Annotated in this window: 51 protein-coding genes (1 of these 51 only partly in view); 28 read left to right on the top strand and 23 right to left on the bottom strand. The window is 61.2% G+C overall.

Features of this window, described 5'->3' with window-relative positions; genetic code table 11:
- Positions 1 to 297: 297 nt before the first annotated feature.
- The 4 genes from lhpI (at position 298) to BS630_RS14920 (ending at position 5,705) form a co-directional block, all read left to right on the top strand.
- Positions 298 to 1,245, top strand: a complete 948-nt coding sequence (gene lhpI / locus BS630_RS14935; RefSeq protein ID WP_077978062.1) for a bifunctional Delta(1)-pyrroline-2-carboxylate/Delta(1)-piperideine-2-carboxylate reductase — start codon at positions 298 to 300, stop codon at positions 1,243 to 1,245.
- Positions 1,242 to 3,707: an ATP-dependent helicase HrpB gene (gene hrpB / locus BS630_RS14930; RefSeq protein WP_077978061.1), complete on the top strand. Its 2,466-nt coding sequence runs from the start codon at positions 1,242 to 1,244 to the stop codon at positions 3,705 to 3,707. The genes lhpI and hrpB overlap by 4 nt, the downstream gene beginning before the upstream one ends.
- A 24-nt stretch (positions 3,708 to 3,731) precedes the next feature.
- Entirely contained in the window at positions 3,732 to 5,060 is a 1,329-nt protein-coding gene (locus BS630_RS14925; protein ID WP_170268996.1) for an ActS/PrrB/RegB family redox-sensitive histidine kinase, read from the top strand.
- 66 nt (positions 5,061 to 5,126) lie between these two features.
- Positions 5,127 to 5,705: an ActR/PrrA/RegA family redox response regulator transcription factor gene (locus BS630_RS14920; RefSeq protein ID WP_077978093.1), complete on the top strand. Its 579-nt coding sequence runs from the start codon at positions 5,127 to 5,129 to the stop codon at positions 5,703 to 5,705.
- 18 nt (positions 5,706 to 5,723) lie between these two features.
- Here the strand turns inward: BS630_RS14920 and BS630_RS14915 are convergent, their stop codons facing one another.
- Positions 5,724 to 6,218 (bottom strand): MmcB family DNA repair protein, encoded by a 495-nt coding sequence (locus BS630_RS14915; protein WP_012759589.1) that lies wholly within the window; start codon positions 6,216 to 6,218, stop codon positions 5,724 to 5,726.
- 179 nt (positions 6,219 to 6,397) lie between these two features.
- Between BS630_RS14915 and BS630_RS14910 the strand changes: the two genes are divergently transcribed.
- Positions 6,398 to 7,081, top strand: coding sequence for a L,D-transpeptidase (locus BS630_RS14910; RefSeq protein ID WP_077978060.1), 684 nt, complete (start codon positions 6,398 to 6,400; stop codon positions 7,079 to 7,081).
- A gap of 69 nt (positions 7,082 to 7,150) precedes the next feature.
- On the opposite strand, the gene BS630_RS14905 is transcribed toward BS630_RS14910, so the two are convergent.
- The 6 genes from BS630_RS14905 to hslV form a co-directional block, all read right to left on the bottom strand.
- Complete coding sequence (locus BS630_RS14905) at positions 7,151 to 9,322, bottom strand: malate synthase G (protein WP_077978059.1); 2,172 nt, start codon at positions 9,320 to 9,322, stop codon at positions 7,151 to 7,153.
- Positions 9,323 to 9,408: 86 nt separating this feature from the next.
- The gene (locus BS630_RS14900) at positions 9,409 to 10,821 is read right to left on the bottom strand and encodes a cytochrome P450 (RefSeq protein WP_077978092.1); all 1,413 of its coding nucleotides are present in this window, start codon (positions 10,819 to 10,821) and stop codon (positions 9,409 to 9,411) included.
- A 48-nt stretch (positions 10,822 to 10,869) separates the two neighbouring features.
- On the bottom strand, positions 10,870 to 11,817 hold the full coding sequence (locus BS630_RS14895; protein ID WP_077978058.1) for a DUF1402 family protein: 948 nt from the start codon (positions 11,815 to 11,817) through the stop codon (positions 10,870 to 10,872).
- A gap of 189 nt (positions 11,818 to 12,006) precedes the next feature.
- Positions 12,007 to 13,314, bottom strand: a complete 1,308-nt coding sequence (gene hslU, locus BS630_RS14890) for an ATP-dependent protease ATPase subunit HslU (protein ID WP_011649875.1) — start codon at positions 13,312 to 13,314, stop codon at positions 12,007 to 12,009.
- Entirely contained in the window at positions 13,311 to 13,823 is a 513-nt protein-coding gene (locus BS630_RS14885; RefSeq protein ID WP_077978057.1) for a GNAT family N-acetyltransferase, read from the bottom strand. The genes hslU and BS630_RS14885 overlap by 4 nt, the downstream gene beginning before the upstream one ends.
- Positions 13,810 to 14,337, bottom strand: a complete 528-nt coding sequence (hslV, locus tag BS630_RS14880; RefSeq protein WP_017962666.1) for an ATP-dependent protease subunit HslV — start codon at positions 14,335 to 14,337, stop codon at positions 13,810 to 13,812. Before hslV ends, BS630_RS14885 begins: the two co-directional genes overlap by 14 nt.
- 156 nt (positions 14,338 to 14,493) lie before the next feature.
- Between hslV and hisB the strand changes: the two genes are divergently transcribed.
- The 9 genes from hisB to coaA all read left to right on the top strand — a co-directional run bounded on the left by hisB (position 14,494) and on the right by coaA (position 20,128).
- Positions 14,494 to 15,102 (top strand): imidazoleglycerol-phosphate dehydratase HisB, encoded by a 609-nt coding sequence (gene hisB / locus BS630_RS14875; protein ID WP_003544176.1) that lies wholly within the window; start codon positions 14,494 to 14,496, stop codon positions 15,100 to 15,102.
- A 22-nt stretch (positions 15,103 to 15,124) separates the two neighbouring features.
- Entirely contained in the window at positions 15,125 to 15,610 is a 486-nt protein-coding gene (locus BS630_RS14870) for a DUF2628 domain-containing protein (protein WP_077978056.1), read from the top strand.
- A gap of 2 nt (positions 15,611 to 15,612) precedes the next feature.
- Positions 15,613 to 16,263 (top strand): imidazole glycerol phosphate synthase subunit HisH, encoded by a 651-nt coding sequence (gene hisH, locus BS630_RS14865; RefSeq protein WP_025396536.1) that lies wholly within the window; start codon positions 15,613 to 15,615, stop codon positions 16,261 to 16,263.
- A 253-nt stretch (positions 16,264 to 16,516) separates the two neighbouring features.
- The gene (locus tag BS630_RS14860) at positions 16,517 to 16,699 is read left to right on the top strand and encodes a hypothetical protein (protein ID WP_003544173.1); all 183 of its coding nucleotides are present in this window, start codon (positions 16,517 to 16,519) and stop codon (positions 16,697 to 16,699) included.
- Positions 16,696 to 17,253: a hypothetical protein gene (locus tag BS630_RS14855; protein WP_077978055.1), complete on the top strand. Its 558-nt coding sequence runs from the start codon at positions 16,696 to 16,698 to the stop codon at positions 17,251 to 17,253. The genes BS630_RS14860 and BS630_RS14855 overlap by 4 nt, the downstream gene beginning before the upstream one ends.
- Before the next feature lie 6 nt (positions 17,254 to 17,259).
- On the top strand, positions 17,260 to 18,006 hold the full coding sequence (gene hisA, locus BS630_RS14850; protein ID WP_077978054.1) for a 1-(5-phosphoribosyl)-5-[(5-phosphoribosylamino)methylideneamino]imidazole-4-carboxamide isomerase: 747 nt from the start codon (positions 17,260 to 17,262) through the stop codon (positions 18,004 to 18,006).
- A complete protein-coding gene (gene hisF / locus BS630_RS14845) occupies positions 18,007 to 18,795 on the top strand; it encodes an imidazole glycerol phosphate synthase subunit HisF (protein WP_077978053.1) in 789 nt (262 codons plus the stop codon).
- Between the two features lie 17 nt (positions 18,796 to 18,812).
- Complete coding sequence (locus tag BS630_RS14840; protein WP_017995608.1) at positions 18,813 to 19,136, top strand: phosphoribosyl-ATP diphosphatase; 324 nt, start codon at positions 18,813 to 18,815, stop codon at positions 19,134 to 19,136.
- Positions 19,133 to 20,128 carry a type I pantothenate kinase gene (coaA, locus tag BS630_RS14835; RefSeq protein WP_017962658.1) on the top strand — a complete coding sequence of 332 codons (996 nt, stop codon included), beginning with the start codon at positions 19,133 to 19,135 and terminating at the stop codon, positions 20,126 to 20,128. Before BS630_RS14840 ends, coaA begins: the two co-directional genes overlap by 4 nt.
- Before the next feature lie 14 nt (positions 20,129 to 20,142).
- On the opposite strand, the gene BS630_RS14830 is transcribed toward coaA, so the two are convergent.
- The 3 genes from BS630_RS14830 to BS630_RS14820 all read right to left on the bottom strand — a co-directional run bounded on the left by BS630_RS14830 (position 20,143) and on the right by BS630_RS14820 (position 22,918).
- Positions 20,143 to 20,754, bottom strand: a complete 612-nt coding sequence (locus BS630_RS14830; RefSeq protein ID WP_077978052.1) for an alpha-ketoglutarate-dependent dioxygenase AlkB family protein — start codon at positions 20,752 to 20,754, stop codon at positions 20,143 to 20,145.
- Position 20,755: 1 nt separating this feature from the next.
- Positions 20,756 to 21,199 (bottom strand): alternative ribosome rescue aminoacyl-tRNA hydrolase ArfB, encoded by a 444-nt coding sequence (gene arfB, locus BS630_RS14825; RefSeq protein WP_077978051.1) that lies wholly within the window; start codon positions 21,197 to 21,199, stop codon positions 20,756 to 20,758.
- 108 nt (positions 21,200 to 21,307) lie between these two features.
- Positions 21,308 to 22,918: a phosphoenolpyruvate carboxykinase gene (locus tag BS630_RS14820; protein ID WP_077978050.1), complete on the bottom strand. Its 1,611-nt coding sequence runs from the start codon at positions 22,916 to 22,918 to the stop codon at positions 21,308 to 21,310.
- A 337-nt stretch (positions 22,919 to 23,255) separates the two neighbouring features.
- Between BS630_RS14820 and BS630_RS14815 the strand changes: the two genes are divergently transcribed.
- The 12 genes from BS630_RS14815 to trxA all read left to right on the top strand — a co-directional run bounded on the left by BS630_RS14815 (position 23,256) and on the right by trxA (position 40,992).
- Positions 23,256 to 23,990 carry a response regulator transcription factor gene (locus BS630_RS14815; protein ID WP_206102978.1) on the top strand — a complete coding sequence of 245 codons (735 nt, stop codon included), beginning with the start codon at positions 23,256 to 23,258 and terminating at the stop codon, positions 23,988 to 23,990.
- A 185-nt stretch (positions 23,991 to 24,175) separates the two neighbouring features.
- Positions 24,176 to 25,966, top strand: coding sequence for a sensor histidine kinase (locus BS630_RS14810; RefSeq protein WP_077978048.1), 1,791 nt, complete (start codon positions 24,176 to 24,178; stop codon positions 25,964 to 25,966).
- On the top strand, positions 25,963 to 26,415 hold the full coding sequence (locus BS630_RS14805) for an HPr kinase/phosphorylase (RefSeq protein WP_077978047.1): 453 nt from the start codon (positions 25,963 to 25,965) through the stop codon (positions 26,413 to 26,415). Before BS630_RS14810 ends, BS630_RS14805 begins: the two co-directional genes overlap by 4 nt.
- A gap of 148 nt (positions 26,416 to 26,563) precedes the next feature.
- On the top strand, positions 26,564 to 26,965 hold the full coding sequence (locus BS630_RS14800; protein ID WP_003544139.1) for a PTS sugar transporter subunit IIA: 402 nt from the start codon (positions 26,564 to 26,566) through the stop codon (positions 26,963 to 26,965).
- 9 nt (positions 26,966 to 26,974) lie between these two features.
- Positions 26,975 to 27,250: an HPr family phosphocarrier protein gene (locus BS630_RS14795; protein ID WP_003544133.1), complete on the top strand. Its 276-nt coding sequence runs from the start codon at positions 26,975 to 26,977 to the stop codon at positions 27,248 to 27,250.
- Between the two features lie 158 nt (positions 27,251 to 27,408).
- Positions 27,409 to 28,809 (top strand): adenosylhomocysteinase, encoded by a 1,401-nt coding sequence (gene ahcY / locus BS630_RS14790; protein WP_077978046.1) that lies wholly within the window; start codon positions 27,409 to 27,411, stop codon positions 28,807 to 28,809.
- Positions 28,810 to 29,012: 203 nt separating this feature from the next.
- Complete coding sequence (locus BS630_RS14785) at positions 29,013 to 31,598, top strand: sensor histidine kinase (protein ID WP_077978045.1); 2,586 nt, start codon at positions 29,013 to 29,015, stop codon at positions 31,596 to 31,598.
- Positions 31,595 to 33,112, top strand: coding sequence for a tRNA (adenosine(37)-N6)-threonylcarbamoyltransferase complex ATPase subunit type 1 TsaE (tsaE, locus tag BS630_RS14780; RefSeq protein WP_077978044.1), 1,518 nt, complete (start codon positions 31,595 to 31,597; stop codon positions 33,110 to 33,112). The genes BS630_RS14785 and tsaE overlap by 4 nt, the downstream gene beginning before the upstream one ends.
- A gap of 13 nt (positions 33,113 to 33,125) precedes the next feature.
- Positions 33,126 to 33,857 (top strand): nucleotidyltransferase family protein, encoded by a 732-nt coding sequence (locus tag BS630_RS14775; RefSeq protein WP_077978043.1) that lies wholly within the window; start codon positions 33,126 to 33,128, stop codon positions 33,855 to 33,857.
- 3 nt (positions 33,858 to 33,860) lie between these two features.
- Complete coding sequence (gene addB, locus BS630_RS14770) at positions 33,861 to 37,052, top strand: double-strand break repair protein AddB (protein WP_077978042.1); 3,192 nt, start codon at positions 33,861 to 33,863, stop codon at positions 37,050 to 37,052.
- A complete protein-coding gene (gene addA / locus BS630_RS14765; RefSeq protein ID WP_077978041.1) occupies positions 37,045 to 40,596 on the top strand; it encodes a double-strand break repair helicase AddA in 3,552 nt (1,183 codons plus the stop codon). The genes addB and addA overlap by 8 nt, the downstream gene beginning before the upstream one ends.
- A 75-nt stretch (positions 40,597 to 40,671) precedes the next feature.
- On the top strand, positions 40,672 to 40,992 hold the full coding sequence (trxA, locus tag BS630_RS14760; RefSeq protein WP_003544118.1) for a thioredoxin: 321 nt from the start codon (positions 40,672 to 40,674) through the stop codon (positions 40,990 to 40,992).
- A 72-nt stretch (positions 40,993 to 41,064) separates the two neighbouring features.
- On the opposite strand, the gene BS630_RS14755 is transcribed toward trxA, so the two are convergent.
- From BS630_RS14755 to BS630_RS14710, 10 genes are all read right to left on the bottom strand, one after another.
- The gene (locus BS630_RS14755; protein ID WP_170268982.1) at positions 41,065 to 42,417 is read right to left on the bottom strand and encodes a bifunctional folylpolyglutamate synthase/dihydrofolate synthase; all 1,353 of its coding nucleotides are present in this window, start codon (positions 42,415 to 42,417) and stop codon (positions 41,065 to 41,067) included.
- A 27-nt stretch (positions 42,418 to 42,444) separates the two neighbouring features.
- The gene (gene accD / locus BS630_RS14750) at positions 42,445 to 43,350 is read right to left on the bottom strand and encodes an acetyl-CoA carboxylase, carboxyltransferase subunit beta (protein WP_065281695.1); all 906 of its coding nucleotides are present in this window, start codon (positions 43,348 to 43,350) and stop codon (positions 42,445 to 42,447) included.
- Between the two features lie 39 nt (positions 43,351 to 43,389).
- The gene (gene trpA / locus BS630_RS14745; protein WP_029874599.1) at positions 43,390 to 44,229 is read right to left on the bottom strand and encodes a tryptophan synthase subunit alpha; all 840 of its coding nucleotides are present in this window, start codon (positions 44,227 to 44,229) and stop codon (positions 43,390 to 43,392) included.
- 3 nt (positions 44,230 to 44,232) lie between these two features.
- On the bottom strand, positions 44,233 to 45,453 hold the full coding sequence (gene trpB / locus BS630_RS14740) for a tryptophan synthase subunit beta (protein WP_077978039.1): 1,221 nt from the start codon (positions 45,451 to 45,453) through the stop codon (positions 44,233 to 44,235).
- A 2-nt stretch (positions 45,454 to 45,455) separates the two neighbouring features.
- The gene (locus tag BS630_RS14735) at positions 45,456 to 46,124 is read right to left on the bottom strand and encodes a phosphoribosylanthranilate isomerase (RefSeq protein ID WP_077978091.1); all 669 of its coding nucleotides are present in this window, start codon (positions 46,122 to 46,124) and stop codon (positions 45,456 to 45,458) included.
- Between the two features lie 178 nt (positions 46,125 to 46,302).
- Complete coding sequence (locus tag BS630_RS14730) at positions 46,303 to 47,061, bottom strand: M48 family metallopeptidase (protein WP_077978038.1); 759 nt, start codon at positions 47,059 to 47,061, stop codon at positions 46,303 to 46,305.
- A 107-nt stretch (positions 47,062 to 47,168) separates the two neighbouring features.
- Positions 47,169 to 47,603, bottom strand: a complete 435-nt coding sequence (locus BS630_RS14725; protein WP_017965993.1) for a DUF2852 domain-containing protein — start codon at positions 47,601 to 47,603, stop codon at positions 47,169 to 47,171.
- 145 nt (positions 47,604 to 47,748) lie between these two features.
- The gene (locus tag BS630_RS14720; protein WP_077978037.1) at positions 47,749 to 49,026 is read right to left on the bottom strand and encodes a polyhydroxyalkanoate depolymerase; all 1,278 of its coding nucleotides are present in this window, start codon (positions 49,024 to 49,026) and stop codon (positions 47,749 to 47,751) included.
- 205 nt (positions 49,027 to 49,231) lie between these two features.
- Positions 49,232 to 50,074, bottom strand: coding sequence for a fumarylacetoacetate hydrolase family protein (locus tag BS630_RS14715; protein WP_077978036.1), 843 nt, complete (start codon positions 50,072 to 50,074; stop codon positions 49,232 to 49,234).
- Positions 50,075 to 50,217: 143 nt separating this feature from the next.
- Positions 50,218 to 51,177, bottom strand: coding sequence for a glutathione S-transferase family protein (locus tag BS630_RS14710; protein WP_077978035.1), 960 nt, complete (start codon positions 51,175 to 51,177; stop codon positions 50,218 to 50,220).
- Between the two features lie 170 nt (positions 51,178 to 51,347).
- On the opposite strand from BS630_RS14710, the gene BS630_RS14705 reads away from it, so the two are divergent.
- Together BS630_RS14705 and BS630_RS14700 are read left to right on the top strand one after the other, a co-directional pair.
- Positions 51,348 to 51,632 (top strand): DUF2218 domain-containing protein, encoded by a 285-nt coding sequence (locus BS630_RS14705; RefSeq protein ID WP_077978090.1) that lies wholly within the window; start codon positions 51,348 to 51,350, stop codon positions 51,630 to 51,632.
- 44 nt (positions 51,633 to 51,676) lie between these two features.
- A complete protein-coding gene (locus BS630_RS14700) occupies positions 51,677 to 52,276 on the top strand; it encodes a nitroreductase family protein (protein ID WP_077978034.1) in 600 nt (199 codons plus the stop codon).
- Positions 52,277 to 52,362: 86 nt separating this feature from the next.
- On the opposite strand, the gene gyrB is transcribed toward BS630_RS14700, so the two are convergent.
- From gyrB to BS630_RS14685, 3 genes are all read right to left on the bottom strand, one after another.
- The gene (gyrB, locus tag BS630_RS14695) at positions 52,363 to 54,798 is read right to left on the bottom strand and encodes a DNA topoisomerase (ATP-hydrolyzing) subunit B (protein ID WP_077978089.1); all 2,436 of its coding nucleotides are present in this window, start codon (positions 54,796 to 54,798) and stop codon (positions 52,363 to 52,365) included.
- Positions 54,799 to 54,933: 135 nt separating this feature from the next.
- Entirely contained in the window at positions 54,934 to 55,311 is a 378-nt protein-coding gene (locus tag BS630_RS14690) for a helix-turn-helix domain-containing protein (protein ID WP_077978033.1), read from the bottom strand.
- Positions 55,308 to 55,331, bottom strand: the final stretch of a protein-coding gene (locus BS630_RS14685) for a Smr/MutS family protein (protein ID WP_077978032.1). Its footprint extends 543 nt past the window's final position; only the last 24 of its 567 coding nucleotides appear in the window; its start codon lies off the right edge, out of view; its stop codon occupies positions 55,308 to 55,310. Before BS630_RS14685 ends, BS630_RS14690 begins: the two co-directional genes overlap by 4 nt.

The following is a 55,331-nucleotide window of genomic DNA, read 5'->3' as shown; positions in this document are numbered from 1 at the left end:
GTGAGTGGGCTTATAGAACTAACCCTCATAAACAGTCAACACACCCAACCAAAGTTTTTTGACATTTTTGTAACAGGTTGAAAATGAAGGGCTTTTATCGCCTGCCTCCAAAAACGAGCAAATCCACCACCCAATCGGACGGTTTTTGAGATTCGTTTTTGCCGAATCCTGAAGGATAGGCTTCGGCGAGGGAGATGAGCCTTATATGGGGCGCCTGACGCGGAATTCCAGGGTGCTTGCCTATGCCGCGCCTCACTCGCTAGTTTGGCGATGAAGAACGATGCGGCGGAGTGAAGAATGCTTGTCCTTGATGAAGAACAAACGCGCGCGGCCCTGCCCTGGCCGGAACTGATCGATGCGATCGCCCGCATGTTCCAGAGCGAATGCGTGATGCCGGTGCGCCATCACCATGAGATGGAGGTACCGGGTGAGGAGAGCGCCACACTGCTCCTGATGCCGGCCTGGGTTCCTGGACGCTATGCCGGGGTGAAGACTGTCTCGGTCTTTCCAGGCAATGTGCGGCGGAGCCTGCCGGCGATCTTCGGAACCTATCTTCTTTCCTCCGGCGCTACCGGGGAAATGCTTGCCGCAATCGACGGCGGCGAGTTGACAGCGCGGCGGACGGCGGCAGCATCGGCGCTGGCGGCCCGACATCTCGCCCGTGCCGACGCGGAAGAGCTGCTCGTCTGCGGAACCGGGCGGCTGTCGCTCAACCTGATGCTTGCCCATGGCACGACCCGGCCGATCAAGAGGTACCGGGTCTGGGGCCGTAACGGGCAAGCGGCGGAAAAGATCGCAGCCGAAGCCCGGGCGCTCGGCCTGAATGCCGAGGCGGTCGCGGATGCTGAAGCCGCAGCGCGGACAGCCGATATCATTTCCTGCGCCACGCTTTCCAGCGCACCGCTGATATCAGGCGAATGGCTGAAGCCCGGCGCGCATCTCGATCTCGTCGGCGCTTTCAAGCCGAGCATGCGCGAAAGCGACGACGAGGCCATCCGCCGTGCCTCCGTTTATGTCGACACCCGCGCCGGCGCCATCGCCGAGGCAGGCGACATCGTCCAGCCGCTGAAAAGCGGCGTGCTGAAGGAAGGCGACATCAGGGCTGAGCTTGCGGAACTCGTCAGCGGCGCCCATGGCGGACGAAGCCATGACGCAGAAATCACGCTGTTCAAGTCGGTGGGTGCGGCGTTGGAGGATCTCGCCGGCGCCATCCTTGCCTATGAGACAGTGACGGGCCAAAAGTGACAATCAGTGCATCCTTGCCGGAGCTTCCGGTTTCACATGTCCTGCCGGCCGTCGCTACCGCGCTGGAAAAGCAAAAACGCGCCGTTCTTTCCGCCCCGCCCGGCGCCGGCAAGACGACGCTGGTACCACTCTATCTGCTCGACAAGGCCTGGCGCGGCGACGGCAAGATCATCCTGCTGGAGCCGCGGCGGCTGGCGGCGCGAGCAGCGGCAAGCCGGATGGCATCGCTCATCGGCGAACAAGTCGGCGAGACTGTCGGCTATCGCATGCGCCTCGACAACAGGATATCGGCAGCGACACGGATCGAGGTCGTGACCGAAGGGGTTTTCGCCCGGATGATCCTCGACGATCCGGAACTGAACGGCGTCTCGGTCGTGATCTTCGACGAGTTCCACGAGCGTTCGCTGGACGCGGACTTCGGACTCGCTCTGGCACTCGATGTCCAGTCGGCGCTGCGCGAGGATCTGCACATCCTGGTCATGTCGGCGACCCTCGATGTCGAACGCGTGGCCGGCTTGCTCGACCATCCACCTGTTATCGAAAGCCTGGGGCGCAGCTTTCCGATCGATATCCGTTACCAGGATCGGCCGGGCGGCGAGCGTATCGAGGATGCGGTGACGCGGGCGATACTCGATGCCCATGCCAACGAGGGCGGCTCGATCCTCGCCTTCCTGCCCGGCCAGGCGGAAATCACCCGGACCTTCGAACGACTGCAGGCGCGATTCGGAGCCGAAACTCTGATTGCGCCCCTTTACGGCAATCTCAGCCAGAAGGAGCAGGATGCGGCGATCCGGCCGGCATCCCAGGGGACGCGCAAGATCGTGCTTGCGACATCGATCGCCGAAACATCGATCACCATCGACGGTGTCAGGATCGTGATCGACAGCGGGCTGCAGCGCCTGCCGGTGTTCGAGGCGTCGACCGGGATCACGCGGCTGGAAACGGTCCGCGTGTCGCGGGCATCCGCCGATCAGCGGGCCGGCCGTGCCGGACGAACGGAACCGGGCATCGCCGTCAGGCTGTGGCACCAGGGACAGACGGCGGCACTGCCGGCCTTCACCCCGCCGCAGATCCTTTCCAGCGATCTCTCGGGGCTGGTGCTCGACCTCGCACATTGGGGCGTTCAAGATCCGGCATCCCTTGCCTTCGTCGATCAGCCGCCGGAAACGACGCTGAGGGAAGCGCGGGTGCTGCTTGGCCAGCTCGGCGCCCTCGACAAGGACGGAGCGTTGACAGCGCGCGGCAAGATGATGCGCGATCTGGCTTTGCCGCCGCGGCTTGCCGCCATGGTCGTCTCGGCGGGAGAAGCGGGGCAGGCCCGGGATGCGGCGATGATCGCCGTGCTTCTCACCGAACAGGGGCTTGGCGGAACGAGTGTCGATATTGAGGAACGGCTGCGACGCTTCAAGGCCGAGCGGGGCGAGAGAGCAGAGGCCTCGCGGCGACTGGCGGGACGGTTGGCGAGCGGGCTCGACAGGGGTGCCTCAGCGGCGCCGGCGCTTGCAGGCCAATTGCTGCTGCATGCGTTCCCGGATCGAATCGCACTTCAGCGCGGCGGGCGCGGCCGATTCGTGATGGCGAACGGGCGCGGAGCAGAGTTGCCGGAAACCGAGAGGCTGGCCGGCAGCCAGATGCTGGTGATCGCCGACCTGACCGGACGGGCGGCACAGGCGCGGGTTCTGGCGGCAGCCGAGGTGACACGCGGCGACATCGAAGCCGAGTTGCCCGGTGAGATCAAAACCGGCGACCAGATATTCTTCGACCGCCAGAGCCGGCAAATCCGGGCGCGGCGGGCAACCCGGCTCGGCGCGATCGTCTTCGAAGAGACGCCCTTGCCGCGCCCTTCCGGGGCAGCAGTCACCCAGGCGCTCGTGGAGGGGGTACGCGAGCTGGGGCTCGATCAGCTTGTGTTCTCGAAGGACGCCGTGCAACTGCGCGAGCGGATCGGATTCCTCCACAGGACGATCGGCGAGCCCTGGCCCGATGTCAGCGATGATGCCCTGCTTTCCCGGCTCGACGACTGGTTCGCACCCTTCCAGACGGAGGCCCGCGGCCTTTCGGAGATTTCCGCAGCCGGGCTTTCGAACGGTCTGATGTCGCTGGTGCCGCACGAATTGCAACGCGACCTTAGCCGGCTTGCGCCAACCCACTTCGAAGCGCCGACCGGCCAAAGGCATCCGATCCAATATGAGGGCGAGGAGCCGGTGCTGACGATCCGCGTGCAGGAGCTGTTTGGACTGAAGCAGCATCCGGCCATTGCCGGCGGCCGCCTGCCGCTGCTGCTCGAGCTCACCTCGCCGGCGCACCGGCCGATCCAGACGACACGCGACCTGCCGGGCTTCTGGGCCGGCTCTTGGAAGGATGTGCGTGCCGATATGCGCGGGCGCTATCCCCGGCATCCCTGGCCGGAACGGCCGGAGGATGCGTTGCCGACGACACGGGCAAAACCGCGTGGTACATGAGGGCCATTCAAGGGAGCCGTCGGCATGATCGATAAGCCTGACATGATCGACAAGACGGAAGGCTATACGCTGGAGGACCGGCATAGTAGCCGCAGGCTGCGTCTGCAGACACTGGTGCGGCTGCGCTGGCTTGCCGTCGGCGGACAGGCGCTGACAGTTTTCATCGTTGCCTTCTGGCTGAAATTTCCCTTGCCGCTGGTTGCCAGTTCTTCGCTGATCGCCGCCCTGGCCTGGGTGAATTTCTACCTGACGATCCGCTATCCGCCGACGCATCGGCTGGAACCGCCGGCCGCCTTTGCGCTGCTCGGCTTCGATCTTTTGCAGCTCTGCGCGCTGCTCTTCATCACCGGCGGCCTTGCCAACCCCTTCGCAGCGCTCGTCTGCGTGCCGGTCATCATCTCCTTTGCCTCGCAGCCGATTCGCTACAGCACCGCGCTGATCGGTGTTGCGATGGTCTGCATCACGGTGCTTGCCTTTTCGCCCTTCCCGTTGCCCTGGTTCGACGGGGCCGAGATCAACGTGCACAACGTCATGCAGTTCGGTGTCTGGTGCTCGATCGCCTCGACCATGGCATTCGCCGCTTTCTATGCCTATCGGGTCTCGATGGAAGCGAGCCAGCTTGCCGATGCGCTGGCTGCGACCGAACTGGTGCTGCAGCGGGAAAAGCATCTGTCGCAGCTCGACGGGCTGGCAGCCGCCGCCGCCCATGAACTCGGCACGCCGCTTGCGACGATCAGCGTCGTCGCCAAGGAAATGGAGCGGGAACTCAAGGATGACGATCGTTTCCGCGAGGATGTGATGCTGCTGCGCAGCCAGAGCGAACGCTGCCGCGACATCCTGCGGCGGCTGACGACGCTTTCCTCCGAAGGCGAGGCGCATATGCGCCGGCTGCCGCTTTCCTCGATGATCGAGGAGATCGTCGCGCCGCACCGGGAATTCGGCATCAGATTGGAGCTTATCGAAAAGAGCCCGCGCAAGGGCGAGCCGGTCACCGATCGCAATGCCGGCATCATGTACGGGCTCGGCAATCTGATCGAAAATGCCGTCGATTATGCCCGAGAGAAAGTGATCGTTACCGTCGAGCACGATCACGACAAAGTGCTGATCGTCATCGAGGACGACGGCAACGGTTATGCGCCCGATATTCTGACACGGATCGGCGAGCCCTATGTGACGAAGCGACAGAAGGAAGATACGGCAGGCGGCCTCGGGCTTGGACTTTTCATCGCCAAAACGCTGCTGGAGCGCTCCGGCGCATCGCTGGTTTTCGAGAACCGCGACCCGGAAAGTGCGGGGGCACGCATCCGGATCGAATGGCCGCGCATGCTGATCGACGCAAATTCGACAAAATGACTTTGTCGGCATAAAGGATATAAGCGGTTGACGCAGATCGGGCGTTCAACCGCCGGGACCGAGACGATGACAGAACAGAATCATGACAATTTCACCGCGTCGGACGAAGACCATATCGGTCCCGATGCCAGCCTGCTGATCGTCGACGACGACGGGCCGTTCCTGCGCCGCCTGGCGCGGGCGATGGAGACGCGCGGCTTCCAGGTGGAGACGGCGGAATCGGTGGCGGAGGGCGTCGCGAAATCGAGAGGCAGGCCGCCGAAATATGCGGTGGTCGACCTTCGGCTCGGCGACGGCAACGGGCTCGACGTCATCGAGGCGATCCGCCAGCGGCGCGACGACACCAGGATCATCGTGCTGACCGGCTACGGCAATATCGCAACGGCGGTCACGGCCGTAAAACTCGGCGCCGTCGATTATCTGGCAAAGCCTGCGGATGCCGACGACATCTTTTCGGCGCTGACACAGCGGCCGGGCGAGAAGGCCGAGCTTCCCGAAAACCCGATGTCGGCCGACCGGGTGCGCTGGGAGCATATCCAGCGGGTCTATGAAATGTGCGAGCGCAATGTTTCCGAAACGGCGCGTCGGCTCAACATGCACCGGCGGACGCTGCAGCGTATCCTTGCCAAACGCGCGCCGAAATAGACGCCCACGTCGCGCCCATTAAACATCATCCACGGTGAACGGTTTTCCGTTCGCCCATTCGGCCATCATCAGCCTTTGCGCGGCGGCACGCGAGAAGTTGAGCGTGACGGATTTGCGCGTGGCCGGCGCCATGCGGTGTTCCGGCGCCTCGCGAATCATATGGGCGCCGTAACCATCCGACAGGAACAGTCCGCATTCCTCGGGAAAGATCTCCAACGGCACATCCTGGTGAGTCGCGAAGAACAATCGGTCGCAATGCAGCCTGTATTCCGGCCATTTGCGATCCACCCTGAAATCTTCGATCGAGGTCTTGATTTCGATGATCCAGACCTCGCCCTTTTCCGAAAGCGTGATCAGATCGGCGCGGCGGCCACTGGCCAGCGGCAGTTCAGGCAGCACGGCATGGCGCATTTCATGCAGCAATATCTGCGTTCCGCGCCGCACCATCATGGCCCTGTCCGATTGCCGGCCATCGATTAACGGATTGTTATTGTAAACACTCAAAATCGTCATGGATAACCACCGCGGGGGCTGGCGTGTTGTTGCAAAAAAGCCATGCGCTTCTAATTTGCGCGGCAGACGGATTTGTCGCGCTGCAGTAGTCTTGCAAAGCGCAAGTTAATCGAAAATAAACCATAATCAACGATGGTCGAAAGACCGTTCTCCTTGCCCCAAAACTTCAAGAGTCATCCATGCGCATCCGCAATGCATTCCCTGTCTTTGGCCTGCTGGCGACATTCGCTCTGGCCGGTTGCTCCACGACCTCAGACAGCGCATCCGCCGACGACAAGGGCGCAGGCCCGACGGTTCAGACGGCACAGATCTTCAATGACGCCTACGGCCTGACGAAGGATGCCGGATACTCCCTACCGGCGATCCCGATCGACAGGGTCAAGCCGCAATTCCGCCGCCAGGTCGTCAGCTACCAGACCACAGAGCGTCCTGGAACGATCATCGTCAACACGCGCGAGCGCTTCCTCTACTACATCCTGGCCAACGGCAAGGCGATGCGCTACGGCATCGGCGTCGGCAAGCAGGGCTTCGCATGGGCCGGCACCGCCTACGTCGCCTGGAAGCAGGAATGGCCGAACTGGCACCCGCCAAAGGAAATGGCCGTCCGCCGGCCTGATCTCGCCAAATACGTCGAGGACGGCATGGGTCCGGGTCTCAGCAATCCGCTCGGCGCGCGCGCCATGTATCTCTTCAACGAGGACGGCAAGGACACCCTCTTCCGCCTGCACGGCACGCCGGAATGGGCCTCCATCGGCACCGCCGCTTCCTCGGGCTGCATTCGCCTGATGAACCAGGACGTCATCGATCTCTACAGCCGCGTCCGCCCGGGCAAGGGCACGTCCAAAGTCGTCGTCATTCAGTAAGCTAATTATTGAATTCGGTATAAAAAAGGCCGCCGAACTATCGTTCCGGCGGCCTTTTCGTATTCTCCGTCAGGCAGTCTGCTTCGCCTTGAGCTCGAGGCGGCGGCGGTGAAGCACCGGCTCGGTGTAGCCGTTCGGCTGTTCTCTGCCCTTCAGGACGAGATCGAGGGCGGCCTGGAAGGCGATCGAATCATCGAAATGGCCGGCCATCGGCCGGTAGGCGGGATCCGACGCATTCTGCCGATCGACGACGGCGGCCATGCGCCTTATCGTCTCGACGATCTGAGCTTCGGTGACGACCTTGTGATGCAGCCAATTTGCCAAGTGCTGGGCCGAAATGCGCAGCGTCGCGCGATCTTCCATCAGGCCGACATTGTTGATGTCGGGCACTTTCGAGCAGCCGACGCCCTGATCGACCCAGCGCACGACATAGCCGAGGATGCCCTGGGCATTGTTATCGAGTTCGCGCTGGATTTCTTCCGGCGTCCAGTTCGGCCGCACCGCGACCGGCACGGAGAGAATATCGGAGAGTTTGGCGCGGGCGCGATCCTTCAACCCCTGCTGGACACGGGCGACATTGACCCGGTGATAATGGGTGGCATGCAGGGTCGCGGCCGTCGGCGATGGCACCCAGGCGGTGTTGGCGCCGGCCTTCGGGTGGGCGATCTTCTGTTCGAGCATCGCCGCCATCAGATCCGGCATCGCCCACATGCCCTTGCCGATCTGGGCATGGCCGGACAAGCCGCATTCAAGGCCGATGTCGACGTTCCAGTTCTCATAGGCTGATATCCATGCCGCCTGGCGCATGTCACCCTTGCGAATCATCGGGCCGGCTTCCATCGAAGTGTGGATCTCGTCGCCGGTGCGATCGAGGAAGCCGGTATTGATGAAGACGACGCGCTCGCGGGCGGCACGGATGCATTCCTTGAGGTTGACGGTCGTGCGGCGCTCCTCATCCATGATGCCCATCTTGATGGTGTTGCGCGGTAGGCCAAGCGCATCTTCAACCCGCGAGAAGATCTCGACGGCGAAGGCCACCTCTTCCGGCCCATGCATCTTCGGCTTGACCACATACATCGAGCCGGTCCGGGAATTCTTCCGCCGGCCGGAGGGACCAATATCATAAAGCGCGATCAGGCCGGTGATCGCAGCATCCATGATGCCTTCAGGCACCTCGTTGCCGTCGCGGTCGAGGATCGCCGGGTTGGTCATGAGGTGGCCGACATTGCGCACCAGCATCAACGAGCGGCGATGCAGCTCGAAGGCGGTACCATCCGGGCCAGCATATTGCAGATCCGGGTTGAGCGTGCGGATGAAGCTCGTTCCGCCCTTTGCCACCTCTTCCTGCAGATCGCCCTTCATCAGACCGAGCCAGTTGCGATAGACGACGACCTTGTCCTCGGCATCGACGGCGGCAATCGAATCCTCGCAGTCCATGATCGTCGTAATTGCCGATTCCAGCCAGACATCGGAAATATCAGCCGGATCGGCTTTTCCGATCGTCGTCGCCGCATCGATGACGATTTCGATGTGAATACCGTTGTTCTTCAGGAGAATATGCGTGGGAGCGGCGGCATCTCCGCGATAGCCGGCAAAATGCTTGCCGTCCGTCAGCATGGCCTGCTCGCCATCGATCGATCTGACGACCAGCGCTCCATCCTTGACGGCGAAGCTTCCGACGTCCCTCCAGCGGCAGTCCTGCAGCGGCGCTGATGTATCGAGGAAATCGCGGACCCAGGCGATGACCTTCTCGCCGCGCTTCGGATTGTAACCCTTACCCTTCTCTGCGCCATCGCTCTCCGGAATGGCGTCCGTGCCGTAGAGCGCATCATAGAGCGAGCCCCAGCGGGCATTGGCGGCGTTCAGGGCGTAACGGGCGTTCATGACGGGAACGACGAGTTGCGGGCCGGCGGTCGAGGCGATCTCCGGATCGACATTTTCGGTCGAAACCTGGAAGTCGGATCCTTCAGGCAGGAGATAGCCGATTTCGCGGAGGAAGGCCTGGTATTCGTCCATATCGGCCGGCGCGCCGTGCCGGCGATACCAGTCGTCGATCTTTACCTGCAGCTCGTCGCGTTTTGCCAGCAGCGCACGATTTTTCGGGGCGAGATCGTGGACGATCGTCGAAAAATCGGCGAAGAACTTGTCCGCATCGACCGCCAGACCCGGCAGCACCTCCTCGACGAGGAAATCATGAAGGACGGTTTCGATGGCAAGACCGTTCTTATCAACGCGGTTCATGCGACATTCTCCCTGGCAACGACTTTTGAATGCTGCCACTTTGCCCGGCTTTCATTCACAGTCAATTCCGCAATAATTCGAAAGATTTATGCTTTGGTGGAAATTATGCGCGGCGTCACGCGCATCGGCAGCCCGTTCTGCGGCTGCGTCGTCAGCTTCTGCACCGGCCATGGATTGGTCTGATCGGTGGAATCGAAGCGATAACGATGCATCAGGACAGCAAGGGCGATCACCGCCTCCTGAAGCGCAAATGTTGCGCCGATGCAGACACGCGGGCCGGCGCCGAAAGGCAGGAACTGGAAGCGGCCGATAGAGCCGCGATTTTCCGGCAGGAAGCGTTCGGGCATATAGGCGCGCGGCCTGTCCCAGTGAAGTTCGTGGCGATGCAGCGTCCAGGGCATGATCAGCACCGTGACGCCGGCCTCGATTACGACCCGCTCGCCCTTGGGGCTTGTCCAGGAATCATCCGCTATGGCGGCGCGATTGATCGATGGCGCCGGCGGATAAAGGCGCAAAGCCTCCTCGAAGGCGGCGCGCGTCTGCGGCATCATATCCAGCCATTCCACAGGTTTGGTCCCAGTGGCGAGCACCGCGTCGATTTCTTCTTCCATCGCCTCGCGGATATGCGGGCTGTTCGATATGCAATACAGCGTCCAGGCCAATGCCCGGGCTGTGGTTTCATGCCCCGCGCCGATAAAGGTCAGAATATTGTCTTCGATTTCTTCCTTGGTCAGCCCCTCAGGGCCAGCCTGCTCCAGGAGCAGGGTCAGGAAATCTTGCGGCGCGCTGCTGCGGTCTGCCTTCATCTTTGCGAGCCGCATATCCATCGTGTTGCGTACGATGGCACGGAATTTCTCCAGCACTTTCTGACCGCCGATGCGGGTCACACGTGGAACCCAGGACGGAGCGCGCATCAGATCCATCGGATCGACCCGGCCCATGCGATGCAGGAGTTCATTGACATCGTCGGCGAAATGGCCGCTCGAGGTGACGATTTCGCCGGAGAACAGGGTATCAGCGAGAATGGCAAAGGTCAGCTCCGTCATATCGGTGCTGATATCGAAAATTGCGCCTGTCTCGCCTGCGCTCTCATATTTGCGGGCATAATCTTCGGACTGGCGCAGCATCTGCCCGGCAAAGCCTTGGGCATGGCGAGGCGTGAAAATAGGCGCCACCGCCTTGCGCGATCTTTTCCAGACAGGACCTTCGGCGGTCAGAAGGCCGTCGCGGAGGATCGGACGCAGGACGAGCTGGCGCACATCCGACATGCGGTAACTATTGGCATTGTCGACCAGCACGTGCTTGATCAGGCCGGGATCGTTGACGATCAGCGTCCTCTGGCCGAAGAAATTGGTGCGGATCCAGGGCAGCGTGTAGGATGGCTCGCCCCAGAGTTCGAGCGGATTGCGCAGGATGATGCGAATGATTTCCAGCCGGCTCGGCGGCACGGCTCGCGGCAGCGGTGCTGGCGGGACGAAGGGGTCCGGACGCATGTCCATCATCAAAGCCTTTCGGGGAAGATTTAAGCCTTCCCGGCAGGCCTGAAGCTAGAGCAGGCCCTTGAGTTCGTCCAGCTTGTCGTTGATCAGCCAGCCGTAATAATTCTCTTCCGGCCAGACGGTCGCACCAGCGCCGCGGTTTTTCGCAGCAAGTGCTGCGGCGCGCTGGCGCGAATTGCCGACATTATAGAGCGTCGCCGTCAGGCCGGGATTGCCCGAGATATCCATGCCGGCGATCTCCTTGTAATCGTCGATCGACCTGCGGATCGAGGCCGCGACGAAGGCGAGCGAGATGTCGGGATCCATGATGGCCCTGTAGACGGCGCCGGCATTCTTCTCATTCAGCCTCGGATAGCCCGACACGCGGGTCACGAGATCGGAGAGCATCAGCGCCGTCAGCGGATTGACCTGGCCGAGACCGAAGGTCTGGCCGGCATAGAAGGGCTGGAAGAAGACCGCGCTGAAACGGTTGTTAGGAAAGCTCGTACCTTCAACCGTATTGCCGCGGAAATCGGTTTCCCAGACATCTTCGCGGCAGGACCAGAGCGTGTAGGAATCGCTCTTGCCCTTGCATTCGGAAAATTGCGGCCGTGCCACGAATTCGTCGACGCTTTCGCCATCATAAGCGAAGCGGAAGCTTTCTCCGGCATAGGAGGCAGCCTTAACATAATAGGCCTGCAGCCGGTCGTAGGCATCGACATTATAGGTGTGTTCGCCGACGATCGCGCCGACGACATGGATGGGATTGATGCCATAAGCGCTGGAAATCTTGCGGATCTTGCTCATCAGCTCGCGATCGGTCGCCAGAAGCTCATGAACCTTTTCGTATTTCAGATCGAAGCTGCTCTTGGTGCCCTTGGTGCGCCGGATGGAAGCGCCCGGAATATCGGGCTGCTCGGCATGACGGTTGCCCGCCGGCACCGCCTGCATAGCGAAGGCAGGCGCCGAATTCACCAGGGCAACGGCAATCATAAGGCTTGTCAAAAGGCGTCGCACGATCCGTTATCCCGTCCGTTCCATCATCCTGTTTGCGATGCGGCTGCCTGGACCAGAATCTTGGCCGAATAAAGCCGGAGCGGAAAACAAAACGGGCCTTCACTAGAAAGTAAAAGGCCCGTTGTCGAGAGTCGCGTTCGTCACAATCCGGCATTCATGCCGGGAAAGACATGAAGCGGTGCGCCGATATCACAGAATGAAGCGCGAGAGATCGGTATTCTGTGCGAGATCGCCGACATGTTCGCGCACATAAGCTGCATCGATCGTCACGGCCGTCCCGCCTCGATCCGGCGCGTTGTAGGAAATATCGTCCAGCACCCGCTCCATCACCGTCTGCAGACGGCGTGCGCCGATGTTCTCGACGGAGGAGTTCAGATGCACGGCGACATCGGCAAGCGCGTCGATCGCGTCGTCGGTGAATTCGAGGCTCAGGCTCTCGGTTTCCATCAGCGCGCGGTACTGGCGGATGAGACTTGCTTCCGTCTCGGTCAGGATCCGGCGGAAATCATCCTTGTTCAGCGGACGCAATTCGACACGGATCGGCAGGCGGCCCTGCAATTCCGGCAGAAGATCCGAAGGCTTGGAGACATGGAAGGCGCCGGAGGCGATGAACAGGATATGGTCGGTCTTGACCGGCCCGTATTTGGTCGAGACCGTCGTGCCTTCGACGAGCGGCAAGAGGTCGCGCTGCACGCCTTCGCGCGAAACGCCGGCGCCCATGCCGCCGTCGCGGGCGGCAATCTTGTCGATTTCGTCAAGGAAGACGATACCGTCATTCTCGGTGGAGCGAACGGCTTCACGCTGGATCACTTCGTTGTCGATCAGCTTGTCGGATTCGTCGCGGATTAGGTCACTATACGAGGCCTTGACTGTGGTGCGGACCTTCTTGGTGCGGCCGCCCATCGCCTTGCCGAACATTTCCGACAGGTTCAGCACGCCGATATTGGCGCCCGGCATGCCGGGAATTTCGAAGCCTCCCATGCCGGAGCCGGCATCGGCCACCTCGATATCGATTTCCTTGTCGTCGAGTTCGCCGTCCCGGAGCTTCTTGCGGAAGTTTTCGCGCGTGGCAGGCGATGCCGTCGTGCCGACCAGCGCATCGAGAACACGCTCCTCGGCGCTCACATGCGCCTTGGCCTGCACCTCGGCCCGCTTCTTCTCGCGCACCAGGCCGATGCCGACCTCGACGAGGTCGCGGATGATCTGCTCGACATCGCGGCCGACATATCCGACTTCGGTAAACTTTGTGGCTTCCACCTTGATGAAGGGCGCACCGGCGAGCTTTGCCAGACGGCGGGAGATTTCCGTCTTGCCGACACCGGTCGGGCCGATCATCAGGATGTTCTTCGGCATGACTTCGTCGCGCAGGCTCGGGTCGAGCTGCTGGCGGCGCCAGCGATTGCGCAACGCAATCGCAACGGCGCGCTTGGCGTCATGCTGGCCGATGATATAGCGATCGAGCTCGGAAACGATCTCGCGGGGGGAAAAAGTGGTCATTGCGTGTCATTCTCCTGGCGGTCCAGGGCCATCAACAGCGCCCGGCCGTAATTAGTCGTTGTTTCGCCAAGTCCTTGAAAGCCCGCCTTGGTATAGGCTCTGATTGCGAATGCGTTGTCAGGATGCGGATCGACCAGGATCCGCTGCGCGCCCTTTGCAAAGAGCATATCGCAAAACCCTATCATAAAGGCCGGTCCATGACCCTTGCCCGCGAGTTCCTCGATGCCGATGAACTGGTCGATGCCGTAGGTGCCCTTCGGCTGACCGGCGAGCGCTTCATCGTCCACGTCGTCGAGATCGGCCGCCTGGATAAAGGCGAAGTCCTTTCCATTCAGCGTGACGATGAAGCACGAGACGGAGGCCGCATCGATATGCTTTTCCATCGAAGCCAGCGCCTTGGCCGGATCGCTCCACCAGCGCCTGACATGCCGGCTTTCCAGCCATTTGGCGAGGAGCGCCAGGTCAACCGCGGCAAGCGGCCGGAAGGCATAGGGTTCAGCCTTCGGCATCCAGCGATTCCACCACGACGTTGTGGTTCGTGTAGACGCAGATGTCGGCGGCGATATCGAGGGCGCGGCGGGCGATCTCTTCGGCCGATTTGTCGGTATCCATGAGTGCGAGGGCGGCCGCGAGGGCAAAATTGCCGCCGGAACCGATCGCCGTTGTGCCATGCTCCGGTTCCAGAACGTCGCCGTTGCCGGTGATCGCCAGCGTGATCGACTTGTCGGCGACCAGCATCATGGCTTCGAGATTGCGCAGGTACTTGTCGGTGCGCCAGTCCTTGGCGAGTTCGACGGCGGCGCGCATCAGCTGACCGGGATACTGCTCCAGCTTCTTTTCAAGCCTTTCGAGCAGAGTAAAGGCATCGGCGGTGGCGCCGGCGAAACCGGCGACGACTTCGCCCTTACCGATGCGGCGCACCTTGCGGGCATTGCCCTTCATGACGGTCTGGCCGAGGCTCACCTGGCCATCGCCTGCCATCACCACCTTGCCGCCTTTTCGAACTGTAATGATTGTTGTCATAAAACACCTGTCTGCCGGGCCGCATGCCGGCCCTGTTGAGCCCTATGTAAGTGGACTGGCGCCGATTGCAAATGGGCCGGCTTTTCTCTTGCCCGGCTTCTGGATATTTCCCGATGCGCCTGATAAGGAACGGCCTTATTCCCGATGGAGGGCCATATGGCCGAGACCGCAGCGAGCCGCACCGGCAGCGTTTCCCGCAAGACCAACGAAACCTCGATTTCCGTTTCCGTCAATCTCGACGGCACCGGCAAATCGACGATCTCGACGGGCGTCGGCTTCTTCGACCACATGCTCGACCAGCTTTCGCGACACTCCCTCATCGACATGGAGATCGATGCCAAGGGCGACCTGCATATCGACGACCATCATACGGTCGAAGATACCGGCATCGCCATCGGCCAGGCGATCTCCAAGGCGCTCGGCGACCGGCGCGGGATCACCCGCTACGCCTCGATCGATCTCGCCATGGACGAGACGATGACCAAGGCTGCGGTCGATCTTTCCGGCCGGCCGTTCCTCGTCTGGAATGTTGCCTTCAGCGCGCCGAAGATCGGCACTTTCGACACCGAGCTCGTGCGCGAATTCTTCCATGCGCTCGCCCAGAATGCCGGCATCACCTTGCATATTCTCAACCATTATGGTGCCAACAATCACCATATTGCCGAGACATGCTTCAAGGCCGTTGCCCGTGCATTGCGCACGGCAACAGAGATCGATCCGAGACAGGCGGGCCGTGTTCCCTCGACCAAGGGCACGCTTGTCTGAGCCCTTCAAGGGAGCAGCGGCAGTGACATCCAGCTATATCTTCCTGACACCGCCCGGTAACACGAGCGCCACGGCCGATGAGACGCGAACCATCCGTGACGGCTTCACGCTGCTCGGCTTCCTGTTTCCATGGGTTTGGCTGCTGGCGCATCGGCTTTGGCTGCATGCGGCCGCGGCCTTTCTGCTGCAGGGGATTGGTGGTGCGCTGATGGACGAACCGGGCCTCGGGCCGGCGGGAGCGGCAATCCTGTTGGGCGTGAATATGCTGGTCGGTCTCGAGGGCCAGAATTTCCGGGTCCGCAACCTTGCTGCCAAGGGCTGGAACGAAGACGCATTCATTGCGGCCGATACGATCGGCATTGCTGAGCAGGTCTATTTTTCGGACAGGGCGGCCATCGCAGCTAGTGACGACGCCGCGGCACCGGACTGGCAGAACAAGGCCCGTCCGAACAGCCCGCACGGCGATGCAACGTCGCTTGGTCTCTTTGGTTTTGATGGAGGACGCTGACGATGCGCGTCGCGATTATCGACTATGGCTCCGGCAACCTGCGCTCGGCGACCAAGGCTTTCGAGCGCGCCGCCCACGAAGCTGGCATCGATGCCCATATCGATCTCACCGACAGGGCGGAGGATGTTGCCGCGGCCGATCGTATCGTGCTTCCCGGTGTCGGCGCCTATGCCGATTGCCGGCGCGGCCTCGATGCCGTGCCTGATATGGCCGAGGTTCTGATCGAGGCTGTCGAGAAGAAGGCGCGGCCGTTCCTCGGCATCTGCGTCGGTATGCAGCTCATGTCCTCGCGCGGCCTCGAGAAGACCGTGACGCACGGTTTTAACTGGATTCCCGGTAACGTCGTCGAGATGACGCCGGATGATCCGGCACTCAAGATCCCGCAGATCGGCTGGAACACGCTCGACCTGAAGCGCCAACATCCGCTCTTCGAAGGAATTCCGACGGGGTCGCAGGGACTGCACGCCTATTTCGTGCATTCCTACCATCTTGCCGCCGAAAACGCCGAGGATGTTATTGCGACGGCCGACTATGGCGGTCCGATGACTGCTTTCGTCGGGCGCGACAACATGGTCGGGGCGCAGTTTCACCCGGAAAAGAGCCAGAAGCTCGGCCTGGCCCTGATCGCCAATTTTCTGCGCTGGAACCCGTAGAGCCCCGAACCCGTCAAGCATTGTTCACACAATCCCGAAGCAAAACGGCTACACGGTTTTGCTGGAATTTCTCCAAGGGCTGGCTTTTAATACAGCCGCCTTATTTCCCTAGAGCATGATGCCGAAAAGTGTGAGCGGTTTTCGGACGACATCATGCTCTGACTGTATAATGTAGAACAGGATGCAGATTTTAGGCCGACCCGGCCTAAAATCATCCTGTTCTAGTATGGAAACGGCGGAACAGGAGTGCGCGATGCCGGCTTCACGGAAATCAGGCAAGGTGTTCTACACGTTGCGGCCCTCCAGGGAAGGCTTGCCCCCCTTTTCTGATATCAAGCTTCCCGGCGGCACGGTCATCCGCCGTGTCGACGAAGCCATCCACAGGAAGGCGCTTTCCAATGCAGCCAAGGCGCTGAAAGAAAGGCTGGACCGATGATCCATGACTCTTTCCCCGCAAACGACGGTTCGAGCCGGCGGCAGAACGGGGTCAGCGCCGGCGATATCGCCGAGGCGGTGCTGGAATTCTATATCGAAGGTGAGGACGATCTGATCGGCCTGCTCGCCTACGCACTCTACGAGCGGCAAAAGCGCGATTTCGTTCTCAGCCATCGCAAGCGGAACGCCGGCCGTTCGCCCGATGAGGCCGAGCTTGCCGCCGTCAACAGCAATTATCTCTCGACCGACCTACGCAACACGCTACGCGACCGCGCCTCGCAGATCCTTTCGAGTTATGCCGAAACCTATGTCGAGGCGATGGAGCCGCAGATCCGGCTGACCGCCGTCAACAGCGATGCGTTGCGTCAGGTACGAAACATCGAGAAATCGATCAAGAGGCGCCTGGGCTTTTGGCGTCAGGTCCGGGCCGGCTTTGCCGTCACCCTGCTCCTTCTTCTGCTTTTCGGCGCGGCTGCCATTGCCGCTGTCTTTTTCCAATCGGATATCGTAGATGCGTGGAAAGCGCTGATGGTACCGACCACTCTACGGACGTAAGACGACATGATCCTTTTTCCCGCGATCGACCTGAAAGGCGGCCAATGCGTCCGCCTGAAACTCGGCGACATGCAGCAGGCAACAGTCTACAACACCGATCCGGCCGCCCAGGCGAGATCCTTCGAAGATCAGGGTTTCGAATGGCTGCACGTGGTCGATCTCGACGGCGCCTTTGCGGGACATTCGGCAAATGGCGATGCCGTCGAAGCGATCTTGAAGGCAACGGATAATCCCGTGCAGCTCGGCGGCGGTATTCGCACCCTCGATCATATCGAGGCCTGGCTTTCGCGCGGGCTGCGGCGCGTCATTCTCGGCACCATCGCGGTCAGAAATCCGGCGCTGGTCATCGAGGCCTGCCGGAAATTTCCCGGTCATGTCGCCGTCGGCATCGATGCCAAGGGCGGCAAGGTGGCCGTCGAGGGTTGGGCGGAAGCCTCCGAACTCGGTGTCATCGAGCTCGCCAGGAAATTCGAGGGTGCCGGCGTCGCCGCGATCATCTACACCGATATCGACCGCGACGGCATTCTGGCCGGCATCAACTGGAGTTCGACGCTGGAACTTGCCGACGCCGTTTCCATTCCCGTCATCGCCTCGGGCGGCCTTGCCTCTCTCGACGATGTCAGGCGCATGCTGGAGCCCGATGCGCGGAAGCTGGAAGGGGCGATTTCAGGCCGTGCGCTTTATGACGGTCGTATCGATCCCAAGGAAGCGCTGGCGCTGATCAAGGCGGCCCGGGCCAAGGAGACCGCATAAATGACCCTCAAGGCCCGCGTCATTCCCTGCCTCGACGTCAAGGACGGCCGTGTCGTCAAGGGCGTCAACTTCCTCAATCTCGTCGATGCCGGCGATCCCGTCGAAGCTGCGAAGGCTTATGATGCGGCCGGCGCCGACGAACTCTGCTTCCTCGACATCACCGCCTCCTCGGACAATCGCGAGACGATCTTCGATGTCGTGTCGCGCACGGCCGACCAATGCTTCATGCCGCTGACGGTCGGCGGCGGGGTGCGCACCATCGCCGATATCCGCAAGCTGTTGCTGTGCGGTGCCGACAAGGTCTCGATCAATTCGGCAGCCGTCAGCAATCCCGACTTCGTCACCGAGGCAGCCGACAAGTTCGGCGACCAGTGCATCGTCGTTTCGATCGATGCCAAACTCCGGCGCACGCAGGCGGTCGGCGGCGACAATCTCAGCGCCTGGGAAATCTATACGCATGGTGGCCGCAACGCGACCGGCATCGATGCCGTCGAATTCGCGGAGAAGATGGTGGCGCGCGGCGCCGGCGAGCTCTTGGTCACCTCGATGGACCGCGACGGCACCAAGGTCGGCTACGATCTGGAGCTGACGCGGGCGATCGCCGATGCGGTGCGTGTGCCGGTCATCGCGTCCGGCGGCGTCGGCGATCTCGACGATCTCGTCGCCGGGGTGAAGGAAGGCCATGCCAATGCAGTGCTGGCCGCCTCGATCTTCCACTTCGGCACCTATTCCGTCAGCGAGGCGAAGCACTATATGTCGAAGTGCGGCATCGACATGCGTCTCGACTGAACCTTGAAGGCGGACCTATGAGCGGATTTTCCCTTTCCGATCTCGAAAGCATCGTCGAAGAGCGATCGAAAGCGTCGCCGGAGCAATCCTGGACAGCCAAACTCGTGGCCGCCGGCCAGCCGAAAGCGGCAAAGAAGCTCGGTGAAGAGGCGATCGAAGCCGTGATGGCGGCGGTAACCGGCGACCGCGACAATCTGACCTATGAGGCTGCCGATGTGCTCTATCACCTATTGGTCGTATTGAAGATTGCTGAAATACCGTTAGAGAATGTCATGGCCGAACTCGAGCGCAGAACCGCGCAGTCCGGCCTCAAGGAAAAGGCCAGCCGGCAGAGTTCATGAGTATCGCGACTGAGATTATCGGGGTGCCGGAAACGTTGGATCATTTCCAGTCGGAATCCTATTCGCCCTACCACTTCTTCTCTTCCGAGCAATGGGCGAAATTCCGCGCCGACACGCCGTTGACGCTGGCGAGCGACGAGGTCAAACGGCTTCGTTCGATGGGCGATCCGATCGATCTCGACGAGGTCCGGCGCATCTATCTGTCGCTGTCGCGGCTGCTCTCGGCACATGTCGAATCCTCGCAGATGCTGTTTGAACAGCGCAACCGCTTCCTCAGCCTGTCCGATGTGACGAAGACGCCCTTCGTCATCGGCATCGCCGGCTCGGTCGCTGTGGGAAAATCGACCACCGCCCGTATCCTCAAGGAGCTCCTGGGGCGCTGGCCTTCCAGTCCGAAGGTCGATCTCGTCACCACCGACGGCTTCCTGCATCCGAACGCCGTGCTGCAGCGGGAAAAGCTGATGCAGCGCAAGGGTTTTCCGGAAAGCTACGACACGGGTGCAATCCTGCGCTTTCTCTCGGCGATCAAGGCCGGACGGCCGGATGTGAAGGCGCCCAGCTATTCGCACCTCGTCTACGACGTGCTGCCGGACGAATACAAGATCGTCGACCGGCCCGACATCCTGATCTTCGAGGGCATCAACGTGCTGCAATCGCGCGACCTGCCGGCCGGCGGCAAGATCGTGCCGATGGTCTCCGACTTCTTCGACTTCTCGATCTATATCGATGCCGCCGAAGACGAGATCCACAACTGGTATGTCACGCGCTTCATGCGGCTGCGCGAGACCGCCTTCCGCGATCCGAATTCCTATTTCCATCGCTATGCCTCGATCAGCGACGCGGAAGCGCTCGAAATCGCCGAGGATCTTTGGGCAAACATCAACCTGAAGAACCTGCGGCAGAACATTCTGCCGACGCGTCCACGCGCCGATCTCATCCTGAAAAAGGGCAAGGATCACCTGATCGAACAGGTTGCGCTGCGAAAACTATAGCGGCGCCTATATTTTTAGGGATTGACGCGGCGAAGCGTCAGATTGATGCGGCCGCCATTCTTCAGCAGCGTCGACGTCGCCGGATGGATACGGTCGACGCCGTGGAAACACAGCCTCCCCTCGCCGCCCAGCACGACCAGATCACCGCTCGAAAGCTTGAAAGATAGCGTGCGATCATTGCGGCTGAGACCGCCGACGCGAAAGAGGCAGCTGTTGCCGAGCGAGATCGAGACGACCGGGGCTTTGAGATCCTGTTCGTCCTTGTCCTGATGCAAGCCCATGCGCGCTTCGTCGGAGTAGAAATTGACGAGGCAGGCTTCCGGCGGCTTGTCGTAACCCGAAACGTCATTCCAGATATCGAGCAATTGCTGCGGCATATCAGGCCAGGGTCTGCCGGTTGCCGGGTGCGTCGGCTGGTAGCGATAGCCGCGCTCTTTGTCCGTCACCCAGCCGAGCGGCCCGCAATTGGTCATGCGCACGGACATCGGCTTGCCGGTGCCAGGCATGGCGGGCACATAAAGCGGCGCTTCGGCGACGACGGAGCGGATTATCTCGACCAATGCCTCCTGACGCGCTCGGTCGAGGTAACCGGGGAGATGGCGGATGCCGCTGAAGAGCTCCGGCATGTCACTCACCGCCGCCGCCGCCGGGGCGGCCGCGCATTTTCTTGACTTCCGAGCGACCGGATTTTTCCTTCAGGCGGCGTTCGACCGAGCCCTTGGTCGGCCTGGTCTTCTTGCGCGGCGGCGGCGGCGGCTTGGCGGCCTCGAGGATCAGCTCCTTCAATCGGTCGCGCGCATCCTCGCGGTTTCTGTCCTGGCTGCGAAACCGGCTCGCCTCGATCATCAGCACGCCCTCCTTCGACAAACGCCGGCCGGCGAGCTTGATCGCATTGGTTTTGACACGATCATTGAGGGACGGCGAATTCGCGATGTTGAAGAACAGCTGGACAGCGGTCGAGACCTTGTTGACATTCTGCCCGCCGGGACCGCCCGCCAGAACGAACTGTTCCGTCAGCTCCCATCCCGCGATGGTGATCCTGTCATCGATATAGAGCGCGTCGCTGGCCATGCGGCGTTCTATCTCACATCGGCGGCGAATTGAAAATATCGGCTGTGACATGGAAAACCCGGCGATCTTGCGATGCCGGGTTTCACGTGAGTCAGAGGTTTGATCTGCTTATTCGGCAGCGACCTTTACGCCGGGGGCCGCATCACGGACGCCGCCGTCGACATGATTTTCGAACTTGGCGAAGTTCGCAATGAACATCGAGACCAGCTTTTCGGCCTGCGCGTCATAGGCTGCCTTGTCGGTCCAGGTCGAGCGCGGATCGAGAATGCTGCCATCGACACCGTCGACGGAGACCGGCACGGCGAAGCCGAAGTTCGTGTCAGCACGGAATTCGACCTGTCCAAGTTCGCCGCTCAGGGCGGCAGCGAGAAGCGCACGCGTCGCCTTGATCGGCATGCGCTTGCCGGTGCCGTAAGCGCCGCCGGTCCAGCCGGTATTGACAAGCCAGCATTGGACGCCATGCCGACCGATCAACTCCTTGAGCAGATTGCCATATTCGGCCGGATGCCGCGGCATGAAAGGAGCTCCGAAGCAGGTGGAGAAGGTTGCTTCCGGCTCGACGACACCCTTTTCGGTGCCGGCCACCTTGGCGGTGTAGCCGGAGAGGAAGTGATACATCGCCTGATCAGGCGTCAACCGGGCGATCGGCGGCATGACGCCGAAGGCATCGGCGGTCAGCATGATGATCGTCTTCGGATGCCCGGCACGGCCCGTTTCCGAAGCATTCGGGATGAAGTACATCGGATAGGCGCAACGGGTGTTCTCGGTCAGCGACCCATCGTCGAAATCCGGCTCGCGGCTTTCGTTCAGCACGACGTTTTCCAGCACTGTGCCGAAGCGCTGCGTCGTCGCATAGATTTCCGGCTCGGCTTCGGCCGAGAGGCGAATGGTTTTGGCGTAGCAGCCGCCTTCGAAGTTGAAAATGCCGTTTTCGCTCCAGCCGTGTTCGTCATCGCCGATCAGCGTCCGGGCCGGATCGGCCGACAGCGTCGTCTTGCCCGTGCCGGAAAGGCCGAAGAAGACCGCCGCGTCTCCATCCGGGCCGACATTGGCCGAGCAGTGCATCGGCATCACGCCCTTGACCGGCAGCAGGTAGTTGAGCACGGTGAAGACCGATTTCTTCATTTCGCCGGCATAGGAGGTGCCACCGATGAGGACGAGGCCGTTGGTGAGATCGCAGGCGATCACCGTTTCCGAACGGCAGCCGTGGCGGGCCGGATCGGCCTTGAAGCTCGGCAGATCGATGATCGTCAGCTTCGGCAGGAAGCTGGACAGCGCTGCGGTGTCAGGGCGGATCAGCAGATTGCGGATGAACAGCGAATGCCAGGCGAATTCGGTCACGACGCGGGTCGGTAGGGCATGACCTTCCTCGGCGCCGCCGACGAGATCCTGGACGAAAAGCTCCTTGCCCGCGGCATGCGCCAGCATATCGTCGCGCAGCACGGCGAAGTGCTCCGGCGAGATCGGCTTGTTGTTGTCCCACCAGATTTCGCCATCGGTATTGATATCGCGAACGACAAACTTGTCGCGCGGCGAACGGCCCGTGTGCTGGCCGGTAATAGCCCGCAATGCGCCTTGAGCGGTCAGTTCGGCTTCGCCCCGGCGGATCGCTTCTTCATAGAGCGTAGCGGCGGAAAAGTTGTAGCGAACGCTGGCTGCGCCGCCCAATCCAACCGTTGCCAGCCCTATTGCCGGGTTATGAACTCCGAACATTTCCATGGCTAGTTCCCTTCACTCAGGCTCGTTGCCGTTAAAACTAATCGCGAAAATACGGGCAGAAATTTTAAAACACAAGATGGAAAACTGGAGAAAATGCTGTGATATCAAATAATTAATCGATTTAAATTTATCGCCTCAATTTTAAATCGTTTGAATAGGTCGGGTTTAAAGATTCGAACGCGCTACTTAAGATTGCAGGCGAATTTTGCGACAATCCTCCCCTTTATCTTTGCCACAATTTGTTCCACCTTTATCCTCCATAAGCGCATCCGGTCACTGAGACCGCCTGGGGAGAGCAGATCCGGGAGATTGCGCACTGATGACGGAGACCAACACCATGCCGACAATCGCGCTCGTTGATGACGACCGCAACATCCTCACCTCGGTGTCGATCGCGCTGGAGGCCGAAGGATATAAGGTCGAGACGTATACGGACGGTGCTTCGGCGCTCGACGGCCTGCTGGCGCGACCGCCGCAGCTGGCGATCTTCGACATCAAGATGCCGCGCATGGACGGCATGGAACTGCTGCGCCGCCTGCGGCAGAAGTCGGATATTCCCGTCATCTTCCTCACCTCCAAGGATGAGGAGATCGATGAACTCTTCGGCCTGAAGATGGGCGCCGATGATTTCATCACCAAACCTTTTTCGCAGCGTCTGCTGGTGGAGCGCGTGCGCGCCGTCCTGCGCCGCGCGTCAAGCCGCGAAGCCGCCGCCGCCGGCACCGGCCCCAGCGGCGCGCCGAAGACCGGCGCGGTGCAGCAGGCCCGCTCGCTGGAGCGCGGGCAACTGGTCATGGACCAGGAACGCCATACCTGCACCTGGAAAGGCGAGGCCGTGACGCTGACGGTGACCGAATTCCTGATCCTGCATTCGCTGGCGCAGCGCCCCGGCGTCGTCAAAAGCCGCGACGCGCTGATGGACGCAGCCTATGACGAACAGGTCTATGTCGACGACCGGACCATCGACAGCCACATCAAGCGGCTGCGCAAGAAATTCAAGATGGTCGACACCGACTTTGATATGATTGAAACACTCTACGGAGTGGGATACCGCTTCCGCGAAGCAGGCTGAGCCCCGAGCGGCGCAGCGCGCTCCTGCATAATCTCCTAAGTCGGCATCGATTTAAGGATCAAATTATGCAGCAGTTCAAAATGTCACAGCGTCCTTTGCGCGTCTGAAAAGACGCGCGGCGCTGTTAGAAATGTTGAGGGCTGCGGGCCGGTCCATCCGGCCCCGCCCTTCGAAAGGGCCTGTTATTGGCACAGTTGGTGCAGGAAAGGGATCTCGACGATGCGGAGGGCGTGAGCACCCGTCGCGTCCGAGGCCGCCGTTGGTCGCATCCCTTCACGCTGATCCGCCGCATCTTCGGCAATGCCGTCTTTTCGAGCTTGACGCGGCGCATCCTGTTCTTCAATCTCGTCGCGCTGGTGGTGCTCGTCGGCGGCATCCTCTACCTTAACCAGTTCCGCGAGGGATTGATCGACGCTCGCGCCGAAAGCCTGTTGACGCAGGGCGAAATCATCGCCGGCGCCGTTTCGGCCTCCGCGTCGGTCGATACGAACTCGATTACCATCGATCCGCAGAAGCTGCTCGAGCTGCAGGCCGGCCAGAGCATCACCCCGGTGCCGAACGACGAGGACCTTGAATTCCCGATCGATCCCGAAAAGGTCGCGCCGGTCCTGCGCCGGCTGATCTCTCCGACGCGCACGCGCGCCCGCATCTTCGATGCCGATGCCAACCTGCTGCTCGATTCGCGCCATCTCTATTCGCGCGGCCAGGTGCTGCGCTTCGACCTGCCGCCGGTTGAGGAAGAGAAACAGACCTGGAGCGAATGGTTCGCCACCCTGTTCAACAAGGCGTTACAGCCCGGCAATCTGCCGCTCTATAAGGAAGCGCCGGGGGGCGACGGCTCAATCTATCCCGAAGTGATGAATGCGCTCACCGGCGTTCGCGGCGCAGTCGTGCGCACCACTGAAAAAGGGGAGCTCATCGTTTCCGTCGCCGTGCCGATCCAGCGCTTCCGCGCCGTGCTCGGCGTGCTGTTGTTGTCGACACAGGCGGGCGACATCGACAATATCGTCCATGCCGAGCGGCTTGCCATCATGCGCGTCTTCGGCGTCGCGACGCTCGTCAACGTGCTGCTTTCGCTGGTGCTGTCGTCGACCATCGCCAATCCGCTGCGCCGTCTTTCGGCAGCGGCCATCCGCGTCCGCCGCGGCGCCAAGACGCGTGAGGAAATTCCCGACTTCTCTGCCCGCCAGGATGAAATCGGCAACCTTTCCATCGCCTTGCGCGAGATGACGACGGCGCTCTACGACCGCATCGATGCGATCGAAAGTTTCGCGGCCGATGTCAGCCATGAGCTCAAGAACCCGCTGACCTCGCTGCGCAGCGCTGTCGAAACGCTTCCGCTTGCCAAATCCGACGATTCCAAGAAGCGGCTGATGGACGTCATCCAGCACGATGTCCGCCGCCTCGACCGGCTGATCAGCGATATCTCCGACGCCTCCCGTCTCGACGCCGAACTCGCACGCGTGGATGCCGGCTCCGTTGATATGGAGGTGCTGCTGCGCGACCTCATCGAGGTTTCGCGCCAGGTCAGGAGCACCAAGAAGCAGGTGGAGATCGAATATGCGATCGAACGCAAGCCGAACGTCAAGACCCGCTTCGTCATCAACGGCCACGATCTACGCATCGGCCAGATCATCGCCAACCTGATCGAGAATGCCCGCTCTTTCGTGCCGGAAAAGGGCGGCAAGATTACTGTGCGGCTGGTGCGGACACGCTCGCGCTGCGTCACCACGATCGAAGACAACGGCCCGGGCATCCAGGCGGAAAATATCGACCGTATCTTCGAGCGCTTCTATACGGACCGGCCGGAGGCGGAAGGCTTCGGCCAGAATTCGGGCCTCGGCCTTTCGATCAGCCGCCAGATCGCCGAAGCGCATGGCGGTTCGCTGAGAGCCGAAAACATCACCGATGCCGAGAGCGGGCATATACTCGGCGCCCGCTTCATCCTCTCTTTGCCAATCGGCGCCGCAGCATGACCGAGGCAGGTTTCAACGTCCATGCGACGGCGATCGTCGTCGGCAAGACCGGGCTGCTGTTCAGCGGCCCCTCCGGCTGGGGAAAATCGATGCTGGCCTTCACCTGCATGACCGAGGCGCGCCGGCTCGGGCTTTTCACGGCGCTGGTCGCGGACGACCAGGTTCTTCTCTCAAGAGAGGCCGGCGCGGTGATCGCCACGTGCCCGCCGTCGATCACCGGGCTGATCGAACTTCGCGGCACCGGCATCGTTCGTCAGGACCATATTCCCAGGGCGGCCATGCATTATGCCGTGCTTCCGGGCAGCGCGACCGGTGAAAACCGGGTGCCTCCCGAGGGCGAAATGGTGAGCCTTGCTGCCGGTTTTTCGCTTCCCGCATTGCGGTTGCTCACAGGCGTTTCCTCACCCCTTGCGATCCTGATGGCAAAAGTGCCGGATATCGGGCGCTGAGGCCTTCCGGATTGGTCAATCTGCCTTATATATTCGCATTTTTATCTTGCACTTCGGCTTTTCATAGCCAAGATGTGCCCCCACCGGTGGACGTAATTGCTGCATTGCGATATTGGGGCCACCGTTTGTATATGGGAGCAGTAATATCATGATCGGACTTGTGCTTGTCACTCATGGCAAGCTGGCTGAAGAGTTTCGTCATGCTGTCGAGCACGTCGTCGGTCCTCAGAAATTCATCGAGACGGTCTGTATTGGCCCCGAAGACGACATGGACCAGAGACGGCAGGACATTCTGGAAGCCGTTTCCGGTGCTGATGATGGCCACGGCGTCGTCATCCTGACCGACATGTTCGGCGGCACACCGTCCAATCTTGCCATATCAGTCATGAGCAGCGGCCATACCGAGGTCATTGCCGGCGTCAACCTGCCGATGTTGATCAAGCTTGCCGGGGTGCGCGGCGAGAACAACATGGAGAAGGCGCTGGTGGAGGCCTCCGAAGCCGGGCGGAAATATATCAACGTCGCCAGCCGTGTGCTCAGCGGAAAATAACGGGCATTCATGACGTCGCTCTCCCGGGAACTCCTTATCATCAACAAGCGCGGTCTTCACGCGCGCGCTTCCGCCAAATTCGTGCAGATGGTCGAGACCTTCGATGCCGCCATCACCGTTTCCAAGGACGGAATGACGGTCGGCGGTACCTCCATCATGGGCCTGATGATGCTTGCGGCAAGCCCCGGCTCGAGCGTCGTCGTCTCGGCAAGCGGCAGCCAGGCCGAGGAAGCGCTGGAGGCGCTGGACCAGCTGATCCAGAACAGGTTCGGCGAGGAGATGTGAGCTCCGATCGAGTTCATATAAACATATAAAGACTTCTTTATATCCTTATTGCCATCACCGGCGAAGCCTGCTAAACGGCGGACATGCCGTGCGCTTGCACGTGGGTCATCCTTCGCGCCTGCGCCAATTTTGAGACGTTTTTCAGCCTGGAGGCCTCTATGAGCACTGAAAAAGATTATGTCGTCGCCGATATCGGGCTTGCGGATTTCGGCCGCAAGGAAATTACGATCGCCGAAACCGAAATGCCGGGGCTGATGTCCTGCCGCACCGAATTCGGCCAGACAAAGCCGCTGAAGGGCGCGCGCATCACCGGCTCGCTGCACATGACTATTCAGACGGCCGTGCTCATCGAGACGTTGGTCGCGCTCGGCGCCGAAGTCCGCTGGGCCTCGTGCAACATCTTCTCGACGCAGGATCATGCCGCTGCCGCGATCGCCGCTTCCGGCGTACCTGTCTTCGCCATCAAGGGCGAATCGCTCGAAGATTACTGGGTCTACACCGACAAGATCTTCCAGTGGGCCGATGGCGGCCTTTCCAACATGATCCTCGATGACGGCGGCGACGCCACCATGTATATCCTGCTTGGCGCCCGCGCAGAAGCCGGCGAGGACGTGCTCACTCATCCGCATTCCGAAGAAGAGGAAATCCTCTTCGCACAGATCAAGAAGCGCCTTGCCGCTTCGCCTGGCTGGTTCACCAAGCAGCGCGACGCGATCAAGGGCGTCACCGAGGAAACGACGACCGGCGTCAACCGCCTTTACCAGCTCAGCCAGAAGGGCCTGCTGCCCTTCCCGGCAATCAACGTCAACGACTCGGTCACCAAGTCGAAATTCGACAACAAGTATGGCTGCAAGGAATCGCTGGTCGACGGCATCCGCCGCGGCACCGATGTCATGATGGCCGGCAAGGTTGCCGTCGTCTGCGGATACGGCGACGTCGGCAAGGGTTCTGCCGCTTCGCTCTCCGGCGCCGGCGCCCGCGTCAAGGTGACCGAAGCCGATCCGATCTGCGCATTGCAGGCTGCGATGGACGGTTACGAAGTCGTTCTGCTCGAGGACGTCGTTTCCTCGGCCGATATCTTCATCACCACCACCGGCAACAAGGACGTCATCCGCATCGACCATATGCGGGCGATGAAGGATATGGCGATCGTCGGCAATATCGGTCACTTCGACAACGAAATCGAAGTCGCTGCATTGCGCAATCTCAAGTGGACCAACGTCAAGCCGCAGGTCGACCTGATCGAATTCCCCAAGGGCAATCGCATCATCCTTCTTTCCGAAGGCCGTCTGCTCAACCTCGGCAACGCCACCGGCCATCCGTCCTTCGTGATGTCGGCTTCGTTCACCAACCAGACGCTGGCGCAGATCGAGCTCTTCACCAAGCCCGACCAGTATTCCAACCAGGTCTATATCCTGCCGAAGCATCTCGACGAGAAGGTCGCACGCCTGCATCTCGACAAGCTCGGCGTGAAGCTGACCGAGCTTTCTGAGGAACAGGCTGCCTATATCGGCGTCTCGCCGAAGGGCCCGTTCAAGTCCGACCACTACAGATATTGATTTGATCGTTAGTATCCACAAGATGTAGAAGCCGCGGCATTGACAAATGCCGCGGCTTATTTTTTGGACGCTCCCTTCCCGCAGATTCCCTTCCGAAGTATTGTTTTAAGACTTGATTCGTGGCGCAGGACCCTGTCCGACCGCTGCGAAAATGGGATGTCTTGTCGTAATGCGGCACATTGAAGGACGGAGACATACCGCGGATGTCGGAAATGAAAAGCAGCCTGCCCGGTCAGGCGGATGATGGCGTTCGCGCCGATCGCCGCCCGCTCATGGCAGGCCAAGGATATCAATCTGCAACGGCGCACGAGGCCGTAAAGCAAGAGCACGGACCATTGGCGCGCTTCCTGAAAAGCTGCGCGGCCGGGACGGCGCTCGCCACCCTGGCGCGGCCGGCTCTGGCACAGGCGGAGCAGCAGGCGGCGGCCTCGGCTCACCTCTTCACATCCTCGCAGGTGATCGGTGTTTCCGTCGTCATCGGCGTCATATCGGCAGCCCTGCTGTCGACGCTGTGGCTGGTGCGCCAGCGCGGCAACCTGGAAAACGAGAGCCGGGAAATCCGCTCGGCGCTCTCCGATGCCCAGCAGCGCATTTCGCAATACCAGGCTCTGATCGCCGACAAGAACCGGCGGATCGTCATCTGGGACGGCAATGCGCGGCCCGAACTGCTCGGCCAGCTTCCGCCCGAGACCGGCGCGCCGCAAGACGGCGAATTCCTGGCCTTCGGCCTGTGGCTGAAGTCACGTTCGGCTTCCGAGCTGGAAAAGGCGATCGACCGGCTGCGCGACGAGGCGCAGAGCTTCGACATGGTGGTCGAAACCATCCGCGACGAGATCCTCGAGGCGCAGGGCCGGGTTTCCGGCGGGCGTGCCTTCGTCCGTTTCGTGGCGCTCAACAATCTGCGCGCCGAGCTCGCAGAGCTCAGGATTGAGCGCGACCGGCTGATGACCTCGATCTCGGCCTTCCAGACCATGCTCGACGCGATCGACATGCCGGCCTGGCAGCGCGACCCGGTGGGCCGCCTCACCTGGGTCAACCAGGCTTATGGCGAGGCGGTCGAAGCGCGATCACCGCAGCAGGCGATCAATGAAGGCCACGAGATGCTGACGACCGTCGCGCGCGAACGCATTCGCGCCACGACGACGCCGGAATCGCCCTTCCACGACAAGATCTCGACCGTCGTTCGCGGCAATCGGACATTCTTCGACGTCGTCGACGTCAGGGTTCCCGGCGGTTCGGCCGGCATCGCGATCGATGTATCCGACATAGAGGCAGTGCGCGCCGAGCTGGAACGGACGCTGAAGAGCCATGCCGAAACGCTCGACCATCTCGCCACGCCGGTTGCCATCTTCGACGGCGAGCGCCGGCTGCAATTCTACAATCAGGCCTTCGTCGCGCTCTGGGAACTGGATATCGCCTTCCTCGAAGGCCGGCCGGACAATAGCGAGTTGCTCGAGCGGCTGCGCGCAGCCAAGAAGTTGCCGGACCAGCTCAACTGGAAAAGCTGGAAGGACGCCGCGCTTTCCGTTTATCGCGCGCTCGACACGCAAACGGATCTCTGGCACCTGCCGAACGGGCAGACGTTGCGGGTCTTTGCGACCGCCCATCCGCAGGGCGGCGCCACCTGGGTGTTCGAAAACCTGACCGAGCAGGTCGATCTCGAAACGCGCTACAACACGCTGGTCAAGGTGCAGGGCGAAACGATCGACCATCTTTCCGAAGGTGTGGCGGTGTTCGGTCCTGATGGACGCATCCGCCTTTCCAACCCGGCCTTTCGCGCGCTTTGGGGGATCACCGAAACCGAAGCCAAGCCCGGCACCCATATCCGTGCGCTGGGCGAGGCCTGCGCCCCGTCCTATGACCGGCCGGACGGCTGGAAGACCTTCGCGGAACTGATCACCAGCTTCGACGACGAACGCCGCTCGGGCCAGGGAACGCTGGAACTCTTCTCCGGCCTCGTGCTCGACTATGCCGTCATCCCGCTGCCGAACGCCCAGACCATGCTGACCTTCGTCAACATGACGGACAGCGTGCGCGCCGAGCGCGCGCTGACCGAGAAGAACGAAGCGTTGCGCAAGGCCGACGAGCTGAAGAACGACTTCGTCCAGCACGTTTCCTATGAACTACGTTCGCCACTGACCAACATTATCGGCTTCACCGATCTCCTGCGCACACCGGGCGTCGGGCCGCTTACCGAACGGCAGGCCGAATATATCGACCACATCTCGACCTCGTCCTCGGTTCTCCTGACGCTCGTCAACGATATTCTCGACCTTGCGACCGTCGATGCCGGCATCATGCGCCTCAATTATGCGGATATCGATCTCAACGGCCTGCTCGACGACGTCTCGATGCAGATCGCCGATCGGCTCCACGAAAGCGGCGTCGCACTTGAAATCACCGCTCCTGCCTATCTCGGCTCGATCGTTGCCGATCCGCAGCGGCTGAAACAGATCCTTCTGAAGCTTCTGTCCAATGCGGCGAATTTCTCGCCCGAAGGCACGTCGATCTCGCTGGAATGCCATCGCGAAGGCACGGATTTCGTCTTCGCCGTCAGTGATCGCGGCCCCGGCATCTCACCCGACATGATCGCGACCGTCTTCGATCGTTTTGCCACGGGAGCGAAAAGCGGCAAACGCGGCGGCGCCGGCCTCGGTCTCTCGATCGTCGACAGCTTCGTCAGTCTGCATCATGGCGATGTGACGATCGACAGCGAGCCGGGCAAGGGGACGACCGTCGTCTGCCGTATCCCCTCGGTCGATGTACCGCATTCAGCTGCCGCCGAATGACGACCAGCGATGCGATCTCGCTTTTCCTGAAAGACGAGGCGGCCACCATCCGCCTCGGTGAGGACCTGGCGCTGGCCCTGAAGGCCGGCGATTGCCTTGCCCTTTCCGGCGATCTCGGCGCGGGGAAATCCTCGCTCGCCCGGGCGATCCTGCGCGCCATGGCCGATGACGAGGGGCTCGAGGTTCCGAGCCCGACCTTCACGCTGGTGCAATCCTATGATCTGCGCATCGCCGTTTCGCATTTCGATCTCTACCGGCTCGGCGATCCTGCCGAACTGACGGAGCTTGGCTTCGAGGAGGCCCTGCAGAACGGCATCTGTCTCGTCGAATGGCCGGAGATGGCGAAGAGCGAACTGCCCGCGGAGCGAATCACCCTGACGCTGGCGCATGAAGGCAGCGGCCGGCGGGCGACGATCAAAGCTGCTGGCGCGCAAAATACACGCATCCACCGCGTCCTGGCGATCCGCGATTTCCTTGACGATGCAGGTTATCCCGAAGCGAGACGCCGATTCCTGACCGGTGATGCCTCGCTGCGCGCCTATGAGGCGATCTATCCGAAGGCCGGGAACCGACGCATCATCCTGATGGACTGGCCGCCGCTTGCTGAAGGCCCGCCGGTTCTCGACGGCAAACCCTATCCGAAAGTCGCGCATCTCGCCGAAAACGCTTATCCCTTCGTGGCGATCGCCGATGCGCTGCGCAAGGACGGTTTTGCGGCGCCCGAAGTCTACAAGGTGGATTATGACAAGGGTATCCTGCTGATCGAAGATCTTGGCAGCGAAGGCGTGCTGGATGCCCACGGACAGCCGGTTGTCGAACGCTATCGCGAAAGCGTTGCCTGCCTGGCCAGACTGCACGCCCTGAAATTTCCGCAGGACATCCCCGTTGGAAAGGGGCATGTCCATCATATTCCTGATTTCGACCGCACGGCGATGAAGATGGAGGTGCGGCTGGTGCTCGACTGGCACCTGCCCTGGAAGCGCCAGGGCGCACCTGCAACGGAAGCCGAACGGGCGGAATATCTGGCGATCTGGGACGCGCTCATCGACGAGCTCGCAACGGCCGAGAAGAACCTGCTGCTGCGCGACTTCCACTCGCCGAACATCATCTGGCGCGAACATGAAAGCGGTATTCGCAAGATCGGCCTCATCGATTTCCAGGACGCGATGATCGGACCAACGGCCTATGATCTTACCTCGATCGTCCAGGATGCGCGCGTAACGATCGAGCCGGACCTCTTCCGGCAGCTGATGGATGATTATCTGACGCTTCGCCGCGCAGAGCGCGGTTTCGACGAAGCCGGATTTATGAAGGCCTGGGCGATCATGTCGGCGCAGCGCAACTGCAAGCTTGCCGGCCTCTGGGTGCGACTGTTGCAGCGCGATGGCAAGCCGGGCTATCTGAAACATATGCCGCGCACGCTTTCCTATCTGCACGTCGCGCTCGAGCATGAAACGCTTGCCCCCTTGCGCGATTGGTGCGCAAGGGCTGGAATAGGCCAGAGCGAATCATAAGTTCCGGATCAGAATGACCATCAGACAAGCCATGGTACTGGCCGCGGGTCTCGGAACCCGCATGCGCCCGATCACCGATACCATCCCGAAGCCGCTGGTGAAAATCGACGGCAAGCCGATGATCGACTACGCGCTGGATTCGCTGGTCGCAGCCGGCATCGAACGCGCCGTCGTCAACGTTCACCACCACGCCGACCAGATGCTCGAACATCTCGGGAATTATCACGGCCTCGACATCGTCATATCAGACGAGCGGGACGCACTGATGAATTCCGGCGGCGGCCTGGCGAAGGGGTTGAGGCTGCTTAGCCGCGACAATATCTTCGTCATGAACGCCGATCTCTTCTGGATCGGCGAACAGCCGGGGCGGCCGACGAACCTGGAACGCTTAGCCGGATTCTTCGATGTCGAGCGCATGGACATGGCGCTGCTTTGCGTCGAGATCGAGGATACGACGGGTCACAATGGCAAGAACGACTTCAGTCTTGCGGCCGATGGCCGGCTGACGCGTTATCGCGACGATCCGTCCAATCCCGTCGTCTATGCCGGCGCGATTGCCATGAACCCGTCGCTGTTCGACGATGCGCCGAAGGATGCCTTCAACCTCAATATCTATTTCGACAAGGCGATCGCGCGTGGACGGCTTTTCGGCATGGTGCTCGAAGGCCATTGGCTGACGGTCGGCACGCCCGAGGCGATCGGCGAGGCGGAGGAAACGATCCGGCGATTGCGGACGTTTGCGTAAGCCATGGCAGAGCGGCACCAGCCACGCATCCTGACGATCCCGGCGGGCCTCTCCTTCCTGAAAACGCTGGCGACGACACTTTGCGACGGCCGATTGACGCCGATTTTCCGGCACGACACCAATGATCCGCTATCGCTTGCCAAGGTAACGATCTACCTGCCGACCCGGCGCGCCGTGCGTGTGCTGCGGTCCGAATTCGTCGACCTGCTCGGCGGCCGCTCGGCGATCCTCCCCGTCATCCGCCCGCTCGGTGAAACCGATGACGATAGCGGCTATTTCGACGAGGCGCTGCCGGCAACGATCGATCTCGCTCAGCCGCTGTCGAATACCGCCCGTCTGCTGGAGCTTGCGCGTCTGATCCTCGCCTGGCGAAACAAGCTGCCGGAGATCGTCCGCCACATTCACTCGGACTCGCCGCTGGTCGCGCCGGCAAGCCCGGCCGATGCGATCTGGCTCGCCCGCAACCTTGCGGAGCTGATCGATTCCATCGAGACCGAGGATCTCGACTGGTCGGAGCTGTCGAAACTCGATACTGGCGATTATGCCGCCTGGTGGCAGTTGACGGCGGAGTTCCTGCAGATCGCCAGCGCCTTCTGGCCCGAGCGGCTGTCCGAGCTCGGCAAATCCTCGCCGGCGCGGCACAGAAACGCCATTCTCCGGGCCGAAGCAAGCCGGCTTTCGGCAACGAAACCCGCCGGGCCGATCATCATCGCCGGTTCGACGGGTTCCGTTCCCGCCACCGCCGATCTCATTGCCGCCGTCGCCCATCTGCCGGAAGGCGTAATCGTGCTTCCGGGTCTGGATCTCTCCATGCCCGAAAGGCACTGGCAGATGGTCGCGCCGGAACCGGCGCCAGGCCAACATGCCAATCCGGCAAGCCGGAGCCATCCGCAATATGGTCTGTCGTCTCTGCTCAAGCGGCTGAAGCTGACGCGGGCCGACGTCACGCTGCTCGACAGACCGGAGGCCGATCTTGAGCGACGTGCCGAAATCCTGTCGCGGGCACTTGCTCCAGCGGAGGCGACCAGCGACTGGGGAGCGTGGAAAAACGACCTGCCGGCAGGCGCGCTGTCTTCGGCCTTCTCTGACATTTCGCTGATTGAAGCCGCCAATGAGCGTGAGGAAGCAACCGCAATTGCCATCGCGCTCCGGCTTGCGTTGGAGAGGCCGGGACAGGACAGCGAGAGCCGGGCAGCACTCATCACTCCGGACCGCAATCTCGCGCGGCGGGTGATGGCCGAGCTTTCCCGCTTCGGCATCCTCGCAGACGATTCGGCGGGCACACCGCTTTTGGCCATGCCGCAGGGTACCTTGCTGCAATTGCTGCTGGAGGCAGCGCTGCGGCCGGGCGATCCGGTGGCCATCGTCTCGCTGCTCAAACATCCGCTTGCCCGCTTCGGCCTGGAGCGCGGCGCCTTGATTTCCGCTACCGAGGCGCTCGAGCTGCTGGCACTGCGCGGCGGCGTGGCAGAGGTGGATATCAGTACGCTGGAACCGCTGCTCACGCACCAACTTGCCGAACAGGCCCTGGACAGGCACGCGCCGCAATGGCGAAAAGCGCTTTCGCCTGAGGCCGCCGACGCCGCATACGACCTTGCCCGGCGGGTCACACGGGCGACCGAGCCTCTGGCTTCGGCGTTGATGCGGGACCGGCCGGAAGATCGCGGAAGAACAGCGCGCTTCACATTGTCCGAATGGGCGGAACGCACCGGCCGTTCGCTTGAAGCGGTCGCGGTCGATCCGCAAGGCAATCTCGCCGATCTCTGGTCGAACGAAGCGGGAGATGCCCTCGCCGCCCTGCTCGGTGAAGTGATCGACACGGACGGCCAGATGGAGGCCGACGGACCGCAATGGATCGACATCATGGCAGCACTCGCCGCCGGTCATGCGGTGAAGCCACGGGCGCTCAGCCATCCGAGGCTTTTCATCTTCGGCACGCTGGAAGCCCGCCTGCAGAGCGTCGATACGTTGATCCTCGGCGGCCTGAACGAAGGCACCTGGCCGGGACAGACCGCCAACAATCCCTTCATTCCGCGCATGATGAAGACGGAAATCGGCCTCGAGCCGCCGGAGCGGCGCATCGGCCAGCTGGCACATGACTTCGAGATGGCAAACGGCACACGTCATCTGATCTATTCGCGCGCGCTGCGCCAGGGCTCGACGCCGACCGTTGCCTCACGTTGGCTGCAGCGGCTGCTGGCGCTCGGCGGAGAGGCGTTCGAAGCAGAATTGAAGGGACGCGGCAATCGTTTCCTGCAGTGGACCGCTCTCATCGATCGGGGCGACAGTCAGGCGCCGGCGCAACGACCCTCGCCGAAACCGCCGCTGGCGCTGCAGCCGAAATCCTATTCCTTCAGCGAAGTCGGCCGGCTGCGCCGAGATCCCTATGCCATCTATGCCCGTCGCATCCTGCGGCTCGACCCCGTCGACCCGTTCAATCGCGACCCGGGTGCGGCCGAACGCGGGACGCTCTACCACAAGATCATCGACCGTTTCATCCGCGAAGCCCATATCGCCGGCACGCCGGATGCGGCAGCGGCGATGGAGCACGTCCTTTCCGAGCTTTTCGACATGGAAAAGTTGCCGCCGCATATCGATGCCGTGTGGCGGCCGCGTTTTCGCGCAGTCGCCCGCGTCTTCCTCGAATGGGAGGCCGGACGGCGACATGGCATCCTGAAAACGTTGACGGAAGTGCGAGGCGGCATGGAACTGGAGCCGATCAATATCCGGCTCACCGGCGTCGCAGACCGGATCGACGTCACCGGACCACACTCGGCCGATATCATCGACTACAAGACCGGCTACAATCCCTCGCCGGCGCAGGCACGCGTGCTTCTCGATCCGCAGCTGGCACTTGAAGCAGCGGCCTTGAGCGCTGGCGCTTTTCGCGATGCCGGCAGCCTCGTGCCGCAGGACCTTCTCTATGTGCGTCTGCGACCGGGAAGCCGCTTTCAAGTCGATACCGTCAACAACGAGAGCTCTGCACGCAGCGACAAGGCCAAATCGGCGATGGATCTCGCCGCTGAATCGATCGACCAGCTGGTCAAATTCGTGGGGTTGCTGCAATCCAGCGAAAGAGGCTTTACCTCGCGGCTGATCCCGGCCCAGCAGTTCGATTTCGGCGGCGATTATGATCATCTCGCCCGCGTCTCCGAATGGTCGACGGCCGAAACCGAAGAGGGCGGCGATGAGTGATGTGACCGCCCTTCCCAACGATGACGATCCGGGCGCCTGGATCGGCTGGACGACAATCCAGCAGGCGATAGCCTCCGATCCGTTGCGGTCGGCATGGGTCTCGGCCAATGCCGGTTCCGGCAAGACGCATGTGCTGACGCAGCGCGTCATCCGGCTGCTGCTATCAGGCGCGCGGCCCTCCGCCATTTTATGCCTCACCTACACCAAGGCTGCGGCGTCGGAAATGTCGAACCGCGTTTTCGAACGGCTGGCGGAATGGGTGGTGCTTGACGATGAAGACCTCGGCCGCCGCATCACGCAGATCGAAGGCGTGGCTCCCGACGGACTGAAGCTTGCCGAGGCTCGTCGGCTGTTTGCCAAGGCGCTGGAGACGCCCGGCGGACTGAAGATCCAGACGATCCATGCCTTTTGCGAGGCACTGCTGCATCAGTTCCCGCTGGAGGCCAACGTTGCCGGCCATTTCTCAGTTCTCGACGATCGCGCGGCGGTGGCGCTGCTTTCCGATGCGCGCCGGGCGCTGCTGACGGCAACGGCGCCTGACGAAGACAGCGCCCTTGCCGAGGCATTCGCCTACGTGCTCAATCTCGGCGACGAATCCGGGCTGGAGAACCTGCTCGGCGACATCGTCGCCAACCGCAATGCCATTCGTCGTTTCACCGCGACGGCCGAACAGCAGGGCGGTGTGGAAATGGTTCTGCGCAAAAGGCTCGGCCTTGCCGTCGGCGACACGGAAGACAGGATCGCGGCGCAATATTGGCCTTTGCCGGAGCTTTCGGGCAGCACGCTGGAGCTCTATCTCTCGCTTGCCGACCAGAAGGGCGGCGCGAAGGCGCAGGAAGTTGCTTACGGCCTCAGGCTCGCCGGGCGGGAGCGCGATGACGCAAGGCGTGCGCAATTTCTCGAGAAGATCTTTCTGACCGTGAAGGGCGAGCCCAAGGCCGACTCGCAATTTTTCGTCAAGGCCATGCTTGCCGAGGCACCGCGTCTGGCGGAGGCCATCGCCATTGCCCGCGCGCATGTCGCAGCAAGCCGCGACCGGCTGAAGCTGATGCGGATGTACGGCGCCACGCATGCAGCGCTGGTGCTCGCCGATCGGCTGAATCACGACTATGAGGAGTTGAAGAAGCAGCGCAGCCAGCTCGATTTCGAGGACCTGATCACCCGCACCGCCGACCTCCTGACAAAAAGTGGCGTCGGCCCCTGGATCCACTACAAGCTCGACCGCGGCATCGATCATATCCTCGTCGACGAGGCGCAGGATACCAGCCCGATCCAGTGGAGTGTCATCCAGTCGCTCGCCGAAGATTTCTTCTCCGGCGAAAGCGCCCGGCCGATCGTGCGCACGCTGTTTGCCGTCGGCGACGAAAAGCAGTCGATCTATTCCTTCCAGGGGGCGCGGCCCGAGCGTTTTTCCGAAGAGAGCGACCGGACGCGGCGGCGCGTTTCCGATAGCGGGCAGAGTTTTTCCTCCGTGCGGCTGCCACTGTCGTTCCGCTCGACCTCAGACGTACTCGAGGCGGTTGACCACATTTTCAAGACAGCCGAGAATGCGCGCGGCCTCAGCGCGCTCGGCGAACCGGTCGTGCATCGTTCAAGCCGCATCGGACATCCCGGCGCCGTCGATCTCTGGGAAATGGTTGCGCCGGAAGCGGTGGTGAAGGAGGAGGACTGGACGGCGCCCTTCGATGCGACGCCGGAAAGCGCGCCGGCCGCGATCCTCGCGCGGCGGATCGCCCATTCGATCGGCACGCTCGTTGGCCGGGAAACGATCGTCGACAAAGGCAAGGAGCGCCTGATCGAGGCGGGCGACATCCTGGTGCTGGTGCGCAAGCGCGACGCCTTCGTCAATGCGTTGACACGCGCGTTGAAGCGCCGCGGCGATATTCCCGTCGCCGGTGCGGACAGGCTGGTGCTGACCAGCCATATCGCCGTGCAGGATCTGCTGGCGCTCGGCCGTTTCCTGCTTCTGCCGGAAGACGATCTTTCGCTCGCCGCCGTGCTGAAGAGCCCGCTTTTCGATCTCTCGGAGGACGACATCTTTGCGATCGCCGCGTTGCGCGGCGACAATCAAAGCGTCTGGAGCCATCTCAAAAGCTTCGCCGCCGACGGCACCGAACGTTTCCGCGCTGCCGTCGAGAGGCTGGAGCTGTTTCTCCGGCAGTCCAGGAGCCTGTCGGTCCATGATTTCTATGCGCGCGTGCTGGGCAACTATGGCGGGCGGCGGCAATTCCTTGCCCGTCTCGGCACCGAAGTCAGCGATATTCTCGACGAATTCCTGACCTTCACGCTCGACCATGAGAGCTCCGGCCTTCCCGGGCTGCAATCCTTCATCTCGACGCTGGAGCTCGAAGCCCCGGTAATGAAGCGCGAGCAGGACAAGGGGCGCAACGAGGTGCGGATCATGACGGTGCATGCCTCCAAGGGTCTTGAAGCACCGATCGTTTTTCTTGTCGACGGCGGTTCGAAGGCCTTCACCCATACCCATCTGCCGAAGCTTCGCCTGATCGAGACCAGCCCCGACGCACCACCGATGCCCGTCTGGGTTCCTGTCTCCGATCTGGCCAATTCGCTGACCCAGGACGATGCCGCACGTATCCAGATGCTGGCGGAAGAGGAATACCGCCGGTTGCTCTATGTCGCTATGACGCGCGCCGCCGACCGGCTGGTCGTCTGCGGCTATCGTGGCGTGCGTGTGAATAACGACACCTGGCATATGATGATCTCGACGGCCCTGCGCGACGACCATCCGCATGTGGAGGCGACCACATTCTCCGGTCCCGATGGGGAATGGCCGGGCGTCAAATGGCGCGTGCCGCGGGTGGAACGACGCTTCGAGCGCACCGATAGCACTGAAGAGCGCGGCAGCGAGGAGACCTTGCCCGACGGTCTGTTGCGGCCATTGCCGCCGCAGGCTGAGCTGCCCCGGCCACTCAGTCCTTCCGGCGCCGGGACGATCATCGATGAAGATGAGGGCGGTCTGCTGGTTGTCTCGCCGCTGTTCGGCGAAAAGGAGCGCAGCGATCGTTCGCTGCAAAAGGGCAGGCTGATCCATCGCATGCTGCAGGCGCTTCCCGAAATTCCACTTGGCGAACGGCCTGACGCGGCGAGCCGTTATGCCGACAGGGCGGCCCGATTCTGGCCGGAAGCCGAACGGCGCAAGCTTGTCGATTCGGTTCTGAAACTATTGGACGAGGAAGGCCTGCAGGCTGTTCTCGGTGCGCAGGCCCAGCCCGAAGTCTCGATCATGGGAACATTGACGCTCGAAGACCGGCGCTATGCCGTCTCCGGCCGCATCGACCGGCTTGCCGTTCTTGCCGATCGCGTCGTCATTCTCGACTACAAGACCAATCGGGTACCGCCGGCAACAGAAGAAGCTATCCCCTTCGCGCACCGGGCACAGCTGGCGATCTATCGCGAGATCCTGGCGCCGCTCTATCCTGATAAGCGTATCGATTGCATGCTTGTCTATACCGAGAACGCTTCGCTCTACACGCTGAGCGAAAAGGCGCTCGGTTTGGCGCTTGCAGCGGTCAAGACAAAGTGAAATACCGGACATTGAAAGTTCGGCACCGCACCATCACATGTGGTTCAACACCCAATTCCGTTAAAGGAGCAGCCCATGGCTACCGTGAAAGTCGATATCAATAACTTCCAGTCGGAAGTTCTGGAATCCGCAGAACCCGTCGTCGTCGATTTCTGGGCCGAATGGTGCGGCCCGTGCAAGATGATTGCTCCGAGCCTCGAAGAAATCGCCGTCGAGATGGAAGGCAAGGTCAAGGTCGCCAAGCTGAATATCGATGAGAACCCGGAACTCGCTGCACAGTTCGGTGTGCGCTCCATTCCGACCCTTGCAATCTTCAAGGGCGGCGAAGTTGCCGATATCTCGGTCGGCGCAAAGCCGAAGACGGCTCTTTCGAACTGGATTTCGAGCGCTGCCTGATTAATATCGACGAATTTATATCACATTGACGAAAAAGCCCGGCTCGACCGGGCTTTTTTCATTTCGCAGCCTTCATTTTGGCGGCGTGCCGTTGTCGGCAAGCACGTCGCCGACAAGATAGAGAGAGCCGCCGACCAGGATGCGCGGCGGCAATGCCTCCGGGTCGGCGACGGCTTTTATCGCTTCCAGCGCATCGCCGACCGTCGACATCGGTTCGGCAACCAAGCCGGCATCATAAGCGGCATTCGACAATATCACCGGGTCGACCATCGCTTCGCTGCCGCGGATCGGCACGCAGAAAACCTTCTCGACCAAGCCGGCAAAGGCCTTGAAATAACCGACCGGATCCTTGGTGTTGATCATGCCGATAATCAGAAAAAGCGGCCGAGACTGGCGCTCCTCGAAAGTGGCCATGGCTTCGGCGATCACTTCGCCGGCACCGGGATTATGCCCGCCATCGATCCAGATCTCGGCGCCGGCGGGTGCATGCGGCAGCAGCCGGCCCTCGCTCAGGCGCTGTAGCCGGCCCGGCCATTCGACCGAACTCATCGCCTTTTCCATCATCGTCTCGGTGACGGTGAAACCCGCCGCCTTGACGGCACGAATGGCAGCGGCAGCATTGGCATATTGATGGCGGCCGGGAAGGCGCGGTAGCGGCAGGTCGGCAAGCCCGAACTCGTCCTGGTATACGAGCCGGCCATATTCCTCATGCGCCATGAAATCCTGCCCGAAGACGGCGCTCGGGCAATGCAGCCGTTCGGCCGTCGACATCAGCACGTCGAGCGCTGCGTCATATTCCTGATGGCCGATGACGACGGGAAATCCCGGCTTCATGATGCCGGCCTTTTCGGCCGCGATCAGCTCGACCCTGTCGCCGAGATAGGGTTGGTGATCCAGCGAGATCGGCATGATCACCGAGACGGCCGGATTGGAAATGACATTGGTGGCGTCGAACCGGCCGCCGAGACCGACTTCGATGATCGCGGCATCGGCCGGATGTTCGGAAAACAGGATGAAGGTGACCGCCGTCAGAATTTCGAAGACGGTGATGTGCTGTCCTGCATTGGCATCGGCCACGCGACGCACGGCCCCGGCAAAGACGGCGTCGTCGACAAGCTGTCCGCGTCCGCCCTTGACGCCGATGCGATAACGCTCGTGCCAATTGACGAGATGCGGCGAGGTGTGGACATGGGCGCTGTAGCCGCCGGCTTCGAGCAAAGCGCGGCAGAAGGCGGTGACCGACCCTTTGCCGTTGGTGCCGGCGACATGGATCACCGGCGGCAATTTCCTATGCGGATTGCCGAGCACATCAAGAAGACGGGTGATGCGATCGAGAGACAGATCAAAACCCTTGGGATGCAATCCCATGAGCTTGTCGATCTCCTGTGCTGCCTCACTCACTGCGGTTTGGCCTCTGGGTATCAATTCGGCACCCCGCCTGTTTGTCGGTTATCAGGCGCTCGCCGCCAGAGCAATGGCGCCGCCATTCATGTCGTTCGCCGCAGAAACCGGCTTCTTCGTCAGGATCTTCAAGAGGCGCGCCAGCGTTTCCGGAATATCGTGACGCTTGACGACCATATCGACCATACCATGCTCCAGCAGGTATTCGGCGGTCTGGAAGCCTTCGGGCAGTTTTTCACGCAGGGTCTGCTCGATCACGCGCTTGCCGGCAAAGCCGATTTCGGCGCCGGGTTCAGCCAGATGAATATCGCCAAGCATGGCATAGGAGGCCGTGACGCCACCCGTCGTCGGGTTGGTCAGCACGACGATATAGGGCTGGCCGGATTCCTTCAGCATGTCGACGGCAACCGTCGTGCGCGGCAACTGCATCAGCGACAGGATGCCTTCCTGCATGCGCGCACCGCCGGAAGCGGGGAACATCACCAGCGGGCACTTTTCAGACGTCGCACGCTCGAAAGCCTTGACGATTGCCTCGCCGGCGGCCATGCCGAGCGAACCGCCGATAAAGTTGAATTCGTGCACAACGGCCACGAGTTTCAGTCCCTGCACCTTTCCGACACCGGCGAGGATCGTATCCTCTTGTTCGGTTTTCAGGCGGCTGTCGCGCAGGCGATCGCTATATTTCTTCGAATCGCGGAACTTCAGCGGGTCCTGCGCGACCTTCGGCTGCGGCAGCGATTCGAACTCGCCATTGTCGAAAAGATCGGTCAGGCGCGCCTTGGCCGGCATCTTCATGTGATAACCAGACGCCGGAATGACCCATTTGTTGCCTTCCAGGTCCTTGTGGAAGACCATCTCGCCCGTTTCCGGGCACTTGATCCAGAGATTCTCCGGCACTTCGCGACGGCCCAGCATGGAATTGATCCGCGGGCGAACGTAGTTGGTGATCCAGTTCAACTCGAATACTCCTGATAGACTTTTTTCAATGTGCGCAAACTATTCGGCAGCAACAAGGCGCGCCGAACGTGTTCCCGTGGAAAGGCCGCGCACCAGCGTGGCAACCGCCTGAACGGTGTCTGCCGTTGCCTTTCCGTCATGCGTCAAGCTGGTCGCGACCTGATTGACGATCGCGGTGCCGACGACGACGCCGTCGGCCGAACCGCCGATGACCTTTGCATGCTCCGCCGTCTTGACGCCGAAGCCGACGCAGACGGGCAGCTTGGTGTGCTGCTTGATGCGCTCGACCGCGCCCGAAACCAGCGACGGATCAGGCAGCGCCGAACCGGTGATGCCGTTCATCGAGACGTAGTAGACGAAGCCTGAAGTGTTCTTCAGGACCTTCGGCAGGCGCTTCTCATCGGTCGTCGGCGTCGCCAGGCGGATGAAATTGATGCCTTTGCGGATCGCCGGAATGCAGAGCTCGTCATCCATCTCAGGCGGCAGGTCGACAACGATCAGGCCGTCGATGCCGGCGGCGAGCGCGTCGTCGAGGAATTTCTCGACGCCGTAAATATAGATCGGGTTGTAGTAACCCATCATCACGATCGGCGTCGCATCATTGGTCTTGCGGAAATCGGCCGCCAGCTGCAGCGTCTTCTTCAGCGTCTGGCCGCCTTTCAGCGCCCGCTGACCGGCCAGCTGGATCGCCGGGCCGTCGGCCATCGGGTCGGAAAAGGGCATGCCAAGCTCGATGATGTCGGAGCCTGCCTCCGGCAGCGCCTTCATGATGCCGAGCGAGGTGTCGTAATCGGGATCGCCGCCCATGAAATAGGTCACAAGCGCCGGACGGCCCTCGGCCTTCAGCTCGGCAAAGCGTTTGTCCATGCGTGCGGTCATGTCTTACAGTCCCATTCCCAGAATCTTGCCGACGGTGAAGATATCCTTGTCGCCGCGGCCGGAGAGGTTCATCAGGATGATCTCGTCCTTGCCCATCGTCGGTGCGCGTTTGATCACCTCGGCAATCGCGTGCGAGGGCTCGAGCGCAGGGATGATGCCTTCGAGGCGGGTCAAGGTCTGGAAAGCCTCGAGCGCTTCGTGATCCATGATCGGCACATAGTCGACGCGGCCGGTATCGTTCAGCCAGGAATGTTCGGGGCCGATGCCAGGATAATCGAGACCGGCCGAAATCGAATGGCCTTCCTTGATCTGACCGTCGCCATCCTGCAGCAGATAGGTGCGGTTGCCGTGCAGCACGCCCGGCGAACCGGCAGTGATCGAGGCGCAATGTTCGTCGCCCTGCAGACCCTTGCCGCCGGCTTCGACGCCGACCATCTTGACAGTGGGATCATCCAGGAAAGGATGGAAAATGCCGATGGCGTTCGAGCCGCCGCCGACGGCAGCGATGACCAGATCCGGAAGACGGCCTTCGGCTACCAGCATCTGCTCTTTCGCTTCGATGCCGATCACCGACTGGAAATCACGGACCATCTCCGGATAGGGATGCGGACCGGCTGCCGTTCCGATCAGGTAATAGGTATCCTCGACATTGGTGACCCAGTCGCGAAGTGCCTCGTTCATGGCGTCCTTCAGCGTGCCGCTGCCCGCCGTGACCGGCTTGACTTCCGCGCCGAGCAGCTTCATGCGGAAAACATTCGGCGCCTGACGCTCGACGTCGGTGGCGCCCATATAGACGACGCAGGGAAGGCCAAAGCGGGCGGCAACGGTTGCGGAGGCGACGCCGTGCTGTCCGGCACCGGTTTCGGCGATGATGCGGGTCTTGCCCATGCGCTTGGCGAGCAGGATCTGGCCGATGCAGTTGTTGATCTTGTGCGAGCCGGTGTGGTTCAGCTCTTCGCGCTTGAAATAGATCTTGGCGCCGCCGAGTTCGGCCGTCAGCCGCTCGGCGAAATAGAGCGGGCTCGGGCGGCCGATATAATGCGCGCCGAGATGCTTCAATTCGGCCTGGAACGCCGGATCGTTCTTTGCCCTGTTCCACTCGTCCTGCAGATCAAGGATCAACGGCATCAATGTTTCGGCCACGAAACGACCGCCATAGATGCCGAAACGGCCATCTTCATCGGGGCCGGAACGGAAGGAATTCGGTTTAGGCGTCTCGTTCACTCTCAACTCCCTGAGGCCATCATCGGCGCATTCGCCTTTTCGACCGCGTCAAAAAATTCATCGATCTTCGCGACGCTCTTCACGCCAGGCGCAGTTTCGACTCCCGAGGAGACGTCGATACCCGGTGCCTTGGTGATGAAAAGCGCCTCGGCGACATTGTCCTTGTTCAGCCCGCCGGAAAGCATGTAATCGACGCTGCCGTCAAGCCAGCTGAGAAGGCTCCAATCGAAGGAAATACCGTTGCCGCCAGGCAGTTCCGAACCCTTCGGCGCTTTGGCGTCGAAGAGGAAATGGTCGGCGATGCCGATATAGGCCTCGACGCGCTTCAGGTCGTCTGCCGTGCGGACCGAAAAGACCTTCATCACAGGCAGACCATAGAGCGCCTTTATGGTCAGCACATGTTCAGGGCTCTCGTTACCATGAAGCTGGAGCATATCCGGCTTCAACAACGATACGATCTCGTCGAGTTCGTCATTGGTCGGATCGACGACGACGGCGACGATCTTCGCCTTGCCGCGCGCAGGTTCGGCCAGTTTTGCCGCCAGGTCCGGCTCGATATAGCGCGGGCTCTTTTCGAAGAAGATAAAACCGATATGGGTCGCGCCGCGTTTCAGCGCACGATCGACAGCCTCAGGCGTCTTCAAACCACAGATCTTGATATCCGGTCTCATGGCAGCGAAGTGACACGAAATGCGGAAAGAGTCGAGCCAATTTGCGACGAACACTGAATTTAGCGCGGCTCTCGGCTAGAGCGCCGCGCATCCAAAGGACGCGCTAAGGACGCTCTATCACTTTAAATCTGCGCATAATGCTTTCCGAAAAATCGATTCCGATTTTCGGGGTTACGCGCTAGTCGAAATCGATGGCATGCAACTGGCTGCCATGCCGCTTGAGCCAGGATTTCGCCTCGTCCATACCGGGGCAAAGTTTGCCACAGAGGGCCCAGAAGTGCGGGCCGTGATTCATTTCCTTGAGGTGGGCGACCTCATGGGCGGCGAGATAATCGATCACCGACGGCGGCGCCATGACGATACGCCAGGAAAAGCTCAGATTTCCCTCCGACGAACAGGAGCCCCAGCGGCTACGGGTATCCTTCATCGAGATCGAACGGATCGGCGCCCGGATCGTTACGGCATGCATCGTCGCCAGTCTTGCGAGATCGGCGCGCGCCTCCTTCTTGAGAAAAGCCGCAATGCGCCGTCCGACATGTTCCGGCATGCCGCTGACGCGCAGCACCGGGATGCCGCCTGTGGAAACCACCTCCGTCAGCCCGCGCAAGCTGCCGCTATGCTGGATGCGGTGAGAAACGCCGCGAAGGAGGATCTCGCCGCCATCACGCAGGCCGGTATCGGTCGAAAACTTAGCAAGCTTGGTGAGCAGCCAGCCCTGGTGACGATCGAGGAAGGCATTGACCTCACGCGCCGCAAGGCCTTTCGGCACCGTCATCTTCAAGGCGCGACCGCCCGGTTCGATGCGCAGCGTGATGCGTGTCGCCCGGTCATGCTGCTTGATCGTCAGCGGCATGAGCCGGCCGGCGACATCGAGCGTCCGCATTTCGGGCGGAGCCGGCTTTCGCGCCTTCGACCTTGTTTTCAGAAGCGAGAACATGCGTGTTTTCTATACGATTCGCCGGCAAATCTAAATGATCGCCGGAAGGGCAGACATGGAAAAACCGGCATCGGGAGATGCCGGTCATCAATTCATTGTTCAGGCGTTTACGGCGTCTGATATTCAGCGACCGGGCCGTTGTCATCGCGCTTGGCGTTCCTGCGGTCGCGCATGAAGCGGTCGAACTCTTCCTGATCCTTGGCGCGGCGGAGCTCGCGAAGATAGGAGTCGAATTCCTCGCGCATTTCGTCAAGCTTGCGGCGCTCTTCCTCGATGCGGTCGAGTTCGGCCTTGCGCCAGTCGTCAAAGGCGACGTTGCCGGTCGAAAAATGCGGGCGGTGACGGCCATGCGGGCGGCGGCAGGAGGCAAAGAAGCCATCGGTCGCCTGGTTGACGTCACGCTTGAAGCCGCGCAGACGGTCGCCGAAGATGATGTAGGCAAGCATGGCAAGACCCAGGGGCCAGAAAACCATGAAGCCGAGAATCATCAGGGCAATGGTAGCCGGAGTCCAATCCGGTCGAAGCAATGCTGACTGGTTCATCGTGCGGGTATCCCTCGCTTTCCGCGCCCGGCAGAATACCGAACGCTGAAATCGATGTGGTTACCACAATAACCGCCTTCAAGACGATTGCCCGCGAAATCGGACAACACCTTGAATCCGTTTTGCTAATTCAGCTATTCCTGATTCAGCCCGTTCGGCCGCCCTTGATGACACGCGGGATGGGAGGCTTGACGGCGGAACGGGAATGCTGGCGGACGAAATCGATGATGCGCGGCGCGATCTCGCGGCGGAAACGCGAGCCGTTGAAAACACCATAATGGCCGACATCCGGCTGAAGATAATGCATGCGCATATCTTCGGGAATGTTCACGCAGATGGTCTGCGCCGCCATTGTCTGGCCGACCCCTGAGATATCGTCATTCTCGCCTTCGACGGTCAGCAGCGCCACATTGCGAATTGCCGCCGGATCGACGCGTTTGCCGCGATGCATCAGTTCGCCCTTCGGCAGCGAATGCTTGATAAAGACCTCCTCCACCGTCTGCAGATAGAATTCGGCGGTCAGATCCATGACGGCGAGATATTCGTCGTAGAAATCGCGATGCCTTTCCGGCTCGCCGTCGTTCTTCACGAGATGCATGAAGAATTCCTTGTGCGCGACGAGGTGGCGATCAAGATTCATCGACATGAAGCCCGAAAGCTGCAGAAACCCTGGGTAGACCGGGCGCATGAAGCCCGGCTGCGGCCAGGGCACGTTCATGATGACATTGTCGGAGAACCACTGCAGCGACCGCTCCTGGGCGAGCTTGTTGACCGCCGTCGGGTTGATGCGCGTGTCGATCGGGCCGCCCATCAGCGTCATCGACGCCGGCGAAAGCGGATCCTTGGCTTCTTCCATCACGGCAGCGGCTGCCAGCACCGGAACGGAAGGCTGACAGACGGCGATGACATGCGTGTCGTGACCGAGGAAATGCAGCATCTCGATGACGTAGTCGACGTAATCGTCGAAATCGAACGTGCCTTCCGTCATCGGCACCATGCGGGCGTCGATCCAGTCGGTGATGTAGATATCGGCACTCGGCAGCAGCGCCTCGACCGTGCCGCGCAGCAGCGTGGCATAGTGGCCGGACATCGGCGCGACGATCAGAATGCGCGGATCATTGCCGCGGGCGGCGGGAACACTGCGGGCGAAATGCAGAAGATTGCAGAAGGGTCGCAACCAGACGACCTCTTCGCGGACGGACACCGTCTTGTCACCGATCGTCGTCTGCTTCAGTCCGAATTCCGGTTTCCCGTAGCGGCGCGTCGTGCGTTCGAACATTTCGAGACTTGCCGCGATCGTGCGGCCGAATGGCGTATTGGAGAACGGGTTCATCGGATTGGCATAGGCAAATCGCATGATATCGGCCGCGGCGCGAAACGGCGCCATGGCAGCATGGTTCAATTCATAAAGCTGATAAAACATTGGAAGGCGCCACCTTTCTCTATCGAAAAGATGACACCGATTGAGAGGCATCGACTCTTTTCGTAACGCGGGCACGTAACGCAGACTAACAGGTTTTTGTTGCACAGCAACATTGACGCACCAGACCCACACAAGAAATGCCGGAGAATTGATCCCCGGCATCACAATCGACCTGAAAACTTAAGTTTCTCAACAGGAAGCGTCGTTAACGATCCGCTACGAAGGTCTGTTTCTGCGTGCCGAGACCTTCGATGCCGAGTTCGACCACGTCGCCGGCCTTGAGATAACGCGGCGGCTTGAGGCCCATGCCGACGCCCGGAGGCGTGCCGGTCGAGATCACGTCACCGGGATGCAGCGACATGAACTGGCTGAGATAGGAGACAAGGAACGCAACCCCGTAAACCATCGTTTTCGATGAACCGTTCTGCATCTTCTGGCCGTTGACCGTCAGCCACATGCCGAGGTTCTGCGGTTCGGCAATTTCATCCTTGGTCACGAGCCAGGGGCCGATCGGACCAAAGGTATCGCAGGACTTGCCCTTGGTCCACTGACCGGACCGCTCGGTCTGGAAGGCGCGCTCGGAAACGTCGTTGGAGACGCAATAACCGGCGACATAATCCAGCGCTTCGGCTTCCGTCACATATTTGGCGGTTTTGCCGATGACGACGCCGAGCTCGACTTCCCAATCGGTCTTTTCCGAACCGCGCGGGATGATGACATCGTCGTTCGGTCCGACGATTGCGGATGTTGCCTTCATGAAGATGATCGGCTCGGGGGGCACGGTCGCACCGGTTTCGGCAGCATGGTCCGAATAGTTCAAGCCGATGCAGATGAATTTGCCAGTGCCCGCGACGCAGGCGCCGATGCGGCCGGGTGCGATTTCCGGAAGGCTCTTCGGATCGATCGCCGCTATCTTTGCAAGGCCTGTCGGTCCGATCGCTTCACCGCCGATATCGGCGACATGACCGGAGAGATCGCGGATCTTGCCATCGGCATCGAGAAGTGCTGGTTTTTCACTGCCTGCTTCGCCAACACGCATCAGCTTCATGGAATTCCTCCTCATCGAAAACGGATTTGCAGCCACCTATGAACGAATTATTCATCGGTGTCATTACGGCTTTGCCGGGAAGCGGTACGGCTTCGCCGCGATTCGGATGATTTTCTGCCGAAAGCCGCCCGTATCCGCCGGCATCATGCTCTAAAAATTTCCGCCAGATCCGGGCCGGAGGGAATGATCCTCGTCGGATTGAGGCTTTCGATCGAATAGTATCCGCGCTTGATATGATCGAGGTTCACCGTTTCACCGATGCCCGGCCAATCCAGCATTCGGCGGCAGAAGGCGCGCAGATTGGCATAGTCGGAAAGCCGGCGCAGATTGCATTTGAAGATGCCGTGATAGGCGACGTCGAAGCGCACCAGCGTTACAAAAAGCCGGATATCGCTCTCGGTGGGATGATCGGCGAAGAGAAAAGACCGGCCCTCGAACTGCTGCTCGGCCCAGTCGAGGCAGGCAAAGACATCGGCAAAGGCTTCCTCGTAGGCGATCTGCGTGGTGGCGAAACCGGCGCGGTAGACACCGTTGTTGAGGGTAGGATAGATGCGATCGTTGAAAGCATCGATCTCGGTGCGCCTCTCCGCCGGGTAAAGATCGATCGGATTTTTTGCCAGACCGCCGAAGCCGCTGTTCAGCATACGCAGAATATCGGCGGATTCATTGTTGACGATGGTCTTTTTCTGTTTGTCCCAGAGAACCGGCACGGTGGCCCGGCCGGTGAAATCGGGTGCCGCCCTGGTATAGATTTCATGCATATAGGTTACGCCGTTGACGTGATCCTGCGTCGCGCCGGGATAATCACCGAAGCGCCAGCCCTGCCTGCCCAACAGCGGCTCGACGACCGAGACCGAGATGATATCTTCCAGGCCCTTGAGCTTGCGGCCGATCAGGGTGCGCGAGGCCCAGGGGCAGATATAGGCGACATAGAGATGGTAACGGCCGGCGCTGGCTTCAAAGCCGGCTTCGCCGGTCGGCCCGGCGCTGCCATCCGGGGTCACCCAATTGCGGAAACTCGAGGTCTGGCGGATAAAGCCGCCCTTTTCGTCCTTTGCCTGAACGGGCTGCCAGTCTTCCGTCCATTTTCCGTTCACCAGCATGCGCAACTCCCCGATCGATTGACGAAATGGTTCATTATCCTGCTTCGACGCCGGCGTGATGCCGCGTTTATGAAGACAGTCTGTACACCCAAACTGCGACGATGCTGCGCTTGCCAAGCCGGTGAAGCAGGAAATATGTCTCTGCTATACAAAATGACGTGGAGTTCGAAATGCATCTCTCGAAGGCCGTCGTGCCGACCGAACATGCAAGCCGCTACCTGCAGCAGCTCTGCAAACACTGGAGTCACAAGTTCAGCGTCGAATTCGATCCTCAGAAGGGCCGGGTGCCGTTCAGCGATACGGCCGAGGTGACATTTGCGGCCGACGATGCGGCGCTGACCATGACACTTTCCGTCGCCGATCCCTCGCAACAGGAAAGGATGCAGCAGGTCATCGACGATCATCTGAAACGCTTTGCCTTCCGCGAAGAACTCGACATCGTCTGGACGGACTAAGCCCAGCCCCGATCCAAATTTCTGCCCCGAACCCTGGAACAAGCATGACGAAGAGCAATCACCGCGAATCCGACTATCCGATCAATCCGATGTTTCTCGACCGCTGGTCGCCGCGCGCCTTCACCGGCGAAATCATCGAGGAGGCGCAGCTGCTCGGTCTGCTCGACGCTGCCCATTGGGCGCCGTCCTCAGCCAACCACCAGCCATGGCGCTTCATTTATGCGCTCAAGGGTTCAGGGCATTGGGAGAAATTCGTCGCATTGCTCGTCGACGCCAACCAGGAATGGGCCAGAAATGCGTCGGCGCTGATCTTCGTCGTGTCGCGTGCCTTCACCGGGGCTGCCGGCTCGATTGAGGAAAAGCCGAGCTACACCCATTCCTTCGATGCCGGTGCGGCATGGGGGCATCTGGCGATCCAGGCGCGTCTCTCCGGCCTTTACGCCCATGGCATGGGCGGCATCAAGCATGAAGAGATCAGGCAGGCTTTCGCCATTCCCGAGGGATACCGGGTCGAAGCAGGCGTCGCCGTCGGCCGCCTGGCTGACAAGAGCGTTCTTTCCGAACGCAATCAGGCCCGCGAATTCCCCAGCCAGCGCAAGCCGCTCTCCGAGGTCGCCTTCAACGGGCGCTTCGTCGCGAATTGAGCGAAGCCAAAGGCCAAGCAGATATCGGGCAAACGAAAGCCCCGCCATCCTAAAGATAGCGGGGCCATTTATCTCTGCAATATCAACTAGATATCGAGGTTTGCAACGCTTAGCGCATTCTCCTGGATGAATTCGCGCCGCGGCTCGACTTCGTCACCCATCAGGCGGGCGAAGAGACCATCGGCGTCGGTGGCGTCGTTGACCCTGACCTGCAGCAGCGAGCGCACGTTCGGATCGAGCGTCGTTTCCCAGAGCTGCTCGGCATTCATCTCGCCAAGACCCTTGTAGCGCTGCATGGTGAGGCCTTTGCGGCCGCTTGCGAAGATCGCGTCGAGCAGGGCGCGCGGGCCGGAGATTTCGACTTCGCCTTCGCGGCGATGCAGCGATGGCGGCGTCTGATAGATTTCCTTGAGGCGTGCCGTCAGCTGGTCGATGTGACGGGCATCCGAGGAACCGATCAGCGCCATGTCGAGCACGACGAGTTCCTTGACGCCGCGGACCATGCGCTCGAGGCGCAGGCCGCCATCGGTTGTCAGATCGCCCCGCCAGCCGCGCTCGGTTTCCTCGGCGATGATGTCGAGGCGTCCAGCCACTTCGTTTGCCAGCGCCAGCGCTCTCCCCGGATCGCTGGCGAGCTCGGCGTTGAGCGCGCCGGCAATCGCCGCTTGTTCGACGGCGGAACGATTGTAGCGCGAATGGAGATTGTCGAGCAGCGCGCGCATGCGCAGGGCATCGAGGATGACCTCGCGCAGATCCTGGCCGGCGCGAACTTCGCCGCTACCGAGCCTCAGCGAAGCATCTTCCAGGCCCTGGCTGATGAGATATTCTTCGAGCGCCTTCTCATCCTTCAGATACTGCACCGACTTGCCGCGCGAGACCTTATAGAGCGGTGGCTGGGCGATATAGAGATGACCGCGCTCGATCAGTTGCGGCATCTGGCGGAAGAAGAAGGTCAGCAACAGGGTGCGAATATGGGCGCCGTCGACGTCAGCGTCCGTCATGATGATGATCTTGTGGTAGCGCAGCTTTTCGACATTGAACTCGTCCTTGCCGATGCCGGTGCCGAGCGCGGTGATCAATGTGCCGATTTCCTGGCTCGACAGCATCTTGTCGAAACGGGCGCGCTCGACGTTCAGGATCTTGCCGCGCAGCGGCAGGATTGCCTGGTTCTCGCGCGAGCGGCCCTGCTTGGCCGAGCCGCCGGCAGAATCGCCCTCGACGAGGAAGACTTCGGATTTTGTCGGATCACGCTCGGAGCAGTCGGCGAGCTTGCCCGGCAGCGAAGCGATATCGAGTGCGCCCTTGCGGCGGGTCAATTCGCGGGCCTTGCGGGCCGCTTCGCGTGCGGCGGCTGCCTCGACGACCTTGCCGACGAGAATCTTGGCTTCGCTCGGATGTTCTTCAAACCAGGTGTTCAGCGCCTCGTTGACGAGACTTTCGACAACAGGACGGACTTCCGAGGAAACCAGCTTATCCTTGGTCTGCGAGGAGAATTTCGGATCCGGCACCTTGACCGACAGAACCGCCGTCAGGCCTTCGCGGCAATCTTCGCCCTGCAGCGTTACCTTTTCCCTTTTGGTGATGCCGGAACTGTCGGCATAGGAAACGACCTGGCGCGTCAGCGCCGCGCGGAAGCCCGCCATATGCGTGCCGCCGTCGCGTTGCGGAATATTGTTGGTGAAGCAGAGCACGTTCTCATGATAGCTGTCGTTCCACCACATCGCGACCTCGACGGTGATGCCGTCCTTTTCGCCGCGGATGGCAACCGGTTTGTCGACGAGCGACTTCTTGGCGCGGTCCAGATAGGCGACGAAAGCCTCGAGGCCGCCGTCATAACGCAGTTCTTCCTGCTTGATATCGGAATGGCGCTTATCGGTCAGCAGGATGCGAACGCCTGAATTCAGGAAGGCAAGTTCGCGAAGGCGATGCTCCAGCGTGCCGTAGTCGAACTCCGTCATGGTGAAGGTGCCGGTGCTCGGCATGAAGCTCACTTCCGTGCCGGTTTCATTCGGCGCGTCGCCCGTGACCTTCAGCGGAGCATCGGCCACGCCATGGGTGAAGCTCATTTCATGGATCTTGTCGTGACGGCGGATCTTCAGCTTCAGCCAGACGGACAGCGCGTTGACGACGGAGACGCCGACGCCGTGCAGGCCGCCGGAAACCTTGTAGGAATTCTGGTCGAACTTACCGCCGGCATGGAGCTGCGTCATGATGACTTCGGCCGCCGACACGCCTTCGCCGGTGTGAATGTCCGTCGGGATGCCGCGACCATTGTCGGTGACGGTCACCGAACCATCCGGATTGAGAGTGACGGTGACGATGTCGGCATGGCCGGCAAGCGCTTCGTCGATCGCGTTGTCGACGACTTCATAGACCATGTGATGAAGGCCGGAGCCATCGTCGGTGTCGCCGATATACATGCCGGGGCGTTTGCGCACGGCATCGAGGCCCTTCAGAACCTTGATGGAATCTGCGCCATATTCGGTGCTTACGCCGTTTTCCGTCGCGGATGTATCGCTCATTCTGTCGAGATTTTCCCTGTTGTCGTAAAGCTGCGGCGCGCCTTGCGAATCACCGGCTTTCTTCACTCTCGTATATAGGTTTTTTGAACCCACTTCCCAATGGCAAGCCCCCAAAACAAGGCATAAAACAGGGGATTATGACGCTTTTCCGTCGCCTTTGCCGACATTTTCGAGAAGAGCCGATAGCCGGCCTATCTCCGCGCTGTCAAGGTTGCGAATCCGCCGGGCCAGCCGGTTGGCAAAATCGGTATATTCGGGGGGCAGGCCGGAGGTGTCGATCACGACGCGCGGGTCCGAAGAGCGGGCGAGCAGGAACAGTTCCTCGGCCTCATCCCAGATGATGTTGAAATAACCGGCGATGCGCTGCAGCAGATCGAATGTCGGCAAGCCACGCTTTCCATGTTCGAGCGCCGAGAGATAGGCGGGGGAGACATTCAGCGCTTCCGCCATCTCCTTCTGCGAGACGCCCTTACGCGCCCGCAACCTGCGAACTGCCTCTCCGAAGGGTGTCATGGCCTTTCCCCATGCCGCCG

Source organism: Rhizobium laguerreae (assembly GCF_002008165.1).
Taxonomy (GTDB): Bacteria; Pseudomonadota; Alphaproteobacteria; order Rhizobiales; family Rhizobiaceae; genus Rhizobium; species Rhizobium laguerreae.
This window is presented reverse-complemented; position numbering and strand designations above follow the sequence as displayed.

What these genes read in the sequence shown, in the direction of transcription:
- BS630_RS14720 (WP_077978037.1), bottom strand. Translation starts at nt 49,026, where the DNA reads ATGTTTTATCAGCTTTATGAATTGAACCATGCTGCCATGGCGCCGTTT.
- addB (WP_077978042.1), top strand. Translation starts at nt 33,861, where the DNA reads ATGGCAGAGCGGCACCAGCCACGCATCCTGACGATCCCGGCGGGCCTC.
- trxA (WP_003544118.1), top strand. Translation starts at nt 40,672, where the DNA reads ATGGCTACCGTGAAAGTCGATATCAATAACTTCCAGTCGGAAGTTCTG.
- BS630_RS14830 (WP_077978052.1), bottom strand. Translation starts at nt 20,754, where the DNA reads ATGCCGGAGCTCTTCAGCGGCATCCGCCATCTCCCCGGTTACCTCGAC.
- BS630_RS14715 (WP_077978036.1), bottom strand. Translation starts at nt 50,074, where the DNA reads ATGAAGCTGATGCGTGTTGGCGAAGCAGGCAGTGAAAAACCAGCACTT.
- coaA (WP_017962658.1), top strand. Translation starts at nt 19,133, where the DNA reads ATGAGTATCGCGACTGAGATTATCGGGGTGCCGGAAACGTTGGATCAT.
- BS630_RS14785 (WP_077978045.1), top strand. Translation starts at nt 29,013, where the DNA reads ATGTCGGAAATGAAAAGCAGCCTGCCCGGTCAGGCGGATGATGGCGTT.
- BS630_RS14920 (WP_077978093.1), top strand. Translation starts at nt 5,127, where the DNA reads ATGACAGAACAGAATCATGACAATTTCACCGCGTCGGACGAAGACCAT.
- BS630_RS14900 (WP_077978092.1), bottom strand. Translation starts at nt 10,821, where the DNA reads ATGGACATGCGTCCGGACCCCTTCGTCCCGCCAGCACCGCTGCCGCGA.
- BS630_RS14730 (WP_077978038.1), bottom strand. Translation starts at nt 47,061, where the DNA reads ATGTTCTCGCTTCTGAAAACAAGGTCGAAGGCGCGAAAGCCGGCTCCG.
- gyrB (WP_077978089.1), bottom strand. Translation starts at nt 54,798, where the DNA reads ATGAGCGATACATCCGCGACGGAAAACGGCGTAAGCACCGAATATGGC.
- BS630_RS14710 (WP_077978035.1), bottom strand. Translation starts at nt 51,177, where the DNA reads ATGCTGGTGAACGGAAAATGGACGGAAGACTGGCAGCCCGTTCAGGCA.
- hslU (WP_011649875.1), bottom strand. Translation starts at nt 13,314, where the DNA reads ATGACCACTTTTTCCCCCCGCGAGATCGTTTCCGAGCTCGATCGCTAT.
- BS630_RS14700 (WP_077978034.1), top strand. Translation starts at nt 51,677, where the DNA reads ATGACGAAGAGCAATCACCGCGAATCCGACTATCCGATCAATCCGATG.
- BS630_RS14795 (WP_003544133.1), top strand. Translation starts at nt 26,975, where the DNA reads ATGACGTCGCTCTCCCGGGAACTCCTTATCATCAACAAGCGCGGTCTT.
- BS630_RS14860 (WP_003544173.1), top strand. Translation starts at nt 16,517, where the DNA reads ATGCCGGCTTCACGGAAATCAGGCAAGGTGTTCTACACGTTGCGGCCC.
- BS630_RS14815 (WP_206102978.1), top strand. Translation starts at nt 23,256, where the DNA reads ATGCCGACAATCGCGCTCGTTGATGACGACCGCAACATCCTCACCTCG.
- hisA (WP_077978054.1), top strand. Translation starts at nt 17,260, where the DNA reads ATGATCCTTTTTCCCGCGATCGACCTGAAAGGCGGCCAATGCGTCCGC.
- hisB (WP_003544176.1), top strand. Translation starts at nt 14,494, where the DNA reads ATGGCCGAGACCGCAGCGAGCCGCACCGGCAGCGTTTCCCGCAAGACC.
- BS630_RS14915 (WP_012759589.1), bottom strand. Translation starts at nt 6,218, where the DNA reads ATGACGATTTTGAGTGTTTACAATAACAATCCGTTAATCGATGGCCGG.
- BS630_RS14905 (WP_077978059.1), bottom strand. Translation starts at nt 9,322, where the DNA reads ATGAACCGCGTTGATAAGAACGGTCTTGCCATCGAAACCGTCCTTCAT.
- BS630_RS14925 (WP_170268996.1), top strand. Translation starts at nt 3,732, where the DNA reads ATGATCGATAAGCCTGACATGATCGACAAGACGGAAGGCTATACGCTG.
- BS630_RS14705 (WP_077978090.1), top strand. Translation starts at nt 51,348, where the DNA reads ATGCATCTCTCGAAGGCCGTCGTGCCGACCGAACATGCAAGCCGCTAC.
- BS630_RS14775 (WP_077978043.1), top strand. Translation starts at nt 33,126, where the DNA reads ATGACCATCAGACAAGCCATGGTACTGGCCGCGGGTCTCGGAACCCGC.
- BS630_RS14855 (WP_077978055.1), top strand. Translation starts at nt 16,696, where the DNA reads ATGATCCATGACTCTTTCCCCGCAAACGACGGTTCGAGCCGGCGGCAG.
- BS630_RS14690 (WP_077978033.1), bottom strand. Translation starts at nt 55,311, where the DNA reads ATGACACCCTTCGGAGAGGCAGTTCGCAGGTTGCGGGCGCGTAAGGGC.
- tsaE (WP_077978044.1), top strand. Translation starts at nt 31,595, where the DNA reads ATGACGACCAGCGATGCGATCTCGCTTTTCCTGAAAGACGAGGCGGCC.
- trpA (WP_029874599.1), bottom strand. Translation starts at nt 44,229, where the DNA reads ATGACCGCACGCATGGACAAACGCTTTGCCGAGCTGAAGGCCGAGGGC.
- arfB (WP_077978051.1), bottom strand. Translation starts at nt 21,199, where the DNA reads ATGGCCAGCGACGCGCTCTATATCGATGACAGGATCACCATCGCGGGA.
- BS630_RS14910 (WP_077978060.1), top strand. Translation starts at nt 6,398, where the DNA reads ATGCGCATCCGCAATGCATTCCCTGTCTTTGGCCTGCTGGCGACATTC.
- ahcY (WP_077978046.1), top strand. Translation starts at nt 27,409, where the DNA reads ATGAGCACTGAAAAAGATTATGTCGTCGCCGATATCGGGCTTGCGGAT.
- BS630_RS14800 (WP_003544139.1), top strand. Translation starts at nt 26,564, where the DNA reads ATGATCGGACTTGTGCTTGTCACTCATGGCAAGCTGGCTGAAGAGTTT.
- hslV (WP_017962666.1), bottom strand. Translation starts at nt 14,337, where the DNA reads ATGACAACAATCATTACAGTTCGAAAAGGCGGCAAGGTGGTGATGGCA.
- BS630_RS14725 (WP_017965993.1), bottom strand. Translation starts at nt 47,603, where the DNA reads ATGAACCAGTCAGCATTGCTTCGACCGGATTGGACTCCGGCTACCATT.
- hisF (WP_077978053.1), top strand. Translation starts at nt 18,007, where the DNA reads ATGACCCTCAAGGCCCGCGTCATTCCCTGCCTCGACGTCAAGGACGGC.
- lhpI (WP_077978062.1), top strand. Translation starts at nt 298, where the DNA reads ATGCTTGTCCTTGATGAAGAACAAACGCGCGCGGCCCTGCCCTGGCCG.
- BS630_RS14885 (WP_077978057.1), bottom strand. Translation starts at nt 13,823, where the DNA reads ATGCCGAAGGCTGAACCCTATGCCTTCCGGCCGCTTGCCGCGGTTGAC.
- BS630_RS14805 (WP_077978047.1), top strand. Translation starts at nt 25,963, where the DNA reads ATGACCGAGGCAGGTTTCAACGTCCATGCGACGGCGATCGTCGTCGGC.
- BS630_RS14820 (WP_077978050.1), bottom strand. Translation starts at nt 22,918, where the DNA reads ATGGAAATGTTCGGAGTTCATAACCCGGCAATAGGGCTGGCAACGGTT.
- BS630_RS14840 (WP_017995608.1), top strand. Translation starts at nt 18,813, where the DNA reads ATGAGCGGATTTTCCCTTTCCGATCTCGAAAGCATCGTCGAAGAGCGA.
- addA (WP_077978041.1), top strand. Translation starts at nt 37,045, where the DNA reads ATGAGTGATGTGACCGCCCTTCCCAACGATGACGATCCGGGCGCCTGG.
- hisH (WP_025396536.1), top strand. Translation starts at nt 15,613, where the DNA reads ATGCGCGTCGCGATTATCGACTATGGCTCCGGCAACCTGCGCTCGGCG.
- BS630_RS14735 (WP_077978091.1), bottom strand. Translation starts at nt 46,124, where the DNA reads ATGAGACCGGATATCAAGATCTGTGGTTTGAAGACGCCTGAGGCTGTC.